Here is a 57,671-nt window from a genome sequence, read left to right as displayed (position 1 = left end):
GCACACGCCCTTGCGAATCATGGACAGCAACGTATGAGTGCAGGCATGTTACAACAACTTGGCGCTGTGGGAGTAGGTGTTGCTACAGGAAATAAAAGTGAAGAAACACAACAAATCGCAATGACCGCTTATGGTGCAACAACTCAATTAGGAGGAATGTTACCCTTTAGCAGAGCACATGAAAGTGAAGCAGACATGATTGGATTAACCCTAATGGCAATAGCCGGTTATAACCCGGATACAGCTGTGGCTTTTTGGGAAAGAATGGCCTCTAATTCCGGCGGACAGGCGCCTCCTGAGTTTTTGAGCACCCACCCAAGCAGTTCAACCCGTATTGCAGAAATTAAGAAACTAATCCCACAGGCAAAAGCGGAGGCTGCAAAATTCGGAGTTAAATTTAAGTAAGAAAAAAATATGTATATTCGAATCCCGATGCAAATCGGGATTTTTTTATACCTAAATTATTATGAAACAACTCGAAAAAGGAGATTCGAAATTATTAAATGCCTGGGCTTCTTACGATTGGGCGAATTCGGTTTATAGTTTGGTTATTGCTTCGGCAATCTTTCCTATCTATTACGGACAGCTTTTTAAGAACCGAGGCAATCTCAATATTGATGTTTTCGGTACTACTTTGAAAAGTACGGCCCTGATTAGCTTCACAACAGCGGCGGCTTTTTTAATGGTTGCCTTTTTTTCGCCGTTACTTTCCGGAATTGCGGATTATGCCGGGAATAAAAAGTCCTTTATGCGCTTCTTCTGTTATTTGGGAGCAACGTCATGTATAGGACTTTATTGGTTTGATTTGGAAAATATTTATTTCAGTTTGGCTTGTTATTTCTTCGGATTGATTGGTTTTTGGGGAAGTCTGGTTTTTTACAATTCCTATTTACCGGATATCGCTTTCCCGGAGCAACAGGACAGGGTCAGTGCCAGAGGGTATTCCATGGGCTATTTGGGAAGTGTTGTCTTGTTGATAATAAATTTGGCCATGGTCATGAAACCGACGCTTTTCGGAATTACCGGAACGGAAGGAGAAGCTGCAATGAAAGCCATGAAGTATTCTTTTATTTCGGTGGGAATCTGGTGGATTGTTTTCAGTCAGTATGCTTTTTATCATTTACCAAAAGGAACAAACGGAAACGGGAAAGTGCACCGCGCCGTTATATTTAACGGTTTCAGGGAGTTAAAGAAAGTTTGGCATTTGCTGGAGGAAAACATCCGTTTAAAACGCTATTTGGTGAGTTTCTTCGTTTACAGTATGGCGGTACAAACGGTTATGTTGGTAGCCACATATTTTGGCGAACAGGAAATTACATGGAGTTCTGACGGAGAACGAACAATGGGGTTGATAATCAGTATTCTGGTGATACAATTGGTAGCTGTTTTAGGGGCTGTAATTACGTCGCGGGCTTCTGAAAAATTCGGAAATATTACTACGCTTATTGTAATTAACGGAATTTGGGTAATCATTTGTATTTGTGCCTTTTTTGTTACTTTACCCATACATTTTTATATAACCGCCGGTTTTGTGGGATTGGTCATGGGAGGAATTCAATCGCTTTCGCGTTCTACGTATTCTAAATTTCTTCCGGAAACAAAGGACACTGCTTCTTTTTTCAGTTTTTATGATGTTGCCGAAAAAATCGGAATTGTTATCGGTATGGTTCTCTACGGATTAATTGATCAGATTACGGGTAGCATGCGAAATTCCATCGTTTTTTTAGCGGTATTTTTTGTAGCCGGTGTTTTCTTGTTGACAAGAGTTCCTAAAAAATGACGATGAAAGAAAAATAATATTATATTTGAAAAAAAATAGAAAAACTACTAATCAATAATTATGAAAAGAATTAAAAATCTAGCCGTATTTGCTTTGTTTTCAGCTGTATTGTTAACATCGTGTGGCGATACTGAACCATTGGACCCTGCAGTTGCTACAGGAAATACACAAGATGAAATCATTGGAAGATACCGTTTGACGGCATTCAATACCGATGTTCCTACGGATTTGAATAACGATGGTAACACTTCAACAAATCAAATGTCGGAAACGTCATGTTACAACAACATGTTTTTAAATTTGAATGAAGACAATACATTTACTGCCGATTCTAGAGGTGTTGATATTTCAGTAACCGAAACACTTGTGTGCTTTACAGATCCTGTAATTACCGGAACATGGGTTTATGCCAACGGACAGTTACTATTGACTTATACCGAGGCAGGCGAGCAGTTTACAGATACTTATACGGTTGCCGGCGACAGAATCAGCATCAGAGAGAATGAGGCAACTATTGTTGGTATGCCTATGGACACTCCGGTTTTTCTTTCTTCGGGTATTTCTATCGTTTATACGAAACTATAATATTTCGAAAAAATAATATGGAAACCCGAATTTGTGTTCGGGTTTTTTTATGGCATAAAGATTGACCTATAGTACTGATGAATTTCAATAATAATGTAAATTTGTATTGATATTCAGCGAGATAGTTGTTTTGGGTTTACCAAAATGATTGTCTGTTTTTTATTGTTTAATGACAAAAAGTCGTAAAAATATTATGTCAAATCAAAAAATACTCACGCTTGACAATCTGTCACTTCAGGAAATCGATACGGATGCCGAATTAATTCCGCTTTTAACGCCCGAAGATGAAGAGGAGATGAATAACGAACTCCTTCCGGGAGAACTGCCTATATTGCCTTTACGTAACACCGTACTTTTTCCGGGAGTTGTAATTCCGATTACAGCCGGGAGAGACAAATCCATTAAATTAATCAATGATGCCAATTCCGGAGACAAAATTATCGGCGTAGTGGCTCAGCGGGATGAAAATGTAGAAGAACCAACAGCAGCAGATATTCACAATGTGGGAACTGTGGCCCGAATTCTTCGCGTTTTGAAATTACCCGATGGAAATACTACGGTTATTTTACAAGGAAAAAAACGCTTTGAAATCGATTCCGTTACTACGGAAGAGCCTTACCTGAAAGCAAGAATAAAAGAAGTTGCCGAAGTCCGCCCAAAAGGAAAAGACAAGGAATTTTCAGCGATTATGGATTCGGTAAAAGAGTTGGCGATTCAGATTATCAAGGAAAGTCCGAATATCCCAACAGAAGCCACTTTTGCCATTAAAAACATCGAAAGTAATCCGTTTTTAATCAGTTTTGTTTCTTCCAATATGAATCTTTCCGTAGAGGAGAAGCAGGAGTTGTTGTCTATCAATAATTTAAAAGACAGGGCTTTGGAAACATTGCGCTTTATGAATATCGAACTTCAGAAACTGGAGTTAAAAAACGATATTCAGTCGAAAGTGCGTTTTGATTTGGATCAGCAACAGCGTGAATATTTCCTTCATCAGCAAATGAAAACCATTCAGGAAGAATTGGGTGGCGTTTCACACGATCAGGAAATCGAAGACATGCGCATCAAAGCCAGAGCCAAAAAATGGGATGAAAAAGTAGCGCAACATTTCGATAAGGAAATTTCCAAATTGCAACGCATGAATCCGCAGGCACCTGATTTCGGAATTCAGCGTAACTATCTGGAATTGTTTCTGGAATTGCCCTGGAACGAATATTCTAAGGACAAATTCGATTTAAAAAATGCGCAGAAAATACTAGATCGCGATCATTTCGGTTTGGATGATGTCAAAAAACGAATCATCGAACATTTAGCCGTTTTGAAATTGCGAAACGACATGAAATCTCCAATTCTTTGTCTTTACGGCCCTCCGGGAGTAGGTAAAACCTCTATCGGAAAATCGATTGCGGAAGCGTTGGGCAGAAAATATGTGCGTATTTCGTTAGGCGGATTGCGTGACGAAGCAGAAATTCGCGGACACCGTAAAACCTATATCGGCGCTATGCCGGGAAGAATAATCCAGAGTTTAAAGAAAGCGGGTACTTCCAATCCGGTTTTCGTTTTGGATGAAATCGATAAATTATCCATCAGCAACAACGGAGACCCGTCTTCGGCTTTATTGGAAGTGCTGGATCCGGAGCAAAATTCGGATTTCTACGATAACTTCCTGGAAATGGGCTTCGACTTGTCTAAAGTGATGTTCATTGCGACTTCCAACAGCATGACAAGTATTCAGCCGGCGTTACGCGACCGTATGGAAGTGATAAATATGACCGGATATACCATAGAAGAAAAAGTGGAGATTGCCAAACAGCATTTGCTTCCGAAACAACTGAAAGAGCACGGACTAACGTCGAAAGATCTGCAAATCGGTAAAAAGCAACTCGAAAAAATTGCTGTGGGGTATACCCGTGAATCCGGTGTGCGTTCTTTGGAGAAAAAAATCGCTTCCGTTGTTCGAAATGCGGCAAAGTGCATCGCTTTGGAAGAAGAGTACAATAAAAAAGTAACCGACGGAGATATTGTGAAAGTATTGGGCGCGCCACGATTGGAACGTGATAAGTACGAAAACAATGAAACGGCCGGAGTAGTTACAGGTTTGGCGTGGACAAGCGTTGGAGGTGATATTTTATTTATCGAATCCATTATTTCCAAAGGAAAAGGAGGAATGACAATGACCGGAAACCTGGGTACGGTAATGAAAGAATCGGTTACCATTGCCTTGGAATACATTAAGTCGAATGCCGAAAAATTAGGAATTGCACCGGAAACGCTTGAAAAATACAATATTCATATTCACGTTCCGGAAGGGGCAACGCCAAAAGACGGACCAAGTGCCGGTGTAGCAATGTTGACCTCTTTGGTTTCAAGTTTCACCCAAAAACGTGTTAAGAAGAGTCTGGCGATGACCGGTGAAATTACGCTTCGTGGCAAAGTATTGCCGGTGGGCGGAATCAAAGAAAAGATTTTAGCGGCCAAAAGAGCGAATATTAAGGAGATTATTCTTTGTCATGAAAACAAACACGATATTGATGAAATCAAAGCGGAATACATCGAAGGCCTGACCTTCCATTATGTGGATACGATGGAGGAAGTACTTAACATCGCCATTACAAATCAAAAGGTGAAAAACGCCAAAAAAATATAAGTAAAAGTCATTCCAATTTAGTGATAAGTTGGAATTTCTTTTTTTGCGTAATCCCGTTTATAATTTTATCTTCGCATTTGCGTTATTCATTCTGAAACGGAAAACCAAAAATGTACAAGAAACTACTGACTATAATTTTTCTTTTGATTTGTGCTGTGAATTACAGTCAGATTGGAGGGAAATACACCTATCAGTTTCTGAATTTAGTTACTTCACCACGTCAGGCCGCTTTGGGAGGAAAAACCGTGACCATTTACGATCAGGACGTTAACCAAGGTATCTATAATCCGGCGACCATCAATGCGGAAATGGACAACCATCTTTCGCTCAATTACGGAAGTTATTTCGGAGAGGTTACCTACGGTACCGGTGCTTATGCCTATACTTGGGACCGTCACGTGCAAACCCTTCATTTGGGTGTGAATTATGTCAATTACGGACAGTTTGAAGGTTATGATGAAAACGGACAAAAAAGCAGTGATTTTACCGGTAGCGAAATAGCGCTTTCGGGTGGTTATGCTTATAATATTCCGTGGACGCCGATTTATATAGGAGCGAATGTGAAACTGATATCGTCCACATTGGAAAGTTATCAGTCTTTTGGGGCGGCTGCGGATATCGGAGGTTTGTATGTTGATGAGAAAAACGATATCAATATAGCCGTTGTGGTACGAAACATCGGAACACAAATAACAACCTATGCCGGTGACAGGGAGAAATTACCTCTGGAAGTGATGGCCGGAATTTCGCAGGAATTGGAGAATGTCCCGCTTCGTTGGCATTTAACATTGGAAAACCTGCAACAATGGGATATTGCTTTCAGTAACCCGAACCGAACCGAAGCCACTATCGACGGGCCCGGAAAAGAGGAGAAAGTATCTTTCGTCGGGAATGCATTCCGACATGTTATTCTTGGTGCCGAGTTGTTTCCGAAAAAAAGTATTAATTTCAGGTTGAGTTATAATTTCAGAAGAGGCGAAGAACTGAAAATTGTTGATCAGCGTAATTTTTCAGGAATTTCAGCCGGTTTCGGACTGCGGTTTAATAAAATTAAATTTGATTATTCGTATTCACGATATACCATTGCTGCCAATATGAGTCTGTTCGGTCTGACCATCAATTTGCAGTAAGGAGAAGAGTTAGGAAGTAGATAACAGATTGCAGATAGTAGAAAGCAGATTGCAGATAACAGATAGCAGAAAGCAGGTTGCTGAAAACATAAATGTACCATTTGTCATTCTGAGCTTGTCGAAGAATCTCATAAAGTAATTCAGAAAAAAGAAGAGAAGATAAAAGTATATGGAGTCAGATGCTCTTTATAATAAATAGTAAGAAGTTGAAAAAAATTACAATAGCAATAGACGGATATTCGTCAACAGGAAAAAGTACGTTAGCCAAACAATTGGCGAAACATTTGGGGTATGTCTATGTGGATACCGGAGCAATGTATCGTGCGGTGACTTTTTTTGCCATGCAGCACCATTATGTTTCCGAAAATCATTTGGATAAAAACAAACTGATTGAAAGTTTACCTGATTTGCATCTGCATTTTGAGTTCAACCCTGATTTGGGTTTTGCCGAAATGTTCCTTAACGGAAAAAATGTGGAGACTGAAATCCGAACGCTGGAGGTTTCCCGTTTGGTAAGTAAAATTGCCGAAATATCGGAAGTCCGTTCCAAATTGGTGGAGCAACAGCAACAAATGGGCAAACACAAAGCCATTGTCATGGACGGACGCGATATCGGAACTGTGGTTTTCCCGAATGCCGAACTTAAGATATTCATGACTGCCAGTCCGGAAACCAGAGCACAGCGTCGTTTTGATGAATTGGTGGATAAAGGGCAACACGTAACCTATCAGGATGTTTTGCAAAACGTAATGGAGCGCGATTATATTGACACCCACCGTGAAGATTCCCCTTTAGTGAAAGCCGCGGACGCCATTGAAGTTGATAATTCCGCCATGACAAGGAAACAGCAATTTCAATTGGTTTTAAGTCTGGTTGACGAAAAAGTTATCGCGTAAAAAAACACATACCGAATCCAAAATGGTTTGAATTAACAGATTAGTTCAAATTATTTTGGATTTTTTGTTTTTAGTGTTAGATTTACCGGCTTTTTAAAAAATTAATAACCTACTATCATAAAAAATATATGAACATAAAAATTCGCCTTACTTTAATGAGTTTCCTGCAGTTTTTTGTTTGGGGAGCGTGGTTGATTACCGTTGGAAATTACTGGTTTGGAACAAAACAATGGAGCGGGGCAGAGTTTGGAGCTATTTTCTCGACTTTGGGGCTTTCCTCTATCATAATGCCGGCACTTACCGGAATTATTGCCGACCGTTGGGTGAATGCCGAAAGATTATATGGGGTACTACATATTTTGGGAGGATTGGCAATCGCTTATTTACCTCAGGTAGAAGATCCAACAACTTTTTATTGGGTGATTTTTGCGGCTATGATGTGTTATATGCCCACGATTTCGCTGTCCAATTCGGTAGCCTATACGATTCTTAAGAATGAGAAATTTGATGTGGTAAAAGTGTTTCCACCGATTCGTGTTTGGGGAACCGTAGGTTTCATTGTGGCGATGTGGATTACGAATCTTACCGGAAACAAAGCTTCGGTAAATATGTTTTATATTTCTGCTTTTGCTGCTTTTGTATTGGGAATTTATTCCTTTACGTTACCAAAATGTCCGCCACAGAAGTTAATTTCCGAAGAGGCTTCTTTTGCTAAAAAACTGGGATTGGATGCTTTCAAACTGTTTGGAACCTACAAAATGGCCTTGTTCTTCATTTTTTCCATGTTTTTGGGAGGGGCATTACAGTTAACCAACATGTATGGTGATACGTATTTGTCTGAATTTGAAAAAATCCCTCAATATGCGGATTCGTTTGTGGTGAAATATTCCACAATCATCATGTCGATTTCGCAAATATCGGAGACCTTGTTTATTTTGGCGATTCCGTTTTTTTTAAAACGTTTTGGTATCAAACAGGTAATGTTAATCAGTATGCTGGCTTGGGTATTGCGTTTTGGTTTATTCGCATACGGTGATCCTGAAGGCGGTTTGTGGATGATTATCCTTTCGTGTATCGTTTACGGGATGGCGTTTGACTTCTTTAATATTTCCGGTTCCCTGTTTGTGGAAACCACAACAGATTCCAAAATACGTTCGAGCGCACAAGGTTTGTTTATGATGATGTCCAATGGTTTTGGTGCTTTCTTCGGAGGAATAATCAGCGGTTATTTAATCGATAAATATTTTACAATTGACGGTCAGCGTGACTGGCACAATATATGGTTGGCGTTCGCAGGGTATGCTTTGGTAATTGCTGTAGCTTTTGCGGTATTGTTCAAACACAAACACAATCCGAAAGATGTGGAAAGTGTAAGTCATTAATAATAAAAGCCTCGAGTAACCGAGGCTTTTATTATTTTAGAAACGAACTGTGTTTCGATAGGGTTTTAATTCAGCGCTTTTCGGTTGAGTTCGGTATCGGCGATGCTGGTCAACAATTTATCGCATTTTTTTTCTTCATCCAATGTTTTAAGAAGATTGTCTAAACATTGTTTCTCATTGAGGACTTTTGCAAACGCGGCTAAAGTGCCATAAGATGAAATCTCGTAATGTTCCATTTTTTGTGAGGCGGCAATGATGCCGGCATCCCGTGTGGCACCGATTTTTGTTTCTTCCATCATGCCTTTTCCTTCCTCTAAAAGACCCTGCATGGCATCACATTTTTTCGCAACGGCCTTTTTACCCATAGATTCAAAACAATTTTCGAGCCTTTTAATATGGTTTTCCGTCTCACCGATGTGATCTTCGAGCGCTTTTTTCAATTTGGGAGAGGTTGCATTTTTCTGCATTTTGGGAAGCGCTTTAAATAAGGCTTTTTCCGCCCAATACAAATCTTTTAAACCATCTTCGAATAAATCCGACAATTCCTTAGCGGCGTCTTTTTTAGCCGGAACTTTTTTGGTCGCTGTCATTGGGGGCATCGTACTTGATCTTACTGTTGCTGTTCTCATAATATACTTATTTTGATTAATGTTACTATGTAAAGCGCAGTAGGTGAGTCGGTGTGTTTTTTTGGGGTAACATATTGAAAATGAGTTATAAAGATAATGTTTATATAAGTCTTTGATTTTCTTTTGGTTATACTTTAACACAGCGTGTAAGGTTTATTTCATTAATGCATTTCCTGATTTGTTCCGATTAATCAGGATAGCATCTGATGTGAAAAGTGTTAGTGCTACATAAAGTAAGGAAACCCGAAAGTTACTGTGATTGCCTGTTTTTTTTTGTTGGCAGCTACTCAATACATTTCCTAACTAGCCCCGGTTGGAGGAAGCACCGTGTGCAACGGAAAACGGGAACAGGGTTTCCAAAAACGCCCGAACCTTTCGCTTCTTGTCAGACTATTTAGACCGTTATACTTCTTAGATAGAATAGATTAGTCAGAACTGCAAGCTCCGTGAGTTTTACAATTACAAAACTCAATTCCTTCAAAGAGAATAAAAAGTCTCGATACAATCAAACCAATCTATGTTGCTAAACGGTCAAACCAATCTGAGAAGTCTGGGATTTCAAACCAATCTAAGAAGTCTAAGTTATCTAAGAATCTGATTTTCTAAGAAGTCTAATTGAAAAACTTTTGTAATATTAAAAAAAGAATTACCTTTGCAGACCTTTTGGCAGAGAAGAGTTTCCATTAGGTATCAACTATTTATGTAAAACACTGCTGTTGTTTTCTATCGCATTACGAAACTCGAGAGGCACGGCATACAAATTTTTTATCAGACATGTCTGAAACATTAAAATCACAAGAAGAGTTTTTAGCGAATTTTAACTGGCATAACTTCGAAGAAGGTATCGATGCAGTAGACGAGAAAAACTTACAGGAATTCGAAGAATTAGTAGCAAAAACTTTCATTGCAACTGATCAGGAAGAAGTTGTAGAAGGAGTAGTTGTTAGAATTACTGAAAGAGATGCAATCGTTGATATCAACGCTAAATCTGAAGGTGTAATTTCTTTAAACGAATTCCGTTACAATCCAAACTTAAAAGTTGGAGACAAAGTAGAAGTATTAATTGACGTTCGTGAAGACAAATCAGGTCAGTTAGTATTATCTCACAGAAAAGCACGTACAATCAAAGCTTGGGATAGAGTTATTTCTGCTAATGAAACTGGAGAAATCGTTAACGGTTTCGTAAAATGCAGAACTAAAGGTGGTATGATCGTTGACGTATTTGGTATTGAAGCTTTCTTACCAGGTTCTCAAATTGACGTTAAACCTATCCGTGATTACGATCAATATGTAAACAAAACTATGGAGTTCAAAGTTGTGAAAATCAACCATGAGTTCAAAAACGTTGTTGTTTCTCACAAAGCGCTTATCGAAGCGGATATTGAAGTACAGAAAAAAGAAATCATTGGTCAATTAGAAAAAGGACAAGTATTAGAAGGTGTTGTTAAAAACATTACTTCTTATGGTGTGTTCATTGACTTAGGAGGTGTAGACGGATTAATCCACATTACTGACCTTTCTTGGTCAAGAATCAACCACCCAAGTGAAGTTCTTGAATTAGACCAAAAACTTAACGTGGTAATCCTTGATTTCGATGATGAGAAAACAAGAATCCAATTAGGTTTAAAACAATTAAACGCGCACCCTTGGGATGCTTTAAATGCTGATTTAAAAGTTGGTGATAAAGTAAAAGGTAAAGTAGTTGTAATCGCTGATTACGGTGCATTTATCGAAGTTGCTGAAGGTGTTGAAGGTTTAATCCACGTATCTGAAATGTCTTGGTCTACGCACTTGCGTTCGGCTCAGGATTTCGTAAAAGTTGGAGATGTTGTTGAGGCAGTTATCTTAACTTTAGACAGAGAAGATCGTAAAATGTCTTTAGGTATCAAGCAATTAACGCAAGATCCTTGGACTGATATCACTGCTAAATACCCGGTAGGTTCTAAACACACTGGTATCGTTAGAAACTTTACTAACTTCGGAATTTTCGTTGAGTTAGAAGAAGGAATCGACGGTTTAGTATATATTTCTGACCTTTCTTGGACTAAGAAAATCAAACACCCATCTGAATTTGTTAACGTTGGTGACAAATTAGATGTAGTAGTATTAGAATTAGATGTTGACGGACGTAAATTATCTTTAGGTCACAAACAAACTACTGCTAATCCTTGGGACAAATATGAAGAAGGTTTCGCAGTTGGAACTATCCACAACGGAACAATCTCTGAAATCGTTGACAAAGGAGCTACTGTAGAATTCGGTGAAGATATCGTTGCTTTCATTCCTACACGTCACCTTGAAAAAGAAGACGGAAAGAAATTGAAAAAAGGTGATACTGCTGATTTCAAAGTAATCGAGTTCAACAAAGAATTCAAAAGAGTAGTGGCTTCTCACACGGCTATTTTCCGTGAAGAAGAAGAGAAAAACGTGAAAGCGGCTGAATCTAACACTACATCTTCTACAAATGCACCAGCATCTACATTAGGAGATAACAATGATATTCTTGCTGAATTAAAAGCGAAAATGGAAAAAGGAGGAAACTAATTCTTTCTTACCCTGAATATTGAAAAGCCCCGCATTTGCGGGGCTTTTTTTATGTGTCATTCTGATCCTTTCTTTATACTGTCATTGCGAGCTGGCGAAGCAATCTCGTCAATCATCATTGTCATTCTGAACCTGTAGGTGAATTACTTCCAATTGATAAAATAACGGTATGAGTTAAGAAAGTAACTTAATTTATTGCTTCTTGGTTTTAAAAAATTTAAAGATGTACTCAATTGATTGGTTAACTAAACTAAAAAATTGGTTAGCGATATCAAAAAATTGATAAGTTAAATTAAAAAATTGATAGTCTTTATCAATTTACCACGTTGGGTGACGTGGTGGAACACGTTCAGAACGTTATTTTAAACTATACTGCAACAATAACTTCAGCCGCCACAGACGAAACACCAATGGATAACACTTTCACTTTAAATCAAACAGTTGTAAACTCATACGATCCCAACGATAAAACCTGTCTGGAAGGTGCTACAATTGCACCAAGTGAAGTAGGGAAGTATGTGCATTACATGATCCGTTTTGAAAATACCGGAACTTTCCCCGCTGAAGACATTGTTGTCAAAGACATGATTGATACAAATAAGTTTGATATCAGTTCTTTAGTACCAATTAAGGGAATTCATTCGTTCGTGACGAATATCACATCAGGAAACAAAGTGGAATTCATTTTTGAAAACATCAATCTTCCTTTCGATGATGCCAATAACGATGGCTATGTGGCGTTTAAAATCAAAACGAAACCAACATTGGTAGTTGGAAATACGTTCAGTAATTCGGCAAGCATTTATTTTGATTACAATTTCCCAATCGTAACCAATACGGCTGTAACAACAATTCAGGCGTTAAGTACTCAGGATTTCAGTTTCGGTACTTATTTTACAGTATATCCAAACCCTGTAAAAGATGTTTTGAACATCGAAACCAAACAAACGATTGAAGTAAGTTCCATAAGCATTTACAATCAATTGGGACAATTGGTATTGGTGGTACCGAGCGCACAGCATGTTTCAAAAGTGGATGTTTCCAATCTTGCAGCCGGAAATTATTTCATTAAAATCAATTCCGATAAAGGCACTTCGAATACCAGGTTTATTAAGCAGTAAACTAAGCGCTTCATAATAGTATTAAATCCTGATTGCAGTTTTGTAGTCGGGATTTTATTTTTTTTAAAACCATACACAATGTTTTATCGTAAATGACTGTATAAAACAATTAAAAATACTATTTATGGAAACTTCAAGAATTTTATCGGTTGGCTTAGTCGCCTTTTCAATGTTTATGGGAACAACTGCTTTTGCTCAGAAAGAGAAAACAGTTATGGTGGGAGGCGCTGCCATGTATCCTTCTAAGAACATTGTAGAGAATGCAGTCAATTCCAAAGACCACACCACTTTAGTGGCAGCCGTAAAAGCAGCCGGTTTGGTTGAAACGTTGCAAACTGCCGGACCATTCACCGTTTTTGCCCCAACCAATGACGCCTTCGCCAAATTACCAAAAGGAACGGTAGAGACCTTATTGAAACCGGAAAACCTAAAAATGTTGCAAACCATTTTGACCTACCATGTGGTTGCCGGAAAGATGAATGCCTCAGATATTGCGAAAGCCATAAAAGTGGGGAATGGCAAAGCAACTTTAAAAACCGTTAGCGGTGGCACTTTAACCGCGTGGATGAAAGGAAAGGATGCCTACATTACCGATGAGAACGGAAACAGCTCTAAAGTTACCATTGCCGATGTTAACCAATCAAACGGTGTTATACACGTTGTGGATACGGTGGTTTTGCCAAAATCATAATCGGAGTTTAAACGAGTTAGTTATAAAAAAAAGCGGATTGTTTATCAATCCGCTTTTTTAATGCTTACTATCGTAATTGGGCTCCAACTTCTTTTTCAAAATTCTGCTGCAACTTGCTCATGATTTTATCAATCTGGGCATCCGTAAGTGTTTTTGCGGTATCCTGAATCGTAAAACTTATAGCATATGATTTCTTTCCTTCCGGAAGATTGTTTCCTTCATAAACGTCAAACAGATTCACCTCTTTCAGAAGTGTTTTTTCCGTTTGCTTGGCAATGGAAAACAATTGTTCGAATGGAACCGAACTGTCAACCAATAAAGCCAAATCTCTTCGTACTTCAGGATATTTAGGAATTTCAACAAATTTAATTTTTGTGGAAAGTAATTTTAAAATTTCACCCCAATTGAAATCGGCATACAAAACTTCCTGTTTGATGTCGAAATGTTTTAAAATCGATTTTTTTACGGTTCCGAATTCCACAATCGTTTCTTTGCCAACGGATAAGGCTATCCCTTCAGCGAAAACGTCATTCTCTAAAGGTTGTGTGTTGGTTTTTTCAATTCCCAAGCGGGATAAAATCGCATTGATGTATCCTTTGAACAGGAAGAAATCAGACGGCTTTTCGGCAGTTGTCCAACTCTCCCTCAAACGGTTTCCGGTTACGAATAACGTCAAATGCTTGATCTCATCGTAACCTGAAGGCATTTTGTGGTATGATTTCCCGAATTCAAACAATTTTAAATCCGAATTTCTTCGGTTGATATTATAGGAAACCGCTTCTAATCCGCTGAATAACAACGACTGGCGCATTGTCGATAAATCGTTGCTTAACGGATTCAGCATCATTACGTTGAATTCTTCTTTTAAATTCTCCGATAATTTAACGTACTCGGGAGAAGTCAAAGAATTCGCCATCATTTCATTAAAACCTTGTGATACCAATTGGTTCGCAACAATGTTTTGTACTTTGTAATCTTCCGTACGGGAAGAATTTGAAATCGAGGCGTTCAGTTTTGTGGTAAAACCGATATTGTTATAACCGTATACCCGTAAAATCTCTTCAATAACATCAATTTCCCGCTGAACATCAACGCGGTAAGCAGGAATGATTAACCCCAAACCGGCATCGGAAACACTGTTTACTTTGATGTCTAAGGAAACCAATATTTTCTTGATGGTTTCTTTCGGAATTTCCTGTCCGATAATTTTATTTACATTGTTGAAGTTTAATATCACTGAAAAATCTTCAATTTTCTTAGGGTAAATATCAATCGGATCCGAAGTGATTTCACCGCCGGCCACTTCCTGAATCAAAAGTGCGGCACGTTTCATCGCATATTCGGTAATTGTCGGATCGATTCCTCTTTCAAAACGGAAAGATGCATCCGTACTTAACGTATGTCTTTTGGCGGTTTTTCGAATTGTAACCGGATTGAAATAAGCACTTTCCAGGAAAATGTCGGTTGTGTTTTCAGTAACTCCCGAATTTTTTCCTCCAAACACACCCGCAATGCACATTGGCCCGTTTTCGTCACAAATCATCAGATCTTCTTCATGTAATGTGCGTTCCACCTCATCAAGCGTAGTGAATTTCGTTCCGGAAGGAAGTGTCTTGACAATAACTTTATTTCCTTTGATTTTTGCGGCATCAAAGGCGTGTAACGGTTGTCCTAATTCGTGTAAAACGTAATTGGTAACATCAACGACATTGTTTTTCGGAGTTAAGCCAATGGCTTTCAAACGGTTTTGTAACCAACTTGGTGAAGGTTTTACCGTAATTCCGGAAATGGTCACACCGCAATATCTTGGTGCTAACTTCGCGTCTTCAACCTTGATATCGATTTTAAGCGTACGTTTTTCAACTTTAAACTTGCTTACCGATGGTGTCATTAATTCGGAATGGTTAATGCCTTTTTGGGTTAATCCGGCACGCAAATCGCGGGCTACACCCCAATGGCTCATGGCATCCGCACGGTTGGGCGTTAAACCGATTTCAAAAACCTCATCGGTTTCAATATTGAATACTTTGGAAGCCGGAGTACCGGGAACCAGTTTTTCGTCCAGAATCATGATTCCGTCGTGACCTTCACCAAGACCTAATTCGTCTTCGGCACAAATCATTCCGTGACTTTCTTCTCCGCGGATTTTTCCTTTTTTGATTTCGAAAGCGTTTCCTTCTTTATCGTACAATTTCGTTCCGATGGTCGCCACAGGTACTTTTTGCCCTGCTGCCACATTCGGAGCACCGCAAACAATCTGAACAGGAGCGTTTCCGTCCCCTAAATCTACCGTTGTGATTTTCAATTTATCGGCATTCGGATGTTGCACGCAGGTCAGAACTTGACCAACCACAACTCCCGAGAGTCCGCCTTTAAGGCTTTCATATTTGTCAACCCCTTCAACTTCAAGACCCAAATCGGTCAGTAAAGCAGAAGCGTCTTCCGAATTCCAGTCTATTTTAATGAATTGTTTTAACCAATTATAGGATATACGCATTGCTGTATCGTTTTATAAGTCTGCAAAGATAATAATTGTGGTTTAATTTGTATCGCTCATTTCAGGGTTTTATGCCTAAATCGGAATAAAAAAACAGCTCGTTTTAAGGCGAACTGTTTTTGTTGAGTGTTGGATTGTAATTTATTTTTTCAGGAATGAAATCAATCCTTTGAAATAGATTTCCTGATCGTCGTAAAACGCCATATGAGCACCTTTAGGACAGAACAGATAGGTTCCTTTTTTTACGAGTTTGGACATTTCTTCCATGTGTTTCGGATCCATGGTGTCGTATCGCGCTCCGATAACTAATGTTGGAATAGTTATGTTTTTCAAATCGGGCATGCGGTTCCATTTTTCGAGTTTACCGGATATTCCGAATTCACTTGGCCCCTGCATGGTAACGTATAACGATTGGTTTGTTTTTCCTAAAGAACGCGTAACGGGTTCCGGCCAGTCTTTTGCAGGAAAACGCAAAATGTGTTTTTCATAAAAGTTAGGCATCAGTAATTCCATATAACGCGGGTTGGAAAAATCACTTTTGGCTTCAATGGCTCTGAGTTCCCTTAAGACTTCCGGGTTCATTTGTTTGGCTAACACCTCATCGGCATACTTACCATAGGCAATCGCATCTGCCATCATGTTAGAAATGATAAGGCCTTTCATATTATTTTGGTACTTCAGCGCATATTCCATGGCTAAGATTCCGCCCCAGGAATGTCCGAGTAAATAGAAATTGTCTTTATCAAGATGTAAAGCTTTTCGAACCTGTTCCACTTCTTCCACGTAACGGGGTAAATCCCACATGGATACGTCTTTGGGATCGTCGGAATTCCCACAACCCAACTGATCGTAATAAATGAATTCAATGCCTTCTTCCGGAAGAAAACTCTCAAAGCATTCGAAATATTCATGAGTTGCACCCGGACCGCCATTTAACAGCAAAACTTTGATTTTAGGATTGTTCCCGAAACGTTTTGTCCATACTTTAAATGTTCCTTTCGGAGTCTCAATCGGTATGATTTGTATACCACCGGTTTGAAGTGCGACCTCACTTTTTTTGAAGTATTCTTTTAGGTCAGATTTTATATCCGGTTCCTTATTCTTGCAACTGAAAAGCGCTAAAGACAGGAACAATACTGTCATGATGTGCAATGTTGTTTTTTTCATAGTTACGAATTTTCATATAAAGTTAAGTAAAAACCAAAGATATCAACATTTTAAGTAATTTTTTTCCAGGATAATTCCAATCCGCCGATAATGTGCTATCATTTGGATAAAATATGCTACTTTTTTGCCTGTCGGAAAACTAAATTTGGATAAAACAAAAAACAAACAAATTATGAGTAATCCCATTCAAAGACCCGATTTTAAAGATAAATACGATAATTATATAGGAGGAAAATTCGTGCCACCGGTAAACGGAAACTATTTTGATGTTATTTCACCGATTGATGGAAAAGTGTTTACAAAAGCGGCACATTCCTCGAAAGAAGATTTGAATTTAGCTGTTGACGCTGCCGCGGAAGCTTTTAAAACCTGGAGTAAAATGTCGCCAACAGACAGAAGTAACCTGTTGTTCAAAATTGCACAGGTTATCGAAGATAATCTTACGCTGATTGCCGCAGCGGAAACGGTTGACAATGGTAAAGCAATCCGTGAAACCATGGCGGCTGATATTCCGTTGGCTATCGATCATTTCCGTTATTTTGCCAGTGTCATCAGAGCGGAAGAAGGTTCCGTAAATGAATTGGACGAGCATACGGTATCGTTAATTGTTCATGAACCTATCGGAGTTGTGGCTCAGATTATCCCTTGGAATTTCCCAATTTTAATGGCCGTTTGGAAACTGGCACCCGCTTTGGCTGCAGGAAACTGCGTTGTGTTGAAACCGGCTGAAAACACACCAATTTCCATCATGGTTTTAATGGAAATTATAGGAGATTTGGTTCCTGCAGGAGTAATAAATATCGTGAACGGATTCGGTTCCGAGTTGGGCAGACATTTGGTAACTAATCCGAAAGTGTCAAAAGCTGCTTTTACGGGTTCAACAGCCACCGGACGAATGGTAATGCAATATGCTACTGAAAATATCATTCCGGTTACTTTGGAATTGGGAGGTAAATCGCCAAACATTTTCTTTCCTTCGGTAATGGATCATGACGATGCCTTTTTAGATAAAGCATTGGAAGGTGCGGCTTTGTATTGTTTGAATCAGGGTGAAATTTGTACGTGTCCCTCGCGTTTGTTAATTCATGAATCCATTTATGACCGTTTTATCGAAAAACTGATTCAGCGTGTTCAAACAGTGAAAACCGGCGACCCAATGGATCCTTCGGTAATGATGGGAGCACAGGCTTCGAAAATTCAGAAGGATAAGATTATGACCTACATTAATTTAGGGAAAGAAGAAGGAGCAGAGCTGTTGATTGGTGGCGATGAGAATAAATTCGGCGATGATTTGGATGGTGGTTACTACATTAAGCCAACCATTTTCAAAGGGCATAACAAAATGCGTATTTTCCAGGAAGAGATTTTCGGACCTGTATTAGCTGTTACCACTTTTAAAACCACAGAAGAAGCTATTGAAATTGCCAACGATTCAGTTTACGGATTGGGAGCAGGCGTGTGGACAAGGGATGCGCATGAATTGTATCAGGTGCCGCGTGCGATTCATGCCGGGCGTGTATGGGTGAATCAATATCATGCTTATCCTGCTGGAGCTCCGTTTGGCGGATACAAGCAATCGGGGATAGGACGTGAAAATCATAAACAAATGTTGGATCACTACCGTCAGACCAAAAATATGTTAATCTCTTATGATAAAAATAAATTAGGCTTTTTTTAATCCGGTTTCGTAGTTGTTAGTCGGTTGGAAGGTGCTCCTTAGGGAGCACTTTTTTAATATAAATCTTAAATTTTAAAGATGATAAAAAGAATAGAGGCTACAGGGAAAGCAAAAGAGACAATTGCTTTTCTGAAAGAGAATTTCGGGGCATTATTTTTCTATCAGGCTGGAGGTTGTTGCGAAGGAACGCAGCCTCAATGTCTTGAAGTCGGCTCGTTTTTTCCGAGAACAAACGATGTATGCATCGGTCAGGTGGAAGGTTTTGATTTTTGGGTGGATAAAGATTTATTTGAATACTGGAAACACGCACATTTCACTTTGGATGTTGCGGATGGTTTCGGAGTAGGTGGTTTTTCGTTGGAAGTGCCTTACGGAAAAACGTTTACAATTCACTATCGGTTATTTACGGATGCCGAAGCCGCAAATTTGGAACCAGTGAAATACAACACGTTTGATTAATTGGTAACGTTCATCAATTGGTACTGTTTCGGAGTAACGCCTTCGTACTTTTTAAAAATACGGATGAAATAATTGCAATCTTCAAACCCGGAAGCATAACTCACTTCGTTTATCTGAATTCCAGGATTTTTAAGCAGTCGTTTGGCATACTTCATTTTTTCATTTAAGATGAACTCAATCGGACTCATGCCTAATTCTCTTTTGAAATAACGATAAAATGTAGTCGTACTCATAAAGGCTTTGTCACTCAGTTCTTTCAGATTGATGTTTTCACGAATGTTGTTTCGGATGTGTTCTAAAATAGGAAGAAGCGGACTGTTTTTGTCGATGGTTTTATTGGTGTCGATGGCTTTTACCGTTTGCGTCTGGATAATCCGGATCAGTAATTCCTGAAGGGTCAAATCGGCAAGCGCGTCTTTGGTGATGGAAGTTCCCATGCATTCTTTGATGAGTTTGTTGATGGTGGACGCCAACTCAACATTGTTGTAAAAGAAATAATTTTCCGAATCCAGTTTCCAGAAATTATCGGTTCCTTCCTTAGGATAACGATCGTTTAGGTAGTGAAGCGTTTCGTTGATTTTAAAATGGTCAATTGCCAAAGCCAGACACTGTGTAGGATTGTTTTTTGAGGCTTCCGGAAAATCGATTTTCATTTCCACATTCGACGGAATCACCACCGTTTCACCGGGTAAATATTCAAATTCCGGATCATCGAAAAGATGCATTACTTTTTTGCCCCTAAGCATGCTGGTTACCACCAAATCATTGAATTTTAAAGGAACGCGTTGTGATTCCTGATACGTTTCAAATAAATTTAATTCGCAATTATTTAAGGAGTAAACCGTTCTGTTTTCAACCAGTGTTTTCAGTGATTTTTCATTGGTTAATATAGGCGCGTTAAGTAAAGTCCTGTTCTGATTCATCGGGGGGGCAAGTGAAATAAATAAAATAGTCATTTTCAATAAACTAAATGTACTTATTTTATTTTTTAACCGATGACTTCAGCGTTAAATTTTTACTGAAATCACAAAATTTCCTTGACTTGTTTCGAATCCACAATATTATAATAGGTTCTGACGCAAGTGGAATGAAAATGTCCTTTAAATTGGATTTTCCGTTCTGTTTTTTCAAATCACTGATGTTCGGAATTCCCTTCGTACTCCATCATTTGACAATAGACTTAAGTTTTGTTTCTATTTCTTATTCAAGTCTATCAATTCCAATAATTTTTTGTTAAACTCCCTGACTCCATTTTGATTTAAATGATTGGAGTCGTAGAAATGTAACGAATCATTTAGCGTCAACATCGTATTGAAATTATAATATTCAGCATGGTGACTGGTGATAAATTTATCGAAATAGGCATTATTGGTATGCGATTTATAGTAGGATGATGTGATAGGAGCATAAACCAACATGAGTTTTATTTTCTTGTCTTTAATTCTTTTGACAATGCTTTCAAAAACTTTTATTTGCTCCTCGTTTAGTTTCCACTCATCTTTTTCAGGATAATCGATATGCTTGAAATAGGTTATGTTCCTTTGAACAAATCCTCCGGGAATATAAGTGTCTTCCCCTTTTTTAATTGGTTCGGAAAACGATTTGTTTAGTTCAAAAGCATCTCTGAAAAAACCATAAATTAAAGTGTTGTAGACTTTGATATGGTTGATTTCGAAAGCCATTTCCAATGAATTTAGATCATTTTTGTCATTTGCGATAATGTCCAGAGAGGATTCTACACCATCACTTGTAAAAGTGTTTGGATATACTTCATAAACGATCATTTTAGGATTTAATTTGTCTAAATACCGATCCAACAATGCGTTTGTTTGAATTGGAGTTTGAGCACTCGATCCCAAATTAAAAGTTTTCAAATCATTAAAATTTCTCGTGTCAAATCCCCTGTACGAGTGTGATGACCCTAAAAACAGCACATCCAGTTCGCCTTTAAAATTTTTTGCCTCATTCAAACGTGTATACATGTGTCCGTAAGATCCTATTCTATAGTTAATGTTTGGCGATAATTTTTGCGGTAAAAGATAACCGGAAATCGAAATTAATATTGGATAGGCAATGCAGGTGAATACAATAAATAGAACTATGTTTTTTGCAAATTGTTTCATGATATTAAAATTGAAAATAAATAAATGGAGTTTCCTCTGTTTCAAGAAACATTCCGATTAAAAAAATAATCAATACATAAAAGGACCATCTTAAGGGTCTGCTTACTTTTGACCCAATTTTTTCAATTGCATATTTGTTTTCTCGGCCCATCCATTCGATTGCAATGAAGAAAAGAATAAGAAGTATAGTGGACAAAGCTTTCCCCATACCAGGAAATTTAGGGACGGAAAATAAATCCAATGAAAATATTCCTGACAAATATGAAATGGCGTGTCCGATATTTTCTGCTCTGAAAAATATCCAGGCAAGTACTGTTAATCCGAAAGTCAATAGAATATTGAAAAAATCTTTGGGAGAAGGAAGAAATCGTGATTTAGCAACGATTTCCATATTCTTTCTGTTTTTGTTCGTTAAGAGTAGCGGAAGGAAATATAAAGCATTCAGTAATCCCCATATGATAAAGGTCCAATTGGCGCCATGCCAAAATCCGCTTACAATAAAAATGATGAATGTATTTCGTATTCTCATGACGGTTTCGCCACTACTTCCTCCCAGAGGGATATATAAATAATCCCTAAACCAGGTAGAAAGTGAAATATGCCAACGTCTCCAAAACTCGGCAATGTCTCTTGAAAAGTAAGGAAATGAAAAGTTTTGCAATAGTTCAATACCAAATAATCTCGCTGTACCTAATGCGATATCGGAATACCCGGAAAAATCTCCATAAATCTGAAATGTAAAAAATAATGCGCCTAAAACGAGGGTACTTCCCGAATAATCAGACGAATTATTAAAAATTTCGTTGGCAAAAAAAGCACAATTATCTGCAATTACAATCTTCTTGAATAACCCCCATAAAATTTGTCTTAAACCATCAACAGCTTTTGAATAATCAAAAGATCGTTTCTTTTTTATTTGCGGTAACAAATGAGTAGCTCTTTCAATTGGTCCGGCAACCAACAAAGGAAAAAAGCTTACAAATACCGAATAATCCACAAAATTTCGTTCAGCTTTAACCCTGCCTTTGTAAATATCTATTACGTAAGACAATCCGTGAAAAGTGTAAAATGATATTCCTACGGGAAGGATAACGCTTAGTGTTAAAGGATTGATTTGTACTCCCAGCTGTGAAAGCGCTTCTGCAAAAGAGTCTGCGAAAAAATTATAATATTTGAACACTCCCAGAAAGCCAAGGTTTATGAATATACTCAGCCAAAACCAAAACTTTTTAGCTTTTTGGTCTTGAACACCACACATTTTCAGTCCTGTGTAATAGTCCAAAAGAGTCGAAAACATCAATAAAAATAAAAAACGCCAATCCCAACAAGCATAAAAAAAATAGCTGGCGGTTAACAGTAAAATATTTTGGGCTTTTAAATTTTTGTTGGTTACAAACCAATACAGAATGAAAATTATTGGTAAAAATATTGCGAAGTCTATTGAGTTAAAAAGCATTGATGTCTGTCAGTTTCTTTTTTATTTGATATAGTCTTCCTCCATTCCATAAAATAGGCTAACCTTTTTTAGCAGAAGATATAAAGCAAAAATAGTGAAATAGTTGGAGTATTAAGGAGTTCTTTTAAAAATAGATAGTCTTAAATCCCTAGTTTATTGAGGATTAAATCCAACGCTACTATATATCAGTGTTACCTTTATACGATTTATATCTAAAGTAGTGTTTTGATAAACGAATTTTTACAAAATTTCCTCAATGTGTCGTTTGATATTTTCCGATATTTTTTTTGTAGGTAAATCGTTCTCGTCGTTGCCAAACGGATCCTCGATTTCTTCGGCAATCAGCTCCAGACTCGCCAAAACGTAAAAAATAAAAACGACCACAGGAACCACATAATACCCTAAACTGAAAACATAACCAAAAGGCAGCGTCATCACATAAAAGAAAATGAATTTTTTGATGAAAGCACTGTAAGAGTAGGGGATAGGGGTATTTTTAATACGTTCGCAAGCGCCGCAAACATCGGTAAACGATTGGATTTCGTTATTCAGAATTATGAGTTGGTCGCCCGTTATTTTCCCTGAAGAATACATATCGTTCACCTTTTGAAACAACATTTTGGCAATTTGGTTCGGGCGGTGTTTTTCATGATCGATTTTTAAATCCAGTCCGTCAAAAAGCATGAGTCCGGTTTCTTCATTTTTCAGATGTTTGTTGAGAATGGAGGCATAACTCGGAATGGTTTTTCTGAAAAAGTTCCTGTCGTGTTCGTCTTTTAGAATAACGGAAAGTTTGATGGCCAGATTCCGACTGTTATTCACCAAACTGCCCCACATTTTTCGTCCTTCCCACCAACGATCATAAGCGGTATTGGTGCGGTAAGCCAACAATAAGGAAATCACAAAACCCAACATCCCGTGCATGATGGAGATGTTTTTTACATGACTGGTTTCGGAAAGTTTGAAGTATTCCATTTCCAGATAGCCGATTCCATACGAATACAATCCGATGAAAAGCATCATAGGTAAAAGTTGCCGAAAAGTATCGGCTTTATGAAATCGGAAAATGAATGTTATCCAGTCTTTCGGGTTGTATTGTACCATATTTGAGTTATGAATTATGAATTATGAATGCTTGTCTATTTTCTATCATCTATTTTCTTGTCTCTTGTTCTTGTTTCATTCTAACTAATATAATTCCAAATCGTTTTTTTCTTGCTTAATTCAATGAACACTTTTCGTAACGTTTGATGTTCCGGTTTTTCCATCGGCGCGTCGTCTTTCAATAGTTTTATCGCATGATGGCGTGCTAATTGCAGAATGTCTTTGTCTTTTACCAAATCGGCTATCTGTAAATTCAAAACACCGCTTTGTTGTTTTCCCATGATATCACCGGGACCGCGGAGTTTCAAATCGACTTCTGCAATTTCAAAACCGTCGTTGGTGCGACACATGGTTTCGATGCGGGTTTTGGTATCGTTACTCAGTTTATGACTGGTCATCAGGATACAATAACTCTGTTCGGCACCACGACCAACACGTCCTCGCAGCTGATGCAATTGCGACAATCCGAAACGTTCGGCACTTTCAATAATCATCACACTCGCGTTAGGAACATTTACGCCAACTTCAATAACGGTAGTTGCCACCATAATATTCGTCTTTCCTTCCGAAAAGCGTTTCATTTCGGCATCTTTTTCAGCAGGTTTCATTTTTCCGTGAACAATGGAAACCGAGTATTGAGGCAACGGAAAATCCCGTGAAATCCCTTCGTAACCGTCCATCAGATCTTTATAATCCATTTTTTCCGATTCCTGAATTAACGGATATACGATGTAAATCTGTCTGCCTTTGGCAATTTCGTCTTTCAGGAACTTCCATACTTTCAACCGGTTACTGTCGAAGCGGTGTACGGTTTGAATCGGTTTTCTTCCCGGAGGCAGTTCGTCAATCACCGAAATATCCAAATCGCCATACAAACTCATTGCCAGCGTTCGCGGAATAGGAGTGGCGGTCATCACCAAAACATGCGGCGGCACTTCATTTTTCTGCCACAGTTTGCTGCGTTGCTCCACGCCGAAACGGTGCTGTTCGTCAATAATCGCCAAACCTAAATTTTGAAACTGAACTTTGTCTTCTAACAGCGCATGCGTTCCGATGATTATATGAAGACTGCCGTTTTCCAATTCTTCATGGATAACTTTTCTGTCTGCTGTTTTAGTCGAACCGGTTAATAATTTTATGTTAAGGTTTAAGTCTTTGGCTAATTCGGTAATACCGTTAAAATGCTGTGAAGCAAGTATTTCCGTTGGTGCCATCAAACACGCCTGAAATCCGTTATCGATAGCCAAAAGCATACTCATCAGTCCGACAATCGTTTTTCCGGAGCCGACATCACCCTGAAGCAATCGGTTCATTTGGGCGTTACTGCCTAAATCGTTACGGATTTCCTTGAGTACTTTTTTCTGCGCATTGGTTAAATCAAACGGCAAATGGTTGTTGTAAAACGTAGTGAAATAATCGCCTACTTTTTCAAACGGGTGACCTTTGATTTTATGTTTTCGGATGAGGTTTTTGGTAATCAGCTGGAGCTGAATAAAGAACAATTCTTCAAATTTCAGTCGGAATTGCGCTTTGGCCAACAGTTCCTGACTCTTCGGAAAATGGATGTTGAATAACGCTGCGTTTTTCGGAATCAGTTTTAATTCGTCCAATAAATAACCCGGCAAAGTTTCGGTGAATAAAGCATGCGTTTCAATGAACAACTGCTGCATTATTTTATTGATGACCTTGTTTGAAATTCCTTTGTTGGCAAGCTTTTCGGTACTTGGATAAACCGGCTGCATTGCCGATCGTAAACTCGCTTTGTGTTCTTCGAGCAATTCCATTTCCGGATGCGCCATGTTGAACAAACCATTGAAGGACGTCGTTTTTCCGAAAATCACATAAGGGGTATTCAGTTTCAGACTTTCGCGTACCCATTTCTGCCCCTGAAACCAAACCAGTTCCATTTCGCCGGTATCATCCACGAAAGTGGCGACCAAACGTTTGCCTTTTTTCTGTTCTACGGATTTGATGTGAATCACTTTCCCTACTATCTGCACTTCGGAATTACTGTTTTGCAGTTCGTTGATTTTGTAATACCGCGTTCGGTCGATATAACGGTTCGGATACAAATTAATCAAATCCCCGTAACGGTGAATGTCGAGTTCCTTACGCAATAAATCCCCGCGCTGAGGACCAACGCCTTTTAAATATTCTATGGGAGTGTCGAGAAGGTTGTTCATTTTGGCTTGTAAAGTCTGAAAACGAAGATAAAACTTAATTTTTTTATTTTAAAAGATGTTTAGATTTATTTTTAAAACTATATTTGAGGTAAATCTCACAAAAACGATTTATGTATCGATGTTTCATGTCCATTCTGATTTGTTTTCTTATAACGGTATCCTGTCAGAAATCGAATAATACTGATTATGATGCAATTGGAGGACGACTTGAAAACTCATATCAGGATTGGTGGTTGTATTATAACGACTCCATAAAGCTTTCCTCAAAGTTTAAACCGCTTGATGCTGATTTAAAAGATATCAGTAAAGAGGTTTTTTTAAAATCGCTTTGTACGGGAGAATACATTCCACTGAGTTGTTCTTCGGATAAGCGAAATAGCGCTTACAGACTTTATAAATTAAAGGCAAATGCAGATGAAAATATAAGCAGTACCATAAAGAACGTAGCTCAGATTGAATTGGCGAATTTTCTGAAAGAAGGACAGGAAATGAAACCGTTCCGTTTCGTCGATTTAAATGGGAATTTGTATACTTCAGAAAATACAAAAGGAAAAAACGTAGTGCTGAAGTGTTGGTTCATTCATTGTAAAAAATGCGTTGAAGAAATGCCGCTGCTTAATAAAATGGTGGCACAATATAAAAATCGAGAAGATGTGGTTTTTATTAGTTTGGCTTCCGATTCGCAATCCGATTTGAAACAATTCCTTTCAAAAAAAGATTTTGAGTATGCTGTTATCCCAAATCAGGACGAATTCATGAAAAAGACTTTAGAGACTCAACTATTTCCGACGCATTATGTTATTAATAAGAAAGGAATAATTACTAAAGTGGCTAATGATGCCGAAACAATTCGGGAAGCGTTACAAAACGAGATGTAATTTAGCTAACCGGGAATCAAATCGCAATACCAAAATCCGTAATCAAAAGCATCGGAATTGCTGGTGTCGCAAGCATCATTGGACCCTTCCTGTTTTGGTTTTTCATATTTGCGGTACACGATGTCACCGACTTCAAAATCAATGGGTTTCGAGAAAATCGGCCCGTCGAAAGTAAAGGTATGGAACTCGCCGTTTTCGCCGCAAACATCAACATCATCAGGTAAATCAGCTATAAATTGCGCGTCAATGATACGACCGGCAAAGCTTTTGTTAAGATTGCGTTCGTTCACACAGGTTACAATCGTTTTGAAACCCAAATCCAAAAACTCCTGAATCAATTCTTTGGTGTCGTTTTTCCATAATGGGAAGATACCTTCGAGTTGCATTTGCGCCAATTTGTCTTCACGGTATTTTCGCAAATCTTCCAGAAAAATATCTCCGAAAATAGAATGCGTAACCCCTTTTTCTTTAAATTTCTCCAAGGTTTCCCGCATTACGTTTTCGTAAACTTCCATGGAAGGCATTTCGGGAATTTCCATTTTATGAAGTGGTAAACCGATGCTTTCGGCTTGTTGTTCCAAAAGTTCCGCGCGAACACCGTGCATGGAAATACGGTTGAATTGTTTGTTTACGCTGGTCAGTAATGAAACGATTTCGATATCCGGATTCTGAAGGGTTTTGTATAGGGCTAATGCAGAATCTTTTCCGCTGCTCCAATTGAAAATGGCTTTCTTTATCATGTGCAGATAATATTTGTTTTTTATTGGAACATGGTATCCCAATGAAAAAAGTAGTCATTAGTGATTGCGTTTTTCCAATCCTGGGATTTCACAAATTTGAATTTGAGTGTAAACTTACGAACTAAATTATTTAATTCTAAAACATATAAGTCAGATAAGTTTTTTTGAGTTTTACAGATCTTCAATGGCTTATAGGGATATACAATTTATTTGTTTGTATTTTTGGTTTTTCAGATTTATAAAACATGAAATATATATTCCTCTTTATAACTTCATTTGTTTTCGCACAACAAACCAAAAAAGTCGATTTTATATCACTTAATGCCCATTTGACCCCAAATGCAATTGAAAAATCCGTTACGGGAAAGGTGGTTTATGATTTTGTGGTGAAGTCTAAGATTGATACCATAAAAATCGATGCGGTGCGAATGGAATTCAGTGAAATGAAAATCAACGGAAAAGCGGTTCCATTCAAAAATTCAGGAAAGTCGTTGAAGATTTACAAAGGTTTTAAGAAAGGAAAAAACAAACTGGAGTTTTCCTATTCGGCCCAGCCAAAACAAACGATGTATTTTGTGGGAGACGCTTCTAACGGACAAATTTGGACTCAGGGACAGGGAAAATACACCAGTCATTGGCTGCCCAGTTTTGACGATGTAAATGAGAAGGTCATTTTTAACGTATCGGTTGATTTCCGAAATGATTTTGACGTGCTTTCCAACGGCGTATTGAAAAATGTCGGCTATAACAGTAAAGAGAACATCAAAACCTGGAACTATCAGATGCAACAGCCGATGAGTTCCTATCTGGTTATGCTCGCCATCGGAAAATTTGTAAAACAAACCGAAATTACAGCTTCCGGAACACCATTGGAATTTTATTTAAGGGAAGAAGATGCTTCAAAATTCGCGACAACTTACAAGTATTCTAAAGAGATATTCGATTTTTTTGAACGAGAAATAGGCGTGAAGTACCCGTGGGAAGTCTACCGTCAGGTTCCGGTAATGGATTTTTTGTATGCCGGAATGGAAAATACGAGTGCTACGATTTTTGCACAGGATTTTGTGGTGGATGAAATTGGGTTTAACGACCGAACCTATGTGAACGTGAATGCGCACGAGCTTGCCCATCAGTGGTTTGGCGATATGATTACAGCCCAATCCGGGAAGCATCATTGGTTGCAGGAAGGATTTGCTACCTATTATGCTTTATTGGCTGAAAAAGAATTGTTTGGCGAAGATCATTTTAATTTCGAATTATACCAAACGGCCGAAACCTTGCAACGGGCTTCCAAAAACGATACAATTCCGCTGATGAATGAAAAAGCAAGTTCGCTGACGTTTTATCAGAAAGGTGCCTGGGCGTTACATTATTTGCGTAGGAATATCGGAGAAGAAAACTTTCGGAAAGCGGTTAAAAATTATCTGAACAACTACGGATTCAAAAACGTCAATACCGATGATTTTCTGGCTGAGGTCAATAAAGTGTCCAAATTCGATACCAATGCATTTAAGAAAGTATGGCTGGAACAATCCGGTTTTGAAGTACAGGAAGCCTTGGCAATATTGAAGAAAAACAAATTCATTTCCGATTATCTGGCGCTGACCGAACAGTTTGAAACGCCTTTTTCCGAAAAGCAAAAGCAATTTGAAACGATTTTTGGTTCGGATGCTTTTTATCCATTGAAAGAAGAAGTGATTTATCAGCTTCAGGAAGTGCCGTTTGAAGAGAAAAAAGAATTGCTTGTAAAGGCGATGCAGACCAACAATCTCAAAGTCAGACAAGCAATTGCCGTAACAATGAAGCAAATTCCATTGGATTTCAAATCGGAATACAGTACGCTGTTAAATGACGCTTCCTATCTGACTAGAGAAATGGCGTTTAAAAATCTGATGGCGCAGTTTCCGGAAAACCGTATCAGTTTGTTAGATAAAACTAAGGATTGGGTTGGCTTTAACGATAAAAATTTAAGAGTAGCCTGGCTAACGATGGCTTTAGCGACAAAAGACTATCAAAACGAGAATAAGGTAACGTTTTATGATGAATTATTGACCTATTCCACACCGAAGTTTGAAGCTAATACCAGACAAAATGCCATTGTGAATTTATTGTTTCTGAATAAAGCCGATAAAAACGTATTGCCCAATCTCGTAAACGGATTAACCCACTACAAATGGCAGTTTACCAAATTCTGTCGGGAGCAAATAAGGGAAATGGTGAAACAGGATACGTTTAAAAAATACTTTGAAGAATTGCTTCCGACTTTGCCAGAGCGTGAAAAAGTACAATTGCAGAAATTACTGTAAGTTTTTTTCTTTCTTTAACATAATTGAAACATTTATTTCGTCATCTTTGTAAGTATAACACTTCAATTTATGAAAAAACACTTCAGGTTTTTAACATTTTTGCTTTCCGCTTTATTCATAGTAGGTTGTAACCCGAACGATGACGGTTCTTCAAGTAATGCTAGTGATCCATTTACTCAAAATTTCGGTGCTGCCGTTTCCCGTGATTTCATGGGGCAGGTGGTTGATCAGTATGGTGTTGCCATTCAAAATGCTGAAATTAAAATTGGAAATAAAACGACACAGACGGATGTCAATGGTGTTTTTATCATAAAAGGCGCAGGAGTTTATAAGCGGTTTGCCTATATCACTTCAAAAAAATCAGGTTTTATAGACGGTTCAAGAGCAATGGTCCCTACAAGTGGCATAAATAATGTAAAAATTATGATGATTGCCAATACTCCGGTACAAATCATTTCATCGGGTGTCGCAAGCGAAGTTACATTGCCTAATGGTACAACCGTAAATTTTGACGGGGCTTTTCAGGACGAAAATGGTAATGCTTACACGGGTGATGTTCAGGTAGCGATGTACCATTTGGAAGCATCAAATGAAAACCTAAGCAGTCTCATGCCGGGAATGCTTTATGCAAAAGATGAAAGCGGTGCCGAAAAAGTTTTGGAAACTTACGGAATGATGAATGTGGAACTAAAAGGAAGCAACGGACAAAAACTTCAGATAGCGTCAGGACATACTGCAGGAATATCAATGGCGATTGATGCTACTCAATTAGCTACTGCCCCAAACACTATCCCGCTATGGCATTTTGACGATGCAAAAGGATATTGGATAGAAGAAGGTAGTGCAACAAAAGTTGGTAATGCTTATGTTGGAACGGTTTCCCATTTTTCATGGTGGAATTGTGATATTCCTAATTCTACAATACTTCTAACTATAAATATACATGATAATAACGGTAATCCTTTGGTAAACCAGATTATAGAATTAACGGATCAGAATGGTTACAGCACTTTCGGATTAACCGATAGTAATGGACAAACATCCGGGCTAATTCCCGAAAACAGTTCTTTGGTTTTACAGGTGTATGCTTCCAATTATTCTACAATTATCTACAATTCAGCAATTGGACCTTTCGTAACAGACGCTGTTGTAAATATTGTAATTGAAGGTTCCCCCGCACTAATATTTAATCAAGTTACAGGAAACTTAGTGAATTGCGAAAATACTAACGTGACCAATGGATATATGATGTTGATAAGAGAAGGTTATTCGTCGTTCTTTTTCCCGGTTAACAATGGGCAATTCAGCTTTAACACGGTGCGAACATCAGCAAATGAGACATTTTCATTAAGAGGTGGTGATTATAATACCTCCAATTATTCTGAAGCAATAGTGTATAGTTATTCAAATTCGGCCACTACAAATGTTGGCAATTTTGCGGCCTGTAATCCTATTACTGAATTTATTTCCTATCAGATAGACAGTAATCCTACGGTGATAATGCAATCTAATTTAACTTTTACGATTGACATGAACAATTACCTTTCTGTTTTCGGAAGAAACAATGAATTAGGAAAAGAAATCAGTATAGATGGACAAGCCGGCGGTACAGGAGCCAATGCGATGCTGGGCTTTGTTTTACAGGGAACAGACTTTGGAGTGATAAGATCAGGTGGAACAAATACAATTACCTATAATGCTGCACCTATAGGGGCGGTAGGTACTTACGCCGATGTAACGTTTAACGGGACTTTCACGGATACGACCGGAACGCATACTCTTTCAGGATTGATTCACGTCATAAGAGACAATTAAATAAAAATGATAACAAAAAAGCCCTGAAAATTTCAGGGCTTTTTTGTTATCCGATAATTTCGGTGATTTCATTTTTGATGAAGGACAACGCTAAAACGGTTGGCGATTGGCTTTCCATTAAATCCGTTAGAATCATCTCTCTCAGTTTATCCGCGTTTTCAGCTTTCAACGTTGTTTTACGGATGGTTTGGATAATCGTGTTTTTGGCTGTCAGAATGATATTCCAGCACTCATCCGAAATATACACCTGTTGCGTCAAGTTGTGCTCGAATTCCTGTTCGATATGACGAATCAAAAGCGCCTCATAATCGTTTTTATCGGTAGAAAGCGGCGCAATGCGAACCAATAACTTTCCGGGATTGATACGCTCCAAAAACAACGCCATGCGCTCATAAGCCTGTAAACGCAAAGGCAACGCTGTTTTTTGTGATTCTTTGTGTAAAAGAAAACGTCTTCGACCTTCTTCGTTTTTTAAATACGAATTAAAAAAGTAATACGCCACTCCGCCGGTAATTACCGAAGGAAGGGAATAGGCTGCTATTTCAATGATTTTTGAGTAATCCATTTTTTTTGTTTTATTTCTACAAAAATAAAATAATATTGATAGTATGATTATAACCTTGTAATCTTTTTAGTTATTTTTGTTAGACCTCAAAAGAAACTTATGAATAAGGGTTTACTGGTTTTTCTGTTTTTTGTGTCTTTCAATGTTTTCTCTCAGAATGTTGAAATCACTGTAGCCTTAAAGGATTACGAAACAAACCTTCCCATTGAAGATGCTTCCATTACGGTACTGAATACCAAACAGGGATTGGTGAGTAACAAAGACGGTATTTTTAAAATTTCATTGGAGAAACCATCAAAAATTCAAATTTCACACACTTCCTACAAAACCATTACGGTCAATTCGGCGTCCTTAAAACTGAAGGAGAACATCATCTACATGGACAGCAGTAACAAAACGTTGGAAGAAGTTATTATTACCACAAAACATCCGCAGGAGATTTTAAAGAAACTGGTTCAGAATTCCAGCGATAAACTGACTATTCCGGTAAATCTCAAAATTTATGTGCGGGAGTTTTTTAAACGCAACGACAAGTACACGTCTTTTAATGACGGACTTCTGAATTTTTACATTCAGGGAAGGCCAACAAACGTCAAAACGGATATTCTGGTGGAACAAAACCGGTTTTATGGACTTATTGATGATGTGGTTGACGAAAGTACGTTAGGGTATAATTTAAACGACATCATGGGCAATTATTACGAATTTAAATATCTGAATAAAGTAGTCGAAGCCTACTCGAAGAAAAAATACGAATACGAAATTAAAACCTATCCGGGAAACGACGATTATTATATCATGAACATCCGACCGTTGATTGAAATCGACGAGTATTTACCCGATTTTTTTGTGGTATACGATTACAAAAAGAACATCATCATCGAAATCAATTCTTCAGTTCTTACCGAACGTTATGAATTCAAAGGGGTAACGGATTTTTTAGTGATTAAAGGAAAGATTTTCAATTCGGTTTTCAATGCTACTTACAAATACGACGGTAAGAACTATTATTTGGCGTATTCCAAAGAAGAAATTGGTTTCAAAACAACCAATAAGAAAAAAGAAGAGGAGCGAATCGAAGTCAAAAATTATCTTGTAACTACTAATTTTGCTACCAAACCGGTTCCCTACGACAAAGAAGATGTCTATAAAGAAAAATCACTGTTTAACAAACGAAATACGATTCTAACCAACTATTGGGAATTCGATTCCGGACTGACACCAACGGAAGAAGAAAAGCAAATCATCGAAAGCCTGGCTAATAAATTGTAGAAAATAATATATTAAGACATTCAACACTTGAATGTCTTTTTTTTATATTTATTTTTGTCGATTATAATATCATAAACTAAGAAATACAGTTTACTTTGAGACTCAGCGATTCCAATAAAATGCAACAAATAATAAATCAGCTTAACGAAGCGCAACGTGCACCCGTACTGCAAAAAGACGGCCCGATGATTGTCATTGCCGGTGCCGGATCAGGCAAAACACGTGTACTTACCGTTCGTATTGCCAATTTGATTCACCTCGGCGTAGATGCGTTTAATATTTTATCACTGACGTTTACCAACAAGGCGGCACGTGAAATGAAAAAACGTATCACCGATATTGTTGGAGCCGAAGCGAAAAACCTCTGGATGGGAACCTTTCACTCGGTTTTCGCCAAGATTTTACGAATCGAAGCCGATAAATTGGGTTATCCGAGCAACTTCACCATTTACGATGCTCAGGATTCCGTGCGACTGATTGGTCAGATTATCAAAGAAATGCAATTGGATAAGGATATTTATAAACCTAAACAGGTTTTCAGTAGAATTTCCTCATATAAAAACAGTCTGATTACCGTTAAAGCCTATTTCAATAATCCGGAACTGATGGAAGCCGATGCGATGAGCAAAAAACCGCGTATGGGAGAAATCTATCAGAATTATGTGGAGCGTTGCTTCAAGTCGGGTGCGATGGATTTCGACGATTTGTTATTGAAAACCAATGAGTTACTGAATCGTTTTCCGGATGTTTTGGCGAAATACCAAGACCGTTTCCGTTATATATTAGTAGATGAGTACCAGGATACGAACCATTCACAGTATCTGATTGTACGTGCATTATCCGATCGATTTCAGAACATTTGTGTTGTAGGAGATGACGCGCAGAGTATTTATGCCTTCCGTGGAGCGAACATCAACAACATTCTGAATTTCCAAAAGGATTACGAAGGAGTTCAGACTTACCGATTGGAGCAAAACTACCGTTCGACCAAGAATATTGTGGAAGCAGCCAATACCATCATCGATAAGAATAAGGTAAAATTGGATAAAATTGTTTGGACCGCCAATGATTTCGGACCGAAGATTAAAATTCACCGCAGTTTAACCGATGGGGAAGAGGGCCGTTTTGTGGCAGCAACCATTTTCGAAGAGAAAATGCAGAAGCAAATGATGAACGGGCAATTTGCCATTTTATACCGAACCAACGCACAATCCCGCGCGATGGAAGATGCCTTGCGAAAAAGAGACATTCCGTACCGAATTTACGGTGGATTGTCGTTTTACCAACGTAAGGAAATCAAAGATGTATTGTGTTATTTACGTTTGGTAATCAACCCGAAAGACGAAGAAGCTTTGGTACGTGTTATCAATTACCCGGCACGAGGTATCGGGAATTCAACGATTGAGAAGCTTACCGTTGCGGCAAATCATTACAAGCGTTCCATTTTTGAAGTGATGGAGCACATCGATAAAATTGATTTGAAACTGAATTCGGGAACCAAAAATAAGTTACAGGATTTCGTAATGATGATTAAGAGTTTCCAGATTATCAACGAAAATCAGGACGCCCTTTATCTGACCGATCACGTTACCAAGAAAACAGGATTGATTCAGGAACTGAAAAAAGACGGAACACCGGAAGGTATTGCGCGTATTGAAAACATAGAAGTTTTAATGGGCGGTATCAAGGATTTCATCGAAGGACAGAAAGAAGTGGACGGTGCTCGTGGTGCCTTATCGGAATTCCTGGAAGATGTTGCTTTGGCAACCGATTTGGATAACGATACCGGTGATGACGACCGGGTAGCGTTAATGACCATTCACCTGGCAAAAGGTTTGGAATTCCCAACGGTTTTTATCGTAGGAATGGAAGAAGATTTGTTCCCGAGTGCGATGAGTATGAATACCCGAAGCGAACTGGAAGAAGAACGCCGTTTGTTTTACGTAGCCTTAACCCGCGCGGAACATCAGGCGTATTTGACTTATGCGCAATCGCGTTACCGTTGGGGGAAACTGGTAGACAGCGAACCTTCGCGTTTCATCGAAGAAATCGATTCGCAATATCTGGAATACTTAACGCCGGTGGAAACGAATTACCGTTACAAACCGATGATCAATACCGATATTTTCGGCGACGTGGACAAATCAAAATTGCGCCTGTCAAAACCGGTAACAAGAACACCACCCAAATATATTACGGATAACGAACCGAAACCTAACTTAAATATTCGTAAATTGAAGCCTGTTTCGGGTTCAGCGCCAAGTGCTTCCCCAAATTTGTTTGACAATAAACTGGCTGTCGGAAATGTGGTAATGCACGAACGTTTCGGAAAAGGTCAAGTCCTGAATTTAGAAGGGGTAGGTGCCGATAAAAAAGCCGAAATCAAATTTGAGGTGGGCGGAATTAAGAAGTTATTGTTGCGATTTGCTAAATTGGATGTGATAGGTTAAAAAAACATGGAAAAAATAATTAGATTATTTAAAGAAATCAATTGGAAGACAGTTTTGTATTGGTTTGTCTTTATGTTTTTATTTAATGTGATTTTGTTTCCTTTAGTGTTTACAAAAGAACCAATTACATTAAGTAAGGTCATTACAGGATTTGTAAGTTGGTTTATTTTTGGAATTATAATGAGTTTTATTTCTAAACCCAAAGGTGCTGCAAAATAATAAATGCAATTTTTTAAATTTTTCAACTGAAAACGATGGCTCAATTCATAAAAATATACCCGGAAAACCCCAACGAAGCGGCAATAGCCAAAGTGGTAAAAGTGCTTAAGGAGGGCGGACTGATTATCTATCCGACAGATACCGTTTACGGATTGGGTTGTGATATAACCAATACCAAAGCGTTGGAGCGTATTGCAAAAATCAAGGGAATTAAGCTGGAGAAAGCGAATTTCTCATTCGTATGCAGCGATTTAAGCAATATTTCCGATTATGTGAAACAGATTGACACTTCCACGTTTAAGATTCTTAAAAGAGCCTTACCCGGACCATACACCTTCATTTTACCTGGGAACAACAATTTGCCGAAAGAGTTCAAAAAGAAAACCACGGTAGGTATTCGTGTGCCCGATAACGAAATCGCTTTGGAAATCGTTCGTCAGTTAGGAAATCCGATTGTTTCCACATCGATTCATGATGAGGATGAGGTTTTGGAATATACCACCGACCCCGAACTGATTTTCGAAAAATGGCAAAACCTGGTCGATTTAGTGATTGATGGCGGTTACGGCGACAATTATGCGTCAACGGTTATTGACTTATCCGAAGGCGAACCTGTTGTCATTCGTGAAGGAAAAGGAAGTTTGGATGTACTTTAGAGGATAGAAAGAAGAGAATAGAAGATATAAAAAAAACGCCCTGAAAGTTATCAAGGCGTTTTTTTATATCTAAGAAGTCTAAGAATCTAAGAAGTCTAAAAATCTAAGAAGTCTGATTACTTACTCAAAGTCTTCATTTCTTTCTCAATCATGTCGTAAAACTGATCGATTTTCGGCATGATGATAATTCTTGTTCTTCTGTTTTTCGCTCTGTTGGCTGGCGAATCGTTATCCACTAAAGGAATGTACGAACTTCTTCCGGCAGGGATTAATTGTTTCGGATTCACACCCAAGTCTTTATTCAAAACCCTTACTATGGAAGTTGCTCTTTTTACGGATAAATCCCAGTTGTCTAACAATACCGCATTTTTAATCGGCACGTTATCGGTGTGACCTTCGACCATACATTCGAAATCGGGTTTGCTGTTGATTACTTTGGCCACCTTGCCCAAAACACCTTTGGCTCTGTCGCTTACTTCGTAACTTCCTGATTTGAATAAAAGGTTATCGGCAATGGAAATCATCACAACACCTTTTTCCACATTAATGTTGATGTCCGGATCGTCAATACCCACTTCACGTTTCAGGCTGGTAACTAAAGCTAACGTAACGCTGTCTTTCTTGGTTAAGGCATCCTGAAGTCGGGAAATTTTCAAATCCTTCTCTTTCAGGCTTTCTAGTGATTTTTCAAGATTCTGAGCACCTTTTGTAGTTAAAACAGTCATTTCTTTGGAACTGTTAATCAGATCGGTGTTGTTTTGTTTCAGGTATTCGTTCTGACTGCTTAAGGCGTCTTTTTCGGTCAAACAGGTATTCAGTTTAACGGTACAGGTATTTAATAAATCCTGAATTTCTTTGTTTTTGGCTTCTAATTCGGCAATTTTCTTTTTCGTTCCACACGATGTAAGCGTAATTGCAGCTACTGAAAGGATAATAAAGAATCTCTTCATGACTAATGATTTTAATTTGATTTACAAAGTTACTGAGTTCCCAAAGGGCTGAAAAGTTTAAAACGATAAACTAATGTTAAAAATTAACATCAAAAACCTTACCGTTTTTAAGAAAGTAACGATAAACAATCGAATTTATTTTGTAGTACTTCTTGGTCTGAATCCCTTCCCGTTTGCCTAAAAACTTGAAAATGTGGAAGTAAAAATAAAAATGTGCCTCCAAAACAGCCCATAAATGTTTTGGTTTTCCCTGTGTTAAAAAACGAATCCCGGCTACTCCGTCTAGGACTAAGCGAATGAATAGGGCTGGAAACATTTGTCCTTTCGGAAGGTTTTTCAACATCATCCAAAGGGAATTCCGGAAGTTGAGGAATGTTTTTCGTGGATTTCCAGCTTCTAAAGTGGCACCGCCCACATGATATACCGTTGAGGTTCCACAGTATTTGATAACGTGTCCTTTGTTTACCGCACGCCAGCACAAATCAATCTCTTCCTGATGCGCAAAAAAATCGGGATCGAAACCGTTCAGTTCGCGATAAACGGCTTTACGGATAAAGAAACACGCTCCCGAAGCCCAGAAGATTTCAACAGTATCGTTGTATTGTCCGTTATCTTTTTCAATGGTTTCGAAGATACGCCCGCGGCAGAAAGGAAATCCGTATTTGTCGATGAAACCACCGGCAGCTCCTGCATATTCAAAGTAGTCTTTGTTCTTAAAATCGAGTATCTTCGGTTGGATGATGGCGGTAGTTGGTTCGTTGTCAAATAGGGTAACAATCGGCTGCAACCAGTTTTCGGTGACTTCGATATCCGAATTGACTAACGCATAAATAGGTTCTTCGACAAACTGAAGGGCTTCGTTATAACCTTTCGCAAAACCGAAATTAGCAGTATTTTCGACAATCTTCACCGAAGGAAAATTAGCTTTTACAAACTGTACAGAGGCATCCGTAGAAGCGTTATCGGCAACATATACCGTAGCTTCAGGAGAGTATTGTAGAACCGAAGGTAAAAACTGTTCCAATAGTTTTACGCCGTTCCAGTTTAAGATGACTACTGCTACTTTTTTCAAAAGATGTTTTGGTTATTTGGTTATGAAATCAGGCAAATCAGGAAGAAACTGATACTGCTCGTTTTCGAAATCCATCTGACAAAAATAATGATTTAGTCCGTTGGTTACCATTAAATAATCAGCTTTGAGTGTCATATTATAGCGGGCAATCTGATCAAAGGTGTTTTGCGAGATGGGAACTTCCGGTGCTTTGCATTCTATCAGTAGAAATATGCTGCCATCGGGTTTAAAAACTACGGCATCATAACGTTTTGTAATGCCGTTTATTTTCAGCACTTTTTCAACGTTGATATACGATTTAGGATAATTTTTATCGGATAGCAGAAACTGAACCACGTGTTGACGCACCCATTCTTCGGGAGTGAGAACCACAAATTTTTTACGGATTTCATCAAACACAGCGACTTTATTTTCACTATTTTTGAACCGAAACGTATACGCAGGGAAATTCAGTTTTTGCATGAAGCAAATATAATTTTAAATTGAATTGCAAACAACTGATTACTGAAGACTGTATACTGACTACTGAATTATGGACGAAGTACTTAGAATCATCAAGGACATACAAGCCGGAAACATCAAACCGATTTACTTTTTAATGGGCGAGGAGCCGTATTATATCGATAAGTTATCGGAGTATATCGAAAACAATATTTTACAGGAACATGAGCGCGATTTTAACCAAACGGTGTTGTACGGACGGGATGTGACCATTGAAGATATTGTAGGGAATGCCAAACGTTTCCCGATGATGGCCGACCGTCAGGTGGTGATAGTGAAAGAAGCGCAGGAATTGTCCCGAACGATTGACAAATTGGAGTCCTATGCTGAGAACCCACAACCTTCAACGGTTTTGGTTATCTGTTACAAATACAAAACGCTGGACAAACGCAAGAAAGTAACCAAGACTCTGGATAAAGTGGGCGTGGTATTCGAAAGTAAGAAGTTGTATGAAAATCAGGTGGGTGATTGGATGAAACGGGTTTTAGCCGGAAAGAAAATCAACATCGAACCGAAAGCCGTAGCAATGTTCGTAGATTTCTTAGGCACCGATTTAAGTCGGATTGCGAATGAGATTGACAAACTGGCAATTATTTTAAAGCCCGGGGAAACCATTACGCCGGCAATTATTGAGGAAAACATCGGTTTCAGTAAGGATTTTAACCCGTTTGAGTTGCGTAAGGCAATCGGGGAAAGAAACCAACTGAAAGCGTATCAGATAGCGGATTACTTCGCACAAAATCCAAAAGACAACCCGATTGTGCTGACTATCGGACTGGTGTTCGGATTCTTTACACAATTATTACAGTATCACGGACTGAAAGACAAGAGTCCGGCCAACGTGGCTAAGGTGTTGAAAGTAAATCCGTATTTCCTGAAAGATTATGATGTGGCGCTGAAGAATTATCCGATGAAAAAAGTGAGCGCTATTGTAAGTACGCTTCGCGATATTGATGTGAAAAGCAAAGGAGTGGGCGCAAACAACATTTCGCAACATGATTTACTTAAAGAGATGCTGGTTAAGATATTTAATTAGTAACTTAGTAGTTGAGCAGATTGTATAAGACAGAAAGTAAAAGCAGAAAAGTAACTTGGCGAACCTTGCGAAATCTTTGTGAACTTTGCGGTTAAAATTAAAAATTAATAATCGAACGTTATGGAAATTAATTGGAAATTATTAGGCATTGTTGCGGTTGTTCTGATGTTGGTGATTGTGTATACGATCCGAAAAAATCAGAAGGATAAGAAGGAATACACGGATTTTCTAAACAACGAATATAAAAAAAAGATTGAAAACGAGACTGAAGAAAGGTAATCCGTATTCTTTTTATGGTACAAAGGGACATTCCGTAACGGGTGTCCCTTTTGTTTTGGTTATACACTGAAATTTAATCCTTTAATGAGTTTGTATTCCTCCGAAGTACTGCCGTATTGTGCCTTGACCATTTCTTTAATGCGGGAAGTGGTATCGGCAAGGGTTTTGAAACCGTTGCGGCGTTCGTTGATTTTTGGCTGATAGGCACTGAATTTATGCGTTACTGTATTGTTTGCAGTTGCGGCATGGGTATGCAGGGTATTGAGTGCCGGAATTTTAATGGCTACGTTGGCTGGGTCGTACTCGGGGCCGAATTGTTGTAAGAGCGTGATGATGTCGGAGAAATTTTGTAACTGACTACCATAGGATCTTTCGGAACGACTGATGGAATCCTGCGTGGAGTTCGCCGTAACTGGAACCGGTTTTTCACCTCGGATTTTTTTTACGAATGAGTTCACATCGATGTATTGTTGTGAAGTGACACCATTTTTTGCTCTTATATACGAGTTAACCAACGTAAGGGTTTTGGTAAGGGAATCCGGATTGAGCATGAAGGTTTTTTTGCGAAGGCGCACTGCTTCCGAAAATTCATGATGCGTTACCGTGTGTTGCGATTGGGTACTGCTTAATTGGGTAACAAGGTTTTGGAATCCTTCAGGAGTGAGTTCCGGGATACCGGGATTATAGTTTTGGAAGGTGCTGATGAACTGATAAAACTGTTCGGCTCTTGCGAGACGGGCGGCATAAGATGCCTGTGAGGGTGTTGCCATGTTGTGTGGTGTAACGATTAGTATTTTCTTTTTAATCCGTAGGAATTATTGCGCAAAAGTAAAAAAGGTTTTGTGAAAACGAAACAGTTATTGTAAGAAATTTTAATCAATAGTGTAAAAAAAATGTTTTGTTTGTGCTAAAAGTACTTCGGCAGGCCAATGCAGGAGTCGGGCAGGTCAATGCAGGAGTTCGGTAGGTCAATGCAGGAGTTCGGTAGGTCAATGCAGGAGTTCGGTAGGTCAATGCAGGAGTTCGGTAGGTCGATGCAGGAGTTGGGCAGGTCGATGCAGGAGTTGGGTAAGTCAATGCAGGAGTTGGGCAGGTCAATGCAGGAGTTGGGTAAGTCAATGCAGGAGTTGGACAAGGCAAAAATGTGAATAACTCACGGGTAGTGTTGATAAGAAAATTCGGAATGTATGTTGGTTTTTTGTAGTTTGGCAGTGTGAAACTGAAAAGTAATCCGCTGTTGATTGGATTGTTTTTAGTGGTTCTAGACAGTAATTAATTTAAATACAATTCAAATGGAAATTAAATTTACAAAAAACTTTTTTTTACTCTTTTTCATTTTTTTCTTAAATATGAATAATGCCCAAACTAGTGTTTTAAATGATGTGGAAGCAGTCAAAGGTGTGTCAAAACAAGTCACACAGCTTTTTAAAGATAATAAAATTAATGAGGCATTTAAAGTTATTAAAGCGCATTGGCCATTGCCAGAAAATGAAATTGATAATTTAGAAACCCAAACAATCCAATCCCTAAATTTAATCTCTCAAAGGTATGGAAAACTAGAGGGAACAATTAAAACTGGAGAACAAAATATTAGGGAAACTGCTTTTAGAGAAACATATCTTTTGAAGTTTGAAAATACCGCACTAAGATTAATATTCACTTATTATAAAAACAATAAAGGATGGATTGTTAATGGTTTTAAGTGGGATTCTGATTTTGAAAATGAATTCAAATAACTAATTCTAACAATTTTTTTGCGAAATTGAAACTTTAAGACTTTAATGATTGAAATTTTGTATTGGTAGACTTAATCTTGGTTTGATAAATGGGGATGATTGTTGCATAAAATTCGTAAAACCCGAGGCGTTGGCAACCATTTATTTTACAAAGTGCATTAACAACAGAAGACACCATGAAACGATTATTTTGGATAGCAATTATTTTACTGGTTTCCTGTAATAAGGAAAATAAAAAGGCAACGCCGGCTGATGAAAATTTAACAACCAGCGATACGGTAAGCACAACAAAAACAGCGGCACCTGATTCAGTAGCACCACAAAAATATTCCAATAAACGTTTTAGGGAAGTAACTGTAGAGAAAGTGAATAACAATACATTCCGGGTTAGAGGTGAAGGCCAGATTTTTGAAGCGAATTTTTGCTGGGTAGTTGAAGATGGACATTATGAATTGAAAAACGGTTTTGAAATGATCGACGCCGGGGCACCGGAATGGGGTAAATTTGATTTCACATTTGAGATTTCGAAGCGCGATGAAGACACAACCTTAACTCTGATTTTATACGAAATAAGCGCGAAAGACGGAAGCCGGCAACATGAATTGCCAATCACTTTATTATTACCATAACTAACATCAGTATAGCGCAAGCGAGTTCAGACACAAATAGCTATGGAGTTTCAAATGAAGCTACCCTAGAATTACAATAATAAAATATGATCTCATGAAAGAAAAATTCAAAACCCTACAAATTATTCATCTTGCCATTTGTGCCGGAGTAATCATCGTTTATTTACTGTTAGGCCGGTTTTCAATCGACAAACTAAAAATCGATGCAATCGATTCCTCAGAAATCATCTATGCGGCTATACCGGTGTTGGCTTTCGTTTTGAGTAACTTTCTGTTCAAATCTCAATTAAAGCAAATCGATCCGAAAGCAGGACTCAACGATAGATTACCCGTTTATCAAACCGCTTCGATTATCAGATGGGCCATTCTTGAAGGCGCTGCTTTTATGTTACTGTTCTTAAAACCTGATTTTATGATTTTGGGTATACTGATAATAGCCTATCTTGTTTTTTTGAGACCTACTGAAGATAGAATTACCAGTGATTTTGAAAGTAGTGTATTGTAAGAAACAATGTGATATAACATCAGTTTATGGAAAAAAATGTCATGGTAACTGTCTGTTAACCTAAAAAACATAACATGCGTAAAGCCATCTTAATTTGTCTGAACCTGATCATTACCATCCTGTTGGTCTACGGACTCGTGAGTAGGATAGGACTGCAGGGTTTTTTGTTTGCCTGGATGCTCAATCTGGTATTGATGATGTGTGTTTTCTTCTTTACGGAAACGCTGAAATCGGAACTCAAATCAAAATACTACAGCGAAAAAGAGTGGGAAAGGAAGGGAAAAATCTATGAATCCTTGGGTGTTAACGGTTTCCGGAAAGTACTGGTTTGGATTGGTTGGGAAAAACTCAACAAAAAAGCGAATCCTGTCAAAAAGAACCTGAAAGCCTTACTTCATTTGGAATACCGCACAAGACAATCCGAATTGGGGCATCTCATTATCTTTTTTATTGTTACCGGTTTCACCATTTACGTCGCTTTGACATTTGGACTTTTAGCTTCTTTGTGGCTTTTCATTTTAAATATCGTACTCAATCTGTATCCGATAGTACTGCAACGGTATAACCGACCAAGACTTAGGAGAGCCATTGCTTTAAGTCAATACCGGAAAGAACGGACGTAAATTAGGTTATTAGGCAACTACGGAAACTACACCTCTTTTTGTATATTTGGGTAAGGGATAAAAAAACGGAACGGGAATGCAAAAATCAATTTTTGAAATAACCAAAATGGACTGTCCGTCTGAGGAGAATTTAATCCGATTGAAACTGGACGGCCTTTCGGGTATTAAAAATCTCGATTTTGATATCCCTAACCGGAAGCTGACAATTGTTCACGATGGAAATTCGGAAGAAATCGAAAAGTCCATCAGCAGTCTGAATTTAGGCGCCCGAAAACTGATAACGGAAACCACCAACCAAACCGAATTTTCCGAACAAACCAATCAAAGAAAGCTGCTTTGGACGGTTCTGAGTATCAATTTTCTCTTCTTTTTAATTGAAATGACAACCGGGCTAATTTCCAAATCAATGGGACTGGTGGCCGACAGTTTGGACATGCTTGCCGATGCATTTGTTTATGGAATAAGCCTTTTTGCAGTGGGTGCAACCCTGATCCGTAAAAAAAGTATAGCCAAGCTGGCAGGCTATTTTCAGATGCTTTTGGCAATAATCGGTTTTATCGAAGTTGTAAGACGCTTTACGGGTATGGAAAAACTTCCCGATTTTGCAACAATGATTGTCGTTTCCGCTTTGGCACTTATTGCTAATGGCACTTGTCTTTATCTTCTTCAAAAATCTAAAAGTAAAGAAGAAGCACATATACAAGCCAGTCTGATTTTTACCTCAAACGATGTGATTATAAATTTAGGCGTAATAGCAGCCGGAGTAATGGTACATTGGCTGAACTCAAACAAACCCGACTTGATTATTGGAACAATCGTTTTTATTTTGGTTGTTCGCGGGGCCATGAGAATTTTAAAATTAGGAAATTGAAAAGCACTCGTTTTTGTATATTTGGCTTAGTCATTATTTATAGGAATTCAACCAAAACCATGCATTTGAAAGCACATTCGATTCTGCTGATTTTCCTTTTACTACAGGCACCGCTTGTAACTGCTCAGGAATGGAAATCGTTAAAAGCCTATCAGAAAGAAACCGGACAGGCAACCCTTCAGGAAGGATGTTGGCTGAAAAAGGACCGCACACGTAAAACAGAAGTTTGGAAAAAAGCAAATGTGTTTAACCTCTCTGTCGATAATGGCAATCTGAAGTATACTACATTAAGCGAAATGCGCGATTTTTATCATTGGTTCGATCAGGAAATAAAGAAGCAGGGACATGAAATCAAATGGATTGGGATTGCGGAGATTGTTGCCAATCAGCTTTCGAATTTGGATTATGGTTTTGTACGGGTTGTGGTGGTAAGAAACAAGGAAGTGGTGGATTTTGCCAATGAAGGATGCGCCAGGGTGCTTGCGTTTGCATTCCCGAAATTAAAAGAGGTCTATTTTTCATCGGAAATCCTCAAAGGCAAAGTGGCTGAGGACTGGGATAATGCCTATGGACGGGACGAGCAATGTGCAGTTTTGGAGCCGTTGTATAAAAAACTTTCGCCAAAAGCGTTATGTAAACTGGATCGGATGGCTAAAGGAAAAGGGGTTTATACGTTTGCCGTTTCAAAAGAAATGAAATACCAGGGCAGTATTGAAGATTGTGAGACCCGATTTTTACATGGTAGAGACCGGATTGCCCTTCAATTGAAGGAATAAAGGAGATTACTAACTCTGAAAATCTTCCAGCACTTGCTGAAAAACAACAGGAACATAAATTGGTTTATAGTATATTGCAGTACCAACCAAAAACAAAAGTATGAATACAACAGTTAAAAACATTCTCGCTGTAATGATAGGGATTATAGTGGGCAGTATTGTGAACATGGCTCTGATTTCGGTAAGCGGCAGTATCATACCGCCACCGGAAGGCGCAGATGTTAAAACCATGGAAGGCTTAAAAGCAGTGATGCACCTGTTTGAGCCCAAACATTTTATTTTTCCGTTTCTGGCTCATGCATTGGGAACCTTTGTAGGCGCTTTCATAGCAGCGCGCATAGCTGCGAACAGTAAAATGAACTATGCCATTGGGGTGGGAATCTTTTTCCTTTTAGGCGGGATTGCGAATGTGTACTTATTGCCGTCACCAACTTGGTTTGCTATAGTGGATCTGGTAGTTGCTTACATTCCTATGGCGTATCTGGGTGGGAAACTGGCTTTGAGAGTAAAGTAAGTTTCTGATATACATCTTTTAACCGTAAACTTTTCTAAAACAATTAAAATCACGATATTTGCGCACCTCAATAAAAAACAGAAATCAAAATGATGAATAAAAATACAGTTTTAGGATGGGCAACATTAATCATGATTGTAATGGGAATTATAATTGTTGGTTTGGGCGTTTACCGATATGATGATGTGGCCGGATGGGGTTTTGGAGCTGTTGGGATTGGATTTTTTGCCATTGCCTGGGTGTTCAATGCCTTAAAGGGAAGAGTGTAATACATCAGAGGAAAAATATAAAAAATCCGAATCGTTAAGATTCGGATTTTTTATTTGCGTTATCCTGCTTCTAATTTTTTCACAAATCATCAATCATGTCCCCAAGATCACTCACGCCTAAGGTAAACCATATAATTACGATAGCCAGAATGATTTTTACTGGCAACGGAATCGAAAGCCCAATTTTTTGTTTCAATAGAGACGCTATCGGAGGAAAGTAAACCAAAGAAATCAGTATACAAATACTTGTAGGAACAGGGTGCACCCAAAGCAAATTCATTACGCCGATTGCAAAAATCAACAGACCCAAAGCCCAACCGATTCCGTTTGAAGTGTGCTCGTTTTTCATGGTTTTAAAATTATGATCCCGCGAAAGGTGTCCCGAAAATACCCACAGCCAGTTCCACCCATGTTAACAGCAACAGTACAAGAATCAAGGCGCAGATTGCAATTCGATGTTCGGTTTTGGTTACTTTTCTCATAACAAACTCACATAGGAGTCCGGTACCGTATAAAAGAACACCGGCCACGATAAAGTCGGAGAGTGTCCAGTTTACTTCATTTGTAAATTGCATTGCGATTAGTGGTACTGTCAATAGCATTGTTACTGTAATCACAATACCGATAAGTCTTCTGTTTTGCATAATCATAAATGTTTCGTTTTTAAATGGTTAATCTGTTCGTTTTTCTGATTTTTATTTTACAAATATAATAAACTTTGAAATACAAAGTACTTTTTATTAAAAAATATTTGTACTTTAGCTGAAATCATTTTTACGTTATGGAATACTTTGTTGACAAAAAATCGGTAGTTAGAAAAATCTGGGGCAAGAGTGACACCGTCCTTTTTATATTTGCCGGAGCCGCTGCAGAATTTGCACTTAATAAAGCGGTGGACTGGCTTTATTTTACAGGAAAGTTGCCTTCTGATCCTTTAGGGAGGTTGTTTTCCACCGTTGGTTACGCAAGGAAAATTGTTTTCTCTTCAATGGACGAAGCTAATGACGCAATTGACATCATGCGGAAAATACATACCGGAGTAGAACATAAACGCGGTGCGGCCATACCCGACTGGGCGTATCGTGACGTGCTTTTCATGCTGATACATTATTCCATTGCCGCCTATGAGTTACTTGAAAGAAAGTTAACCGATGCGGAAAAGGAAGAGGTTCACAATGTTTTTTATCGTGTAGGAGTGAGGATGGGATTGGAAGGTTTACCATCTAACTATATAGAATGGCTGCCTGTAAGAAACGAACATTTAAACAATGACTTGAAGAAAAGCGAATATACAAACGATCTTTTTAAGCAATATGAAAAACACTTGGGCACGATGAGGTTTATGGTATTGCTCGAAGGGCAAAAAACAGTGGTACCTGAAAGGGTAAAAGAATTGTTACATTTCAGTGATTTTTCGTTGCTGACACCAGTCGTACCAATGTATAAATTCAGTAGAATGATAAAGCTGGACGGACTGATTAAGAGCATCCTACTGCCTTCTGATTATAAGGCTCAGATAAAAGAATTGGATGTGTACCGGGTATAAAGAAGCCTGTTAATAATTAATCGGTGTAGTATTAGGCTATCTTTTTTTGAATTGTTCACATGTATATAATGAAGCAGCAATGTGAGTTACGTCTTTTCTGTTTGTTTATGTCATTATGTTGACGTAACAATTATTCGTTTTCATCCTGGTATCGGGAAATGGCTTCTCCTTATATTTTTTTATGCGGATGCGGAGGTTTTCATGACGGAATTTTCGAAAACAAGTTCTATGCGATTCCATTCTTCCGGATAAGACCAGTTCGGGACAGGCTTTCAGTTAATCAATTTTAAAAAATCGCATGAGGTGAATCATAAGTTATCTTTTAAATCACCTCTTTCGCCCTCAATCCATCGTTGGAGCATTACTCTTTCTGACGGCGCCTGATGCGTTCCTCCTGCCAAAATATCCAGAAATACGTCCCAAAGATTTTTTTCTTCCCTAAATTCTTTTTTGAAAATTTTAAAGGCTTTCAAATAATCTTTTTCATATTTATCAGCTTCTTCAAAGCTGTAGTTTTCAGGTATATGAGCCAGAAGAATCTGAGTTAATCGGTGTATTTCTTTAGGCGTATATTTTTCCATCATCTGAAGTTCTATTTTACAAGCTTCCGCGTGTGAAACAATTAGAGGTAAAATTATATCTTCAAAATTGCATACGTCTTTTTTCCAATGATTATGTTCTTTTTCAGGAAGTATTTCGAATCCCAGATTTTCCAGATATTTATTCAACTCTTTTAAATTATTCAAATGCAGCTCAAACTGTTTCCACAATGTTGACGAATCGGATCTGTCATGGTTTTTAACTTTTTCCTTTGCGGCATCAAGTACTTCATGGATAGCTTTCAAAGAAGCGTTCATTTCCTCTAAGCCTTTTTTCCACTTTTCCTGAGATTTAGATGAACTATGTGTTTCAATTATGGCCAAAGCATTTTTATTCAATTCTTCCAGATTTTTCTCTATTTGAATCATTTGGGCATAGTGCTTTTCTAAAGCGCTATTAAAATTTCTTATTGACAGTAGGGCTCTGAGTTCTGAGTGATAAGCTACATTTTTCATGGTTCCTCTGCTTTTAGTGATGTTGCTTTGTATTGTCAAATTTACACAGAAAAAATGAGTTAAAAGGCTGTTATTTCTTTTATTTTAAAACGCAAGCACCTGTTTGTTAATGAGTTAGCTTATGTTTAAGAAAGGTATTAGAAACTGTAAAAGTCTGTAAATTAGTTGAATTAATACTTTTGGCTAAGAGACGTAAAGAAACAGCTTCGACAAGAAGTTTGTTAAACACAGCCCAATTAATGGAGCAAAACGAGATGTTCTAAAAGGGAATCCGTAAATAAATTGCCCAGAAGATTGGCAAAATTTCTATCTCATGCGGTGGAAACTTCATCGGACAGTTAAATGAACCCTACGTTAAATAAGAAAAACCACGAGTAGTACAATTCGTGGTTTTCGGTATTATATACTTCTTTTGTTACGGGTTGGTTGTTCTTTTTTCATCATCAGCGAATTCCAAAATATCACCGGGCTGACAATCTAATGCTTTGCATATGGCTTCTAATGTACTGAATCGAATAGCCTTTGCCTTTCCGGTTTTCAATATGGAAAGATTGGACAACGTTAAATCAACCTTTTCCGAAAGTTCGTTAAGCGACATTTTCCGTTTGGCCATCATCACATCAAGATTTACAATAATTGGCATGGCTTATATGGTTAATTCGTTTTCAGATTGAATTTCTATTCCTCGTTTGAATATCTGGGCAATAACAAATAATGTGATTCCCATAAACAGCCATACATCTGCACCACCTAAGCGTAAATAATGTATATCGGGCATTTTCACCCCTTGATTGGCTAACCACTCGGAATAGTTGACTCCCCAATAGGAAAACATGCCTATTCCCAAAGCCAAATATGACACACTAAACATAAAACGCCCCATTTCTTTATTGAAGGGCAGCGTTACATTAAGTTTTTTGTCATGTAAAATTTTCACTATCAGGTAAAATAAACAGGCTCTCATTACGGCTACAATACTTATGAAAAGCATCACTACAAAATAATAACCTCTATCGAAAGAATACAGACTTGACAAATCCACCTGATGCCACAATTTATTGATATCAATCGGATTGAGAACCAAAGAAAAAACAGTGTTGAAGATAAAACTTCCTGCCTCAATGCAAATCCCAATAAACAGTATCCAGGAAAGGACATACAATACTTTAAGTACCTGTTCAGTACTGATTTTAATTTCCATAATCGTTGAAGTATTAAAGTTAAGACTTCAAAAATAATAAAAATTTATTGAAAAACAATAAATATATAGCTTTTGTCAAAAAAAAATCTTTGTATGTCCGTACTGGTTTTTACATTTTGCTGTTTTTCAGCATCCGGACTTTTAAAGGTTGCTCTGAGTAACAAAGTTTTCCCAACATAATGCTAAATACGCAAAATCTTCTCCATCTTTCTGCCTTTTGCCAACTCATCAACCAGCTTATCCAAATATCGTACTTGCTTAGTCAAAGGATTTTCGATTTCCTCGATACGATATCCGCAAATTACTCCAGTGATAAGGTTCGCCTTCGGATTTAGGGAAGCGTTTTGGAAAAAGGTTTCAAAAGTCACGTTCTCTTTTATGAGTTCCTGTAATTTCATGTCGTCGAAGCCAGTTAACCACTTTATGATCTCATGCAATTCTTCTTTCGTTCTGCCTTTCTTTTCCACTTTTGCAATATACATTGGATACACAGAGGCAAAGGTCATTTTTGCAATACGCTGATCATGAGTGTTTAAGTTGTTCATATCCTGAATTTTAGCTTTAATTTTGAGTTGGAGTTTTATTCATTAAAAGTGACAACTCCCGTTTCAACGTCATAAAGTCCGCCAACGATTTTGATGAGCCCTTGTTGTTCCAATTCTGCAATGATGGGACTTTCTCTACGAATTCGTTCAATAGTCAAATGTACATTTAATTTGGTTACATTATTTACAAAATCGGCATTCGATCCGTCTCTGTTTTCTGTTGTTGTTTTTTCGTTAAAAATGGCAGGTTGGATTTTGTTGAGTAATGTGGTAAGGTTTCCCATTTCTACATGATTGCAGGCACCAACAATAGCACCACATTTTGTATGACCAAGTACAACAATCACTTTGGTACCAACTATTTTTGTGGCAAATTCCATACTTCCTAAAATATCTTCGTTTAAAATATTCCCTGCAATACGGATACTGAAAATGTCGCCCAACCCTTGGTCAAAAATAAGTTCTGACGAAGTACGGCTGTCGATGCAGCTTAAAATGGTAGCAAAAGGAAACTGACCTGTAGAAGTTTCGTTTACTTGTTGTAAAAGATTACGATTTGCTTTTAGGTTTTTCACAAATCTCTCGTTACCTTCTTTTAAAATTTGTAGGGCCGTTTGCGGTGTTAAGCTGCTTTGTGTTTCTTTTGAGTGTGTGCGCATGTTTTTTTAGTTTTTAGGATTATTAAATGGCAAATTGTTAAATAATGCGATTTGAAATTGATTACGATTAGTATTTTCTAGAGTTTGTGCCATAAAACCGGCTTCAACTTTGAGATTCTTATTGATGACATAACCCAAGGCTCCGTAAAGCCTGTTTCTGTCAAAAAAAGTATTCTGGGTGTTAATGAAAATCTCGTTATATGCCGAGGCGTAGAATGTTTTTTCGACCATGGTTTTGTTATTTATCGGAATGTTGAATCCTAATTGATAACGCAACCGCATTTGAAAATCGTCGGATAAAAAACGCTCTTCTATACGGTATCGATGTTGCATGAAAACACGTCCGAAATTTTGACGGGTAATGTATTGTTGGAAGACACGATGTTCATTTGTTTTCACTTTATCGCTTGTGTTTCCCACATAATTTTGAGAATGAATGTAACCATAGCCCAATAAAATAGTATTGTTGTTTTCTGTAAGGTTATATCCAACACCCGTTCGCAAAAGAAGTTGTTGCAAATCGTCGACAAAATTGTAATTGCGATACTGGATTTCATTATGCCAGTTAAAACGTTCGTTTATCTTCTGATTTCCAAAATACATGAGCCAATTGCCTACATCGTTTTTTTGGCTGAATGAATGTATAGGGATAAAAAGTAGTAGGAACAGATACTTCATGATATTGAATGAAAATTTAATAATTCAAGGATTCAGACAGCTCTTTTTGCTATCAACGGTTTAATATTGATTTCAAAACTGTTTTGTTGGGGTAATGCAAAAGGCTTGTTGCTTTGTTTTCCTGTTTTACCGGTTTGATCATCCGAAATAGCCACGCAAATAAACACAGGAACGGTTTTATGCATTTCCGGAATAACTTCTTTGAATATCACGGATGAATGCAAAACCAATAATCCAATAATTAACATCGGTACTTTATCAAGCGTAATCTTGTTGTACATGTATCTGTCGGTATCACTTGTATTGATTTGCATGTTCATTCTTTTAAGGAAGTCATAAAGGTAATAAAAACCATTACACTTGATAGTAATACTATACTAAATGATTGTTAAATGTTTTAAAGAATATGACTACTATTTTTTTGAAGCAAATCACTACCTTTACCAAAACGATTGTGAAAATGGATTTTCAAGTTAAATTTGACATAAATGATAGGATTTACTTAAGAAATCCTGAGAACAGTGAAGTAGGGAAGTTGATGGTTAAAAAAGCTATTGACCTAATTTATGAATTGGGATTTGAACAATTCACTTTCAAAAAGCTGGCAATAGAAATTCACAGTACTGAAACCACTATTTACCGATATTTTGAAAACAAACATCGATTATTGCTTTATATATTGAATTGGTACTGGTGTTATATGGAATTTTTGGTTACGTTCAAATTGGAAAACGTAACAGACAAAAAAGAAAGGTTAAAGATTATTGTTCATTTGCTTACACACGAATTGGCGGAAAGTACCAGCAAGTTCGATTATAATAAGGCATTTTTGAATCAAATCGTTATAGCTGAAAGTAGTAAAGTTTATTTGGTAAAAGATGTTGCGGAAATCAATAGGAGTGAAGTGTTTAAGCCTTATAAGGATTTGTGTGCTAAAATAGCAGAAGTCATTTCGGAGTACAATTCAGATTATAAATATCCGAGATCGTTAAGCACTACGTTGATTGAAACGTCGCACCATCAACAATACTTCAGTGTTAACCTTCCCAAGCTTACAGATATTTCCTCTAATAAGAATTCAGAATTCACAAGTCAGTTTATAGAAGATTTTTTGTTTAAGGTTTTGGGACAATCTGGAGATGAAATGGTATAAGTTTCTAAAAACTTGTCGAGGTCTAAATTGTTAACCCAAAAGGACTTATATTGAATTGGGATTTTAAGAACTATCAAGCAAAGTATTGTCTGAATTTTTGGTGTGTTTAATCTCGACCGGCCGACTTTAAGAAGTTGGGGATTTTGTTACGGATGTTTATAAATACACGAATTGAGTGAAAGAAAACCTGAATTTTTATGCAAGAAGTGCGAGCACAAACTTTTCCAAAAAATCCCAAAGCCTGCCATTTCATAAAACCGCTGTTGTACACAGTTATTTTTCAAGAATGTAATAAGTTCTTATTTCCTTTGCGAGAGCTTCTTTTCTTTTTTTTGGATCCTTAATTATGCTTCTTTCATCGAGTAAAAAATGAAGATCACCATTTGCTTCCCTAATCATTTCTACTATTAATCGTTTTTCTTTTTGTTCTCTCTTAAAAGTGAATTGCAAAATTTCAGTGTTTTCAAAGATTAACTGTGAATAACTAACCATTTCGCTATCATTATAAGGGGCAAATTTTACTTTTTCAACTCTTGCAGGTTCGGTAGAGTTTTTTTCATAGAAGAACACTTTATCATTTGCAAATTCTATATATTCATAATTATAGGGCAAATAAGTAAGTTGTTTTAATTTCCATCTACCTTGCCATTTTTTTAATTCCTTTTTTTGAAAAAATGGAAGTAAAGAGTCAATTCTTTTTCGAGCATTTTGTTCAATTTTATCATTAATTACAGAATGATCTTTTAAATAACATACGGCATGAAAAGCTTCCAGAGCTTTTAATTTATTTGAATTTTTTAAAGCTCTTTCACCTTTTTTAAAATATTTTTTTTGGGCAAAATGAAGCGTTGAATCCACTTTACTTTGAGAATTAATATTTAAAGCGCAAAGAAATATGAAATATAAAAGAAGTGTTTTTATTCTCATAGTTTGGTTAATTGTGTACAACGTCCCGTGGCTTCGCGCAGTTGGGGATTAGTTCTCCCAAAACTAACAATTTAAGATAAGGTTTACAAATACAAAACCAACATTATTTTTAGCCTTAAAGCCCCAATTGCTCGAAACCACTGTTAACCGACGTTTTTCTAATTGTTGACTTTTTGTTTTTTCCCTTTAATAGATTAGTCTTTCTTTTAAGGAAGTAAAATGAATAAGCTACAGAGCCAACCCCAAAAAATAATCCAATATAAATTAAAGCACTTTCTTTATTTTCGTACTCTTTTTTACCAAGTAATACAATTCCATTTCTTTCGATTTGAATCAAATTTATATTTACATTCTCAGAATCATTACTATTTTTTTCATAGTAAACAGTTAAGATATCTTGAATATTTATTGCAGAAATTAAGTCATTATAATTTTTCGACATTCTGTAAACCCCGACTTTTTCATCTAAATCTTTTAGTTTAATATAGAACACCTTTGATTTTCTTCCTTTGCTTCCATGTCTATAATCAATACCTCTGTTTTCAACTTGACTAGTTATTTTGTCTACTTGATTTAGATTAATATTTTGTTTTTTAAAACCAATGTAGGCTAAGAAAAAATAGAGGAATGAAAACAAAAATAGTATTGTAAAAATTAATATGTCTTTTGTCTTTTTATTTAGTTTTATCATTATAGATTTCGTTTTGCAAAATGACGGTTAACGTCCCGGGGCTTTATGCCGGTGGGGACTTTTATTACTGATGTTTACAAATATACCGAAAAGATTGAAAGAAAAAACCTTGTTTCGGAGAAGAAAATGCAAACACCGACCTATGCTGATAAACCCTAAAACCCCACTTGCATAAAACCCTTGTTAGCCGTTCGGTTTTCATAGGAATTGGACATCACTAAAATTAGGGAAATGAAAATCATTAAATTTAGTTATTGATTTGTAAAAGTAGATTCATTTAGATTTGCGCTCACAAAAATTGTAATTACAACCTTTAGGAATAGCTAGCCTTACAAATCTTTTAATAATTTTAAACAGAGTTTCACAAACAAAATATTATGAATAAAACGATATTAAAAATAAGTTCAATGGCTTTAATTTTAACTGCTTCAATTTTTATTGCATGTTCAAGAGATGCGGAAACAGTTGATAATTTACAAAATAATTTTACAAATTCACCCATAAGTTTTACCAACAGAACAGTATCTGCTAAAGAATTAAGTGAAGATATAACTTTTATTGAGTTGGTAGACGAAATGGATTCGTTTAGTAAATTTATTAAGCAGACAATTGATGATAAATCATTATCAATTGCTACTATTCAAACTCAATTAGACCACTTGCAAAATCAAAATCTAACTTATGAAGAACAACTATCTGAAATAAATGCTATATTTACTACATCGGTTTCTAATAAACTTGAATTAAACATGAAAGGCTTTTCTGAAAAGTGGGGAGTTTTAAAAGTTAAATATGAAAATTTAGATGAAAGTACATTAGCAGAGGCATTTAATCAAGTTTTGGATAAAAGAGATCATAGTGGAGTAGGATCGGTTGGTCCATGTGGATGGAGATATAATGTTTATTTGGGAGCTTCATATGCAGCTGCAGTTTTATGTCATGCAGGATGTGATACCACAGCATTAGGAACCACAGCCGGATTGGGAATTCCAGCTTGTTTTATGGCATGTGGTACTTTACAAGTATATGCAGCTGTTCAATGTTACGATTCATATTGCTAATAAAGCACGATTTATATATTATGGAAAAGAAAAAAAAATTTGGAGGCTATTTTCTATTATTTTATCTAGCAACGTTTATAATTTTTCTAATTTTTCCTAAAAAATTAGTTGGAAATATTTATGTAATAATAACTTATTTAATTGGTTGTCTTGTATTTTTGTACATATTATATAGATACAAAAAAACGAAAAATAGTTAGTTGAAAGAGGAAGGAAGTTACTTCCTCTTTTTTTTAGTAATTTTCTTCCCTATGTCCGCTTTATTTATAAATTCTCTATAATGTAAAAAAAGAAATTTCATTATTTTTTGCATTAAGTTATTGAATTCTTCAAGTTTGGCTAAACTGACGGCTAACGTCCCGCGGCTTGGCGTCAGTTGCGGCTAATTTAGCAAAAAGTTTCCAAGTACGAGAGAAGGTTGGTTTTTTCCTGGAGTTTGCAAATACAAAATTTAACCAGCAATTGCGCCAAACCGCTGTTATGTGAGGTTTCTATAATTTACTTTTCAAATCCATCATTCCGTGTAGAATTCTTATAATCTCAATTTCATTATTTGAAATTTCTCTATAAAAAATAATATGTTCACCACATTTATAACCAAGAATATTTAATGAAATGATTTCATATGATTTTCCAAATTTTGGATTATTTGCCAGGTCAATGCACGAAGCGATTATTAGATTGTAATATTTCTCAGCCTGATTTTGAGACCATTCTTCAATAGTATAATCCCAAATATCAATTAAATCGTCTTGAGCTTTATTGGTAAAATGAAATTTTCCCATTTATTTTTTTCTTGCCTTTAATGATTCCAAAAACTTTTTAGGCTCGAAATCTTGTGCGATTCCACTATCAATTCCTTCTTGTATAGCTTTTCTTAAAACAATAATTTTATTTTCTTCATCTTCAAGAAGACGCAAGCCAGCTCGTACAACTTCACTTGCATTGTTAAATCTACCGTTATTGATGCTACTTTCAATAAAACTTTCAAAATGGTTTCCCAATGATATTGATGTGTTTTTTCCCATGACTTTTAAAAATTTTAAGCAAGTTACCAAAAAATGGTAACACAAGCAATTTTACGCAAAGTTTTTTTGAAATCTCACATAACGTCCCGGGGCTTCATGAAGTTGGGGTTTATATGTTCCCAAACCATTGAATAACCACGGAAGCCAAATATATGAAATAACCTTTAAATTTAGCCTTAAAGCCCCAATTTCATGAAACCCCTGTTAGCGGCTGCTGTTTTTTTTTTTTAGTACTGTTGTTTTGAAGAATCATAACCACTTTTAATACGTTAGACAACGTATTTTATTACGTTAAGAACCACTTTTAATACGTTAGGCAACGTATTTTATTACGTTAAGAACCACTTTTAATACGTTAGGCAACGTATTTTATTACGTTAAGAACCACTTTTAATA

Annotated in this window: 60 protein-coding genes (1 of these 60 running past the window's edge); 32 read left to right on the top strand and 28 right to left on the bottom strand. The window is 37.4% G+C overall.

The genetic code is table 11. From position 1 onward, the window contains the following. The 7 genes from BLQ05_RS13035 to BLQ05_RS13005 all read left to right on the top strand — a co-directional run. Positions 1-405: the 3' end of a M48 family metallopeptidase gene (locus tag BLQ05_RS13035; RefSeq protein ID WP_143000962.1), read on the top strand. Its footprint begins 414 nt before the window's first position; only the last 405 of its 819 coding nucleotides appear in the window; its start codon lies off the left edge, out of view; the stop codon is at positions 403-405. Positions 406-466: 61 nt separating this feature from the next. Further along, a complete protein-coding gene (locus tag BLQ05_RS13030; protein WP_023576940.1) occupies positions 467-1,780 on the top strand; it encodes an MFS transporter in 1,314 nt (437 codons plus the stop codon). Positions 1,781-1,840: 60 nt separating this feature from the next. Then, on the top strand, positions 1,841-2,365 hold the full coding sequence (locus BLQ05_RS13025; RefSeq protein WP_023576939.1) for a lipocalin family protein: 525 nt from the start codon (positions 1,841-1,843) through the stop codon (positions 2,363-2,365). 193 nt (positions 2,366-2,558) lie between these two features. Then, positions 2,559-5,009, top strand: a complete 2,451-nt coding sequence (lon, locus tag BLQ05_RS13020) for an endopeptidase La (RefSeq protein WP_023576938.1) — start codon at positions 2,559-2,561, stop codon at positions 5,007-5,009. Between the two features lie 110 nt (positions 5,010-5,119). Further along, on the top strand, positions 5,120-6,139 hold the full coding sequence (porQ, locus tag BLQ05_RS13015) for a type IX secretion system protein PorQ (RefSeq protein ID WP_023576937.1): 1,020 nt from the start codon (positions 5,120-5,122) through the stop codon (positions 6,137-6,139). A 206-nt stretch (positions 6,140-6,345) separates the two neighbouring features. Beyond that, positions 6,346-7,035, top strand: coding sequence for a (d)CMP kinase (cmk, locus tag BLQ05_RS13010; protein WP_023576936.1), 690 nt, complete (start codon positions 6,346-6,348; stop codon positions 7,033-7,035). A 128-nt stretch (positions 7,036-7,163) separates the two neighbouring features. Then, complete coding sequence (locus BLQ05_RS13005; RefSeq protein WP_023576935.1) at positions 7,164-8,417, top strand: nucleoside permease; 1,254 nt, start codon at positions 7,164-7,166, stop codon at positions 8,415-8,417. A 65-nt stretch (positions 8,418-8,482) separates the two neighbouring features. Here BLQ05_RS13005 and BLQ05_RS13000 read toward each other — a convergent pair whose 3' ends face one another. Beyond that, entirely contained in the window at positions 8,483-9,046 is a 564-nt protein-coding gene (locus BLQ05_RS13000; protein ID WP_023576934.1) for a YciE/YciF ferroxidase family protein, read from the bottom strand. Positions 9,047-9,820: 774 nt separating this feature from the next. Here BLQ05_RS13000 and rpsA point away from each other — a divergent pair. The 3 genes from rpsA to BLQ05_RS12985 all read left to right on the top strand — a co-directional run bounded on the left by rpsA (position 9,821) and on the right by BLQ05_RS12985 (position 13,402). Next, the gene (gene rpsA / locus BLQ05_RS12995; RefSeq protein WP_023576933.1) at positions 9,821-11,590 is read left to right on the top strand and encodes a 30S ribosomal protein S1; all 1,770 of its coding nucleotides are present in this window, start codon (positions 9,821-9,823) and stop codon (positions 11,588-11,590) included. Positions 11,591-11,925: 335 nt separating this feature from the next. Then, complete coding sequence (locus BLQ05_RS12990; RefSeq protein WP_238321146.1) at positions 11,926-12,711, top strand: T9SS type A sorting domain-containing protein; 786 nt, start codon at positions 11,926-11,928, stop codon at positions 12,709-12,711. Positions 12,712-12,835: 124 nt separating this feature from the next. Beyond that, the gene (locus BLQ05_RS12985) at positions 12,836-13,402 is read left to right on the top strand and encodes a fasciclin domain-containing protein (protein ID WP_023576931.1); all 567 of its coding nucleotides are present in this window, start codon (positions 12,836-12,838) and stop codon (positions 13,400-13,402) included. Between the two features lie 67 nt (positions 13,403-13,469). On the opposite strand, the gene pheT is transcribed toward BLQ05_RS12985, so the two are convergent. Together pheT and BLQ05_RS12975 are read right to left on the bottom strand one after the other, a co-directional pair. After that, positions 13,470-15,899 carry a phenylalanine--tRNA ligase subunit beta gene (gene pheT / locus BLQ05_RS12980; protein ID WP_023576930.1) on the bottom strand — a complete coding sequence of 810 codons (2,430 nt, stop codon included), beginning with the start codon at positions 15,897-15,899 and terminating at the stop codon, positions 13,470-13,472. Between the two features lie 141 nt (positions 15,900-16,040). Further along, on the bottom strand, positions 16,041-17,066 hold the full coding sequence (locus BLQ05_RS12975) for a proline iminopeptidase-family hydrolase (RefSeq protein ID WP_023576929.1): 1,026 nt from the start codon (positions 17,064-17,066) through the stop codon (positions 16,041-16,043). 172 nt (positions 17,067-17,238) lie between these two features. On the opposite strand from BLQ05_RS12975, the gene BLQ05_RS12970 reads away from it, so the two are divergent. Then, positions 17,239-18,744 carry an aldehyde dehydrogenase family protein gene (locus tag BLQ05_RS12970; RefSeq protein ID WP_035654643.1) on the top strand — a complete coding sequence of 502 codons (1,506 nt, stop codon included), beginning with the start codon at positions 17,239-17,241 and terminating at the stop codon, positions 18,742-18,744. 78 nt (positions 18,745-18,822) lie between these two features. Continuing rightward, entirely contained in the window at positions 18,823-19,203 is a 381-nt protein-coding gene (locus BLQ05_RS12965; protein WP_023576927.1) for a DUF779 domain-containing protein, read from the top strand. Here BLQ05_RS12965 and BLQ05_RS12960 read toward each other — a convergent pair. From BLQ05_RS12960 to recG, 5 genes are all read right to left on the bottom strand, one after another. Then, entirely contained in the window at positions 19,200-20,126 is a 927-nt protein-coding gene (locus BLQ05_RS12960) for an AraC family transcriptional regulator (protein ID WP_023576926.1), read from the bottom strand. The genes BLQ05_RS12965 and BLQ05_RS12960 overlap by 4 nt on opposite strands. A gap of 270 nt (positions 20,127-20,396) precedes the next feature. Beyond that, positions 20,397-21,326: a hypothetical protein gene (locus BLQ05_RS12955; RefSeq protein WP_023576924.1), complete on the bottom strand. Its 930-nt coding sequence runs from the start codon at positions 21,324-21,326 to the stop codon at positions 20,397-20,399. A 4-nt stretch (positions 21,327-21,330) separates the two neighbouring features. Beyond that, the gene (locus BLQ05_RS12950) at positions 21,331-22,782 is read right to left on the bottom strand and encodes an MBOAT family O-acyltransferase (RefSeq protein ID WP_023576923.1); all 1,452 of its coding nucleotides are present in this window, start codon (positions 22,780-22,782) and stop codon (positions 21,331-21,333) included. Positions 22,783-23,022: 240 nt separating this feature from the next. After that, positions 23,023-23,886 (bottom strand): bestrophin family protein, encoded by an 864-nt coding sequence (locus BLQ05_RS12945; RefSeq protein WP_023576922.1) that lies wholly within the window; start codon positions 23,884-23,886, stop codon positions 23,023-23,025. 80 nt (positions 23,887-23,966) lie between these two features. Next, a complete protein-coding gene (gene recG, locus BLQ05_RS12940) occupies positions 23,967-26,069 on the bottom strand; it encodes an ATP-dependent DNA helicase RecG (protein ID WP_023576921.1) in 2,103 nt (700 codons plus the stop codon). Between the two features lie 110 nt (positions 26,070-26,179). Here recG and BLQ05_RS12935 point away from each other — a divergent pair, with 110 nt between their 5' ends. Then, positions 26,180-26,947: a TlpA family protein disulfide reductase gene (locus BLQ05_RS12935; RefSeq protein WP_023576920.1), complete on the top strand. Its 768-nt coding sequence runs from the start codon at positions 26,180-26,182 to the stop codon at positions 26,945-26,947. Positions 26,948-26,952: 5 nt separating this feature from the next. Here BLQ05_RS12935 and BLQ05_RS12930 read toward each other — a convergent pair whose 3' ends face one another. Beyond that, positions 26,953-27,687 (bottom strand): Dph6-related ATP pyrophosphatase, encoded by a 735-nt coding sequence (locus tag BLQ05_RS12930; protein WP_023576919.1) that lies wholly within the window; start codon positions 27,685-27,687, stop codon positions 26,953-26,955. Positions 27,688-27,932: 245 nt separating this feature from the next. Between BLQ05_RS12930 and BLQ05_RS12925 the strand changes: the two genes are divergently transcribed. Next, a complete protein-coding gene (locus tag BLQ05_RS12925; protein WP_023576918.1) occupies positions 27,933-29,993 on the top strand; it encodes a M1 family metallopeptidase in 2,061 nt (686 codons plus the stop codon). A 69-nt stretch (positions 29,994-30,062) separates the two neighbouring features. Further along, positions 30,063-31,808, top strand: coding sequence for a hypothetical protein (locus BLQ05_RS12920; RefSeq protein ID WP_023576917.1), 1,746 nt, complete (start codon positions 30,063-30,065; stop codon positions 31,806-31,808). Positions 31,809-31,854: 46 nt separating this feature from the next. On the opposite strand, the gene BLQ05_RS12915 is transcribed toward BLQ05_RS12920, so the two are convergent. Next, positions 31,855-32,373 (bottom strand): DUF7935 family protein, encoded by a 519-nt coding sequence (locus tag BLQ05_RS12915; protein ID WP_023576916.1) that lies wholly within the window; start codon positions 32,371-32,373, stop codon positions 31,855-31,857. A 99-nt stretch (positions 32,374-32,472) separates the two neighbouring features. Here BLQ05_RS12915 and BLQ05_RS12910 point away from each other — a divergent pair, with 99 nt between their 5' ends. The 4 genes from BLQ05_RS12910 to BLQ05_RS12895 all read left to right on the top strand — a co-directional run bounded on the left by BLQ05_RS12910 (position 32,473) and on the right by BLQ05_RS12895 (position 36,970). Further along, entirely contained in the window at positions 32,473-33,645 is a 1,173-nt protein-coding gene (locus BLQ05_RS12910; RefSeq protein ID WP_023576915.1) for a carboxypeptidase-like regulatory domain-containing protein, read from the top strand. 119 nt (positions 33,646-33,764) lie between these two features. Next, positions 33,765-36,095: an ATP-dependent helicase gene (locus BLQ05_RS12905; protein ID WP_023576914.1), complete on the top strand. Its 2,331-nt coding sequence runs from the start codon at positions 33,765-33,767 to the stop codon at positions 36,093-36,095. Positions 36,096-36,101: 6 nt separating this feature from the next. Further along, the gene (locus BLQ05_RS12900) at positions 36,102-36,314 is read left to right on the top strand and encodes a hypothetical protein (RefSeq protein ID WP_035654642.1); all 213 of its coding nucleotides are present in this window, start codon (positions 36,102-36,104) and stop codon (positions 36,312-36,314) included. Positions 36,315-36,349: 35 nt separating this feature from the next. Beyond that, complete coding sequence (locus tag BLQ05_RS12895) at positions 36,350-36,970, top strand: L-threonylcarbamoyladenylate synthase (protein WP_023576912.1); 621 nt, start codon at positions 36,350-36,352, stop codon at positions 36,968-36,970. A 116-nt stretch (positions 36,971-37,086) separates the two neighbouring features. Here BLQ05_RS12895 and BLQ05_RS12890 read toward each other — a convergent pair whose 3' ends face one another. From BLQ05_RS12890 to BLQ05_RS12880, 3 genes are all read right to left on the bottom strand, one after another. Continuing rightward, positions 37,087-37,920: an OmpA/MotB family protein gene (locus BLQ05_RS12890; protein WP_023576911.1), complete on the bottom strand. Its 834-nt coding sequence runs from the start codon at positions 37,918-37,920 to the stop codon at positions 37,087-37,089. Positions 37,921-37,996: 76 nt separating this feature from the next. Then, positions 37,997-38,992, bottom strand: a complete 996-nt coding sequence (locus BLQ05_RS12885; protein WP_023576910.1) for a glycosyltransferase family 2 protein — start codon at positions 38,990-38,992, stop codon at positions 37,997-37,999. A 12-nt stretch (positions 38,993-39,004) separates the two neighbouring features. Next, the gene (locus BLQ05_RS12880; RefSeq protein ID WP_023576909.1) at positions 39,005-39,454 is read right to left on the bottom strand and encodes a type I restriction enzyme HsdR N-terminal domain-containing protein; all 450 of its coding nucleotides are present in this window, start codon (positions 39,452-39,454) and stop codon (positions 39,005-39,007) included. 70 nt (positions 39,455-39,524) lie between these two features. Here BLQ05_RS12880 and holA point away from each other — a divergent pair, with 70 nt between their 5' ends. Together holA and BLQ05_RS13805 are read left to right on the top strand one after the other, a co-directional pair. After that, a complete protein-coding gene (gene holA, locus BLQ05_RS12875) occupies positions 39,525-40,529 on the top strand; it encodes a DNA polymerase III subunit delta (protein ID WP_023576908.1) in 1,005 nt (334 codons plus the stop codon). 120 nt (positions 40,530-40,649) lie between these two features. Further along, a complete protein-coding gene (locus tag BLQ05_RS13805; RefSeq protein WP_023576907.1) occupies positions 40,650-40,808 on the top strand; it encodes a FeoB-associated Cys-rich membrane protein in 159 nt (52 codons plus the stop codon). 59 nt (positions 40,809-40,867) lie between these two features. On the opposite strand, the gene BLQ05_RS12870 is transcribed toward BLQ05_RS13805, so the two are convergent. Both BLQ05_RS12870 and BLQ05_RS13930 read right to left on the bottom strand, forming a co-directional pair. Further along, positions 40,868-41,578, bottom strand: a complete 711-nt coding sequence (locus BLQ05_RS12870; RefSeq protein ID WP_023576906.1) for a hypothetical protein — start codon at positions 41,576-41,578, stop codon at positions 40,868-40,870. Positions 41,579-41,684: 106 nt separating this feature from the next. Beyond that, positions 41,685-41,948: a hypothetical protein gene (locus BLQ05_RS13930; RefSeq protein ID WP_425307080.1), complete on the bottom strand. Its 264-nt coding sequence runs from the start codon at positions 41,946-41,948 to the stop codon at positions 41,685-41,687. A gap of 152 nt (positions 41,949-42,100) precedes the next feature. Here BLQ05_RS13930 and BLQ05_RS12860 point away from each other — a divergent pair, with 152 nt between their 5' ends. From BLQ05_RS12860 to BLQ05_RS12825, 8 genes are all read left to right on the top strand, one after another. Next, a complete protein-coding gene (locus BLQ05_RS12860; protein WP_023576905.1) occupies positions 42,101-42,544 on the top strand; it encodes a hypothetical protein in 444 nt (147 codons plus the stop codon). 176 nt (positions 42,545-42,720) lie between these two features. After that, positions 42,721-43,173, top strand: a complete 453-nt coding sequence (locus BLQ05_RS12855) for a Gmad2 immunoglobulin-like domain-containing protein (protein ID WP_023576904.1) — start codon at positions 42,721-42,723, stop codon at positions 43,171-43,173. Positions 43,174-43,267: 94 nt separating this feature from the next. Continuing rightward, the gene (locus BLQ05_RS12850; RefSeq protein ID WP_023576903.1) at positions 43,268-43,678 is read left to right on the top strand and encodes a hypothetical protein; all 411 of its coding nucleotides are present in this window, start codon (positions 43,268-43,270) and stop codon (positions 43,676-43,678) included. Between the two features lie 74 nt (positions 43,679-43,752). Further along, positions 43,753-44,301 carry a glycosyl-4,4'-diaponeurosporenoate acyltransferase CrtO family protein gene (locus tag BLQ05_RS12845; RefSeq protein WP_023576902.1) on the top strand — a complete coding sequence of 183 codons (549 nt, stop codon included), beginning with the start codon at positions 43,753-43,755 and terminating at the stop codon, positions 44,299-44,301. A 76-nt stretch (positions 44,302-44,377) separates the two neighbouring features. After that, complete coding sequence (locus tag BLQ05_RS12840) at positions 44,378-45,172, top strand: cation efflux transmembrane domain-containing protein (protein WP_023576901.1); 795 nt, start codon at positions 44,378-44,380, stop codon at positions 45,170-45,172. 59 nt (positions 45,173-45,231) lie between these two features. Further along, positions 45,232-45,948 carry a hypothetical protein gene (locus BLQ05_RS12835; RefSeq protein WP_023576900.1) on the top strand — a complete coding sequence of 239 codons (717 nt, stop codon included), beginning with the start codon at positions 45,232-45,234 and terminating at the stop codon, positions 45,946-45,948. Between the two features lie 100 nt (positions 45,949-46,048). Beyond that, positions 46,049-46,462: a hypothetical protein gene (locus tag BLQ05_RS12830; RefSeq protein ID WP_035654640.1), complete on the top strand. Its 414-nt coding sequence runs from the start codon at positions 46,049-46,051 to the stop codon at positions 46,460-46,462. Between the two features lie 92 nt (positions 46,463-46,554). Beyond that, positions 46,555-46,731 carry a CAL67264 family membrane protein gene (locus BLQ05_RS12825; RefSeq protein ID WP_238321145.1) on the top strand — a complete coding sequence of 59 codons (177 nt, stop codon included), beginning with the start codon at positions 46,555-46,557 and terminating at the stop codon, positions 46,729-46,731. Between the two features lie 79 nt (positions 46,732-46,810). Here BLQ05_RS12825 and BLQ05_RS12820 read toward each other — a convergent pair whose 3' ends face one another. Further along, positions 46,811-47,080, bottom strand: coding sequence for a hypothetical protein (locus BLQ05_RS12820; protein WP_023576896.1), 270 nt, complete (start codon positions 47,078-47,080; stop codon positions 46,811-46,813). Between the two features lie 10 nt (positions 47,081-47,090). Further along, positions 47,091-47,375 carry a hypothetical protein gene (locus tag BLQ05_RS12815; RefSeq protein ID WP_202898542.1) on the bottom strand — a complete coding sequence of 95 codons (285 nt, stop codon included), beginning with the start codon at positions 47,373-47,375 and terminating at the stop codon, positions 47,091-47,093. Positions 47,376-47,512: 137 nt separating this feature from the next. Here BLQ05_RS12815 and BLQ05_RS12810 point away from each other — a divergent pair, with 137 nt between their 5' ends. Next, positions 47,513-48,277 (top strand): oxygenase MpaB family protein, encoded by a 765-nt coding sequence (locus BLQ05_RS12810; protein ID WP_023576894.1) that lies wholly within the window; start codon positions 47,513-47,515, stop codon positions 48,275-48,277. 308 nt (positions 48,278-48,585) lie between these two features. On the opposite strand, the gene BLQ05_RS12805 is transcribed toward BLQ05_RS12810, so the two are convergent. The 7 genes from BLQ05_RS12805 to BLQ05_RS12775 all read right to left on the bottom strand — a co-directional run bounded on the left by BLQ05_RS12805 (position 48,586) and on the right by BLQ05_RS12775 (position 52,729). Further along, a complete protein-coding gene (locus tag BLQ05_RS12805; RefSeq protein WP_143000961.1) occupies positions 48,586-49,332 on the bottom strand; it encodes a hypothetical protein in 747 nt (248 codons plus the stop codon). A gap of 415 nt (positions 49,333-49,747) precedes the next feature. Further along, positions 49,748-49,975 carry a helix-turn-helix domain-containing protein gene (locus tag BLQ05_RS12800; RefSeq protein ID WP_035654639.1) on the bottom strand — a complete coding sequence of 76 codons (228 nt, stop codon included), beginning with the start codon at positions 49,973-49,975 and terminating at the stop codon, positions 49,748-49,750. A gap of 3 nt (positions 49,976-49,978) precedes the next feature. Continuing rightward, on the bottom strand, positions 49,979-50,533 hold the full coding sequence (locus tag BLQ05_RS12795; RefSeq protein ID WP_023576891.1) for a DUF2975 domain-containing protein: 555 nt from the start codon (positions 50,531-50,533) through the stop codon (positions 49,979-49,981). Between the two features lie 182 nt (positions 50,534-50,715). Continuing rightward, entirely contained in the window at positions 50,716-51,078 is a 363-nt protein-coding gene (locus BLQ05_RS12790) for a DUF2200 domain-containing protein (RefSeq protein ID WP_023576889.1), read from the bottom strand. 35 nt (positions 51,079-51,113) lie between these two features. Continuing rightward, a complete protein-coding gene (locus BLQ05_RS12785) occupies positions 51,114-51,737 on the bottom strand; it encodes a carbonic anhydrase family protein (RefSeq protein ID WP_023576888.1) in 624 nt (207 codons plus the stop codon). Positions 51,738-51,743: 6 nt separating this feature from the next. Continuing rightward, positions 51,744-52,415 carry a DUF2490 domain-containing protein gene (locus BLQ05_RS12780; protein ID WP_035654638.1) on the bottom strand — a complete coding sequence of 224 codons (672 nt, stop codon included), beginning with the start codon at positions 52,413-52,415 and terminating at the stop codon, positions 51,744-51,746. A gap of 32 nt (positions 52,416-52,447) precedes the next feature. Further along, on the bottom strand, positions 52,448-52,729 hold the full coding sequence (locus tag BLQ05_RS12775; RefSeq protein WP_023576886.1) for a hypothetical protein: 282 nt from the start codon (positions 52,727-52,729) through the stop codon (positions 52,448-52,450). 92 nt (positions 52,730-52,821) lie between these two features. Here BLQ05_RS12775 and BLQ05_RS12770 point away from each other — a divergent pair, with 92 nt between their 5' ends. After that, on the top strand, positions 52,822-53,568 hold the full coding sequence (locus BLQ05_RS12770) for a TetR/AcrR family transcriptional regulator (RefSeq protein ID WP_023576885.1): 747 nt from the start codon (positions 52,822-52,824) through the stop codon (positions 53,566-53,568). A 273-nt stretch (positions 53,569-53,841) separates the two neighbouring features. Here BLQ05_RS12770 and BLQ05_RS12765 read toward each other — a convergent pair whose 3' ends face one another. Further along, entirely contained in the window at positions 53,842-54,495 is a 654-nt protein-coding gene (locus tag BLQ05_RS12765; protein ID WP_023576883.1) for a hypothetical protein, read from the bottom strand. 115 nt (positions 54,496-54,610) lie between these two features. Next, entirely contained in the window at positions 54,611-55,186 is a 576-nt protein-coding gene (locus BLQ05_RS12760) for a hypothetical protein (RefSeq protein WP_023576882.1), read from the bottom strand. A gap of 377 nt (positions 55,187-55,563) precedes the next feature. On the opposite strand from BLQ05_RS12760, the gene BLQ05_RS12755 reads away from it, so the two are divergent. Next, positions 55,564-56,247, top strand: coding sequence for a hypothetical protein (locus BLQ05_RS12755; protein WP_023576880.1), 684 nt, complete (start codon positions 55,564-55,566; stop codon positions 56,245-56,247). Positions 56,248-56,738: 491 nt separating this feature from the next. Here BLQ05_RS12755 and BLQ05_RS12745 read toward each other — a convergent pair whose 3' ends face one another. Continuing rightward, positions 56,739-57,032: a type II toxin-antitoxin system RelE/ParE family toxin gene (locus BLQ05_RS12745; protein ID WP_023576879.1), complete on the bottom strand. Its 294-nt coding sequence runs from the start codon at positions 57,030-57,032 to the stop codon at positions 56,739-56,741. Then, positions 57,033-57,275, bottom strand: coding sequence for a type II toxin-antitoxin system ParD family antitoxin (locus BLQ05_RS12740; protein ID WP_023576878.1), 243 nt, complete (start codon positions 57,273-57,275; stop codon positions 57,033-57,035). Between the last annotated feature and the right edge of the window lie 396 nt (positions 57,276-57,671).

Origin of the sequence: Flavobacterium saliperosum, from assembly GCF_900100625.1 — a bacterium.
GTDB lineage: Bacteria > Bacteroidota > Bacteroidia > Flavobacteriales > Flavobacteriaceae > Flavobacterium > Flavobacterium saliperosum.
The sequence above is the reverse complement of the archived record's forward strand: the minus strand, read 5'-3'. Positions and strand labels throughout refer to the sequence as shown.

Coding starts and splice junctions, on each gene's coding strand:
- BLQ05_RS13030 (WP_023576940.1), top strand. CDS start 467: ATGAAACAACTCGAAAAAGGAGATTCGAAATTATTAAATGCCTGGGCT.
- BLQ05_RS13025 (WP_023576939.1), top strand. CDS start 1,841: ATGAAAAGAATTAAAAATCTAGCCGTATTTGCTTTGTTTTCAGCTGTA.
- lon (WP_023576938.1), top strand. CDS start 2,559: ATGTCAAATCAAAAAATACTCACGCTTGACAATCTGTCACTTCAGGAA.
- porQ (WP_023576937.1), top strand. CDS start 5,120: ATGTACAAGAAACTACTGACTATAATTTTTCTTTTGATTTGTGCTGTG.
- BLQ05_RS13005 (WP_023576935.1), top strand. CDS start 7,164: ATGAACATAAAAATTCGCCTTACTTTAATGAGTTTCCTGCAGTTTTTT.
- BLQ05_RS13000 (WP_023576934.1), bottom strand. CDS start 9,046: ATGAGAACAGCAACAGTAAGATCAAGTACGATGCCCCCAATGACAGCG.
- rpsA (WP_023576933.1), top strand. CDS start 9,821: ATGTCTGAAACATTAAAATCACAAGAAGAGTTTTTAGCGAATTTTAAC.
- BLQ05_RS12985 (WP_023576931.1), top strand. CDS start 12,836: ATGGAAACTTCAAGAATTTTATCGGTTGGCTTAGTCGCCTTTTCAATG.
- pheT (WP_023576930.1), bottom strand. CDS start 15,899: ATGCGTATATCCTATAATTGGTTAAAACAATTCATTAAAATAGACTGG.
- BLQ05_RS12975 (WP_023576929.1), bottom strand. CDS start 17,066: ATGAAAAAAACAACATTGCACATCATGACAGTATTGTTCCTGTCTTTA.
- BLQ05_RS12970 (WP_035654643.1), top strand. CDS start 17,239: ATGAGTAATCCCATTCAAAGACCCGATTTTAAAGATAAATACGATAAT.
- BLQ05_RS12965 (WP_023576927.1), top strand. CDS start 18,823: ATGATAAAAAGAATAGAGGCTACAGGGAAAGCAAAAGAGACAATTGCT.
- BLQ05_RS12960 (WP_023576926.1), bottom strand. CDS start 20,126: ATGAATCAGAACAGGACTTTACTTAACGCGCCTATATTAACCAATGAA.
- BLQ05_RS12955 (WP_023576924.1), bottom strand. CDS start 21,326: ATGAAACAATTTGCAAAAAACATAGTTCTATTTATTGTATTCACCTGC.
- BLQ05_RS12950 (WP_023576923.1), bottom strand. CDS start 22,782: ATGCTTTTTAACTCAATAGACTTCGCAATATTTTTACCAATAATTTTC.
- BLQ05_RS12945 (WP_023576922.1), bottom strand. CDS start 23,886: ATGGTACAATACAACCCGAAAGACTGGATAACATTCATTTTCCGATTT.
- recG (WP_023576921.1), bottom strand. CDS start 26,069: ATGAACAACCTTCTCGACACTCCCATAGAATATTTAAAAGGCGTTGGT.
- BLQ05_RS12935 (WP_023576920.1), top strand. CDS start 26,180: ATGTATCGATGTTTCATGTCCATTCTGATTTGTTTTCTTATAACGGTA.
- BLQ05_RS12930 (WP_023576919.1), bottom strand. CDS start 27,687: ATGATAAAGAAAGCCATTTTCAATTGGAGCAGCGGAAAAGATTCTGCA.
- BLQ05_RS12925 (WP_023576918.1), top strand. CDS start 27,933: ATGAAATATATATTCCTCTTTATAACTTCATTTGTTTTCGCACAACAA.
- BLQ05_RS12920 (WP_023576917.1), top strand. CDS start 30,063: ATGAAAAAACACTTCAGGTTTTTAACATTTTTGCTTTCCGCTTTATTC.
- BLQ05_RS12915 (WP_023576916.1), bottom strand. CDS start 32,373: ATGGATTACTCAAAAATCATTGAAATAGCAGCCTATTCCCTTCCTTCG.
- BLQ05_RS12910 (WP_023576915.1), top strand. CDS start 32,473: ATGAATAAGGGTTTACTGGTTTTTCTGTTTTTTGTGTCTTTCAATGTT.
- BLQ05_RS12905 (WP_023576914.1), top strand. CDS start 33,765: ATGCAACAAATAATAAATCAGCTTAACGAAGCGCAACGTGCACCCGTA.
- BLQ05_RS12900 (WP_035654642.1), top strand. CDS start 36,102: ATGGAAAAAATAATTAGATTATTTAAAGAAATCAATTGGAAGACAGTT.
- BLQ05_RS12895 (WP_023576912.1), top strand. CDS start 36,350: ATGGCTCAATTCATAAAAATATACCCGGAAAACCCCAACGAAGCGGCA.
- BLQ05_RS12890 (WP_023576911.1), bottom strand. CDS start 37,920: ATGAAGAGATTCTTTATTATCCTTTCAGTAGCTGCAATTACGCTTACA.
- BLQ05_RS12880 (WP_023576909.1), bottom strand. CDS start 39,454: ATGCAAAAACTGAATTTCCCTGCGTATACGTTTCGGTTCAAAAATAGT.
- holA (WP_023576908.1), top strand. CDS start 39,525: ATGGACGAAGTACTTAGAATCATCAAGGACATACAAGCCGGAAACATC.
- BLQ05_RS13805 (WP_023576907.1), top strand. CDS start 40,650: ATGGAAATTAATTGGAAATTATTAGGCATTGTTGCGGTTGTTCTGATG.
- BLQ05_RS12870 (WP_023576906.1), bottom strand. CDS start 41,578: ATGGCAACACCCTCACAGGCATCTTATGCCGCCCGTCTCGCAAGAGCC.
- BLQ05_RS12860 (WP_023576905.1), top strand. CDS start 42,101: ATGGAAATTAAATTTACAAAAAACTTTTTTTTACTCTTTTTCATTTTT.
- BLQ05_RS12855 (WP_023576904.1), top strand. CDS start 42,721: ATGAAACGATTATTTTGGATAGCAATTATTTTACTGGTTTCCTGTAAT.
- BLQ05_RS12850 (WP_023576903.1), top strand. CDS start 43,268: ATGAAAGAAAAATTCAAAACCCTACAAATTATTCATCTTGCCATTTGT.
- BLQ05_RS12845 (WP_023576902.1), top strand. CDS start 43,753: ATGCGTAAAGCCATCTTAATTTGTCTGAACCTGATCATTACCATCCTG.
- BLQ05_RS12840 (WP_023576901.1), top strand. CDS start 44,378: ATGCAAAAATCAATTTTTGAAATAACCAAAATGGACTGTCCGTCTGAG.
- BLQ05_RS12835 (WP_023576900.1), top strand. CDS start 45,232: ATGCATTTGAAAGCACATTCGATTCTGCTGATTTTCCTTTTACTACAG.
- BLQ05_RS12830 (WP_035654640.1), top strand. CDS start 46,049: ATGAATACAACAGTTAAAAACATTCTCGCTGTAATGATAGGGATTATA.
- BLQ05_RS12825 (WP_238321145.1), top strand. CDS start 46,555: ATGAATAAAAATACAGTTTTAGGATGGGCAACATTAATCATGATTGTA.
- BLQ05_RS12820 (WP_023576896.1), bottom strand. CDS start 47,080: ATGAAAAACGAGCACACTTCAAACGGAATCGGTTGGGCTTTGGGTCTG.
- BLQ05_RS12815 (WP_202898542.1), bottom strand. CDS start 47,375: ATGCAAAACAGAAGACTTATCGGTATTGTGATTACAGTAACAATGCTA.
- BLQ05_RS12810 (WP_023576894.1), top strand. CDS start 47,513: ATGGAATACTTTGTTGACAAAAAATCGGTAGTTAGAAAAATCTGGGGC.
- BLQ05_RS12805 (WP_143000961.1), bottom strand. CDS start 49,332: ATGAAAAATGTAGCTTATCACTCAGAACTCAGAGCCCTACTGTCAATA.
- BLQ05_RS12800 (WP_035654639.1), bottom strand. CDS start 49,975: ATGCCAATTATTGTAAATCTTGATGTGATGATGGCCAAACGGAAAATG.
- BLQ05_RS12795 (WP_023576891.1), bottom strand. CDS start 50,533: ATGGAAATTAAAATCAGTACTGAACAGGTACTTAAAGTATTGTATGTC.
- BLQ05_RS12790 (WP_023576889.1), bottom strand. CDS start 51,078: ATGAACAACTTAAACACTCATGATCAGCGTATTGCAAAAATGACCTTT.
- BLQ05_RS12785 (WP_023576888.1), bottom strand. CDS start 51,737: ATGCGCACACACTCAAAAGAAACACAAAGCAGCTTAACACCGCAAACG.
- BLQ05_RS12780 (WP_035654638.1), bottom strand. CDS start 52,415: ATGAAGTATCTGTTCCTACTACTTTTTATCCCTATACATTCATTCAGC.
- BLQ05_RS12775 (WP_023576886.1), bottom strand. CDS start 52,729: ATGCAAATCAATACAAGTGATACCGACAGATACATGTACAACAAGATT.
- BLQ05_RS12770 (WP_023576885.1), top strand. CDS start 52,822: ATGACTACTATTTTTTTGAAGCAAATCACTACCTTTACCAAAACGATT.
- BLQ05_RS12765 (WP_023576883.1), bottom strand. CDS start 54,495: ATGAGAATAAAAACACTTCTTTTATATTTCATATTTCTTTGCGCTTTA.
- BLQ05_RS12760 (WP_023576882.1), bottom strand. CDS start 55,186: ATGATAAAACTAAATAAAAAGACAAAAGACATATTAATTTTTACAATA.
- BLQ05_RS12755 (WP_023576880.1), top strand. CDS start 55,564: ATGAATAAAACGATATTAAAAATAAGTTCAATGGCTTTAATTTTAACT.
- BLQ05_RS12745 (WP_023576879.1), bottom strand. CDS start 57,032: ATGGGAAAATTTCATTTTACCAATAAAGCTCAAGACGATTTAATTGAT.
- BLQ05_RS12740 (WP_023576878.1), bottom strand. CDS start 57,275: ATGGGAAAAAACACATCAATATCATTGGGAAACCATTTTGAAAGTTTT.